Annotated in this window: 63 protein-coding genes (1 of these 63 cut by a window edge); 36 read left to right on the forward strand and 27 right to left on the reverse strand. The window is 38.5% G+C overall.

Annotated elements, in window-relative coordinates; translation table 11 throughout:
* The 3 genes in view from ADHAQ_RS0101535 to ADHAQ_RS0101545 are tightly spaced (at most 42 nt apart) and all read left to right on the forward strand, a layout consistent with a single transcriptional unit that may run on beyond the window.
* Window positions 1–2,163, forward strand: the 3' portion of a protein-coding gene (locus tag ADHAQ_RS0101535) for a type ISP restriction/modification enzyme (protein ID WP_026461432.1). It extends 1,020 nt beyond the left edge of the window; the window shows 2,163 of its 3,183 coding nt (coding positions 1,021–3,183); the start codon falls outside the window, past its left edge; it ends in the stop codon at window positions 2,161–2,163.
* 42 nt (window positions 2,164–2,205) lie between these two features.
* Window positions 2,206–2,928 (forward strand): DUF3800 domain-containing protein, encoded by a 723-nt coding sequence (locus ADHAQ_RS0101540; RefSeq protein WP_034256475.1) that lies wholly within the window; start codon window positions 2,206–2,208, stop codon window positions 2,926–2,928.
* Window positions 2,918–3,415, forward strand: coding sequence for a hypothetical protein (locus ADHAQ_RS0101545; protein ID WP_026461434.1), 498 nt, complete (start codon window positions 2,918–2,920; stop codon window positions 3,413–3,415). The genes ADHAQ_RS0101540 and ADHAQ_RS0101545 overlap by 11 nt, the downstream gene beginning before the upstream one ends.
* 278 nt (window positions 3,416–3,693) lie before the next feature.
* Here the strand turns inward: ADHAQ_RS0101545 and ADHAQ_RS24175 are convergent, their stop codons facing one another.
* Window positions 3,694–4,263, reverse strand: coding sequence for a recombinase family protein (locus tag ADHAQ_RS24175; protein WP_034256477.1), 570 nt, complete (start codon window positions 4,261–4,263; stop codon window positions 3,694–3,696).
* Window positions 4,264–4,424: 161 nt separating this feature from the next.
* On the opposite strand from ADHAQ_RS24175, the gene ADHAQ_RS0101555 reads away from it, so the two are divergent.
* Complete coding sequence (locus ADHAQ_RS0101555) at window positions 4,425–4,664, forward strand: hypothetical protein (protein ID WP_157433314.1); 240 nt, start codon at window positions 4,425–4,427, stop codon at window positions 4,662–4,664.
* Window positions 4,665–4,749: 85 nt separating this feature from the next.
* On the opposite strand, the gene ADHAQ_RS24180 is transcribed toward ADHAQ_RS0101555, so the two are convergent.
* Complete coding sequence (locus ADHAQ_RS24180) at window positions 4,750–5,301, reverse strand: GAF domain-containing protein (RefSeq protein ID WP_245590560.1); 552 nt, start codon at window positions 5,299–5,301, stop codon at window positions 4,750–4,752.
* A 567-nt stretch (window positions 5,302–5,868) separates the two neighbouring features.
* Here ADHAQ_RS24180 and ADHAQ_RS0101565 point away from each other — a divergent pair.
* Window positions 5,869–6,297 carry a response regulator gene (locus tag ADHAQ_RS0101565; RefSeq protein WP_051359642.1) on the forward strand — a complete coding sequence of 143 codons (429 nt, stop codon included), beginning with the start codon at window positions 5,869–5,871 and terminating at the stop codon, window positions 6,295–6,297.
* Between the two features lie 183 nt (window positions 6,298–6,480).
* On the opposite strand, the gene ADHAQ_RS24185 is transcribed toward ADHAQ_RS0101565, so the two are convergent.
* From ADHAQ_RS24185 to ADHAQ_RS24190, 5 genes are all read right to left on the reverse strand, one after another.
* Window positions 6,481–7,566, reverse strand: coding sequence for a PAS domain-containing sensor histidine kinase (locus ADHAQ_RS24185; RefSeq protein WP_051359643.1), 1,086 nt, complete (start codon window positions 7,564–7,566; stop codon window positions 6,481–6,483).
* Window positions 7,567–7,840: 274 nt separating this feature from the next.
* Entirely contained in the window at window positions 7,841–8,080 is a 240-nt protein-coding gene (locus ADHAQ_RS0101575) for a hypothetical protein (RefSeq protein ID WP_026461437.1), read from the reverse strand.
* 60 nt (window positions 8,081–8,140) lie between these two features.
* Complete coding sequence (locus ADHAQ_RS0101580) at window positions 8,141–8,632, reverse strand: DUF305 domain-containing protein (RefSeq protein ID WP_026461438.1); 492 nt, start codon at window positions 8,630–8,632, stop codon at window positions 8,141–8,143.
* A 149-nt stretch (window positions 8,633–8,781) separates the two neighbouring features.
* On the reverse strand, window positions 8,782–9,114 hold the full coding sequence (locus tag ADHAQ_RS0101585; RefSeq protein WP_026461439.1) for a four-helix bundle copper-binding protein: 333 nt from the start codon (window positions 9,112–9,114) through the stop codon (window positions 8,782–8,784).
* A gap of 300 nt (window positions 9,115–9,414) precedes the next feature.
* Window positions 9,415–10,092: an Abi family protein gene (locus ADHAQ_RS24190; RefSeq protein ID WP_051359644.1), complete on the reverse strand. Its 678-nt coding sequence runs from the start codon at window positions 10,090–10,092 to the stop codon at window positions 9,415–9,417.
* Window positions 10,093–10,575: 483 nt separating this feature from the next.
* Between ADHAQ_RS24190 and ADHAQ_RS0101595 the strand changes: the two genes are divergently transcribed.
* Window positions 10,576–11,400, forward strand: a complete 825-nt coding sequence (locus ADHAQ_RS0101595; RefSeq protein ID WP_026461440.1) for a hypothetical protein — start codon at window positions 10,576–10,578, stop codon at window positions 11,398–11,400.
* 141 nt (window positions 11,401–11,541) lie between these two features.
* On the opposite strand, the gene ADHAQ_RS27010 is transcribed toward ADHAQ_RS0101595, so the two are convergent.
* From ADHAQ_RS27010 to ADHAQ_RS27930, 4 genes are all read right to left on the reverse strand, one after another.
* A complete protein-coding gene (locus ADHAQ_RS27010) occupies window positions 11,542–12,579 on the reverse strand; it encodes a Fic/DOC family protein (RefSeq protein WP_051359645.1) in 1,038 nt (345 codons plus the stop codon).
* 4 nt (window positions 12,580–12,583) lie between these two features.
* A complete protein-coding gene (locus ADHAQ_RS0101605; protein WP_026461441.1) occupies window positions 12,584–12,838 on the reverse strand; it encodes an antitoxin VbhA family protein in 255 nt (84 codons plus the stop codon).
* Window positions 12,839–13,374: 536 nt separating this feature from the next.
* The gene (locus ADHAQ_RS0101610; protein ID WP_026461442.1) at window positions 13,375–14,361 is read right to left on the reverse strand and encodes a hypothetical protein; all 987 of its coding nucleotides are present in this window, start codon (window positions 14,359–14,361) and stop codon (window positions 13,375–13,377) included.
* A 154-nt stretch (window positions 14,362–14,515) separates the two neighbouring features.
* On the reverse strand, window positions 14,516–14,686 hold the full coding sequence (locus ADHAQ_RS27930) for a hypothetical protein (protein WP_157433316.1): 171 nt from the start codon (window positions 14,684–14,686) through the stop codon (window positions 14,516–14,518).
* A 73-nt stretch (window positions 14,687–14,759) separates the two neighbouring features.
* On the opposite strand from ADHAQ_RS27930, the gene ADHAQ_RS27935 reads away from it, so the two are divergent.
* The 6 genes from ADHAQ_RS27935 (at window position 14,760) to ADHAQ_RS0101645 (ending at window position 17,305) form a co-directional block, all read left to right on the forward strand.
* Window positions 14,760–14,918 (forward strand): hypothetical protein, encoded by a 159-nt coding sequence (locus ADHAQ_RS27935; protein WP_157433317.1) that lies wholly within the window; start codon window positions 14,760–14,762, stop codon window positions 14,916–14,918.
* Window positions 14,919–15,022: 104 nt separating this feature from the next.
* The gene (locus ADHAQ_RS0101625; protein ID WP_026461443.1) at window positions 15,023–15,415 is read left to right on the forward strand and encodes a hypothetical protein; all 393 of its coding nucleotides are present in this window, start codon (window positions 15,023–15,025) and stop codon (window positions 15,413–15,415) included.
* A 268-nt stretch (window positions 15,416–15,683) separates the two neighbouring features.
* The gene (locus ADHAQ_RS0101630) at window positions 15,684–15,962 is read left to right on the forward strand and encodes a hypothetical protein (protein WP_026461444.1); all 279 of its coding nucleotides are present in this window, start codon (window positions 15,684–15,686) and stop codon (window positions 15,960–15,962) included.
* A gap of 76 nt (window positions 15,963–16,038) precedes the next feature.
* A complete protein-coding gene (locus tag ADHAQ_RS0101635; protein ID WP_026461445.1) occupies window positions 16,039–16,596 on the forward strand; it encodes a hypothetical protein in 558 nt (185 codons plus the stop codon).
* Window positions 16,597–16,669: 73 nt separating this feature from the next.
* The gene (locus tag ADHAQ_RS0101640) at window positions 16,670–16,945 is read left to right on the forward strand and encodes a hypothetical protein (protein ID WP_026461446.1); all 276 of its coding nucleotides are present in this window, start codon (window positions 16,670–16,672) and stop codon (window positions 16,943–16,945) included.
* A gap of 66 nt (window positions 16,946–17,011) precedes the next feature.
* A complete protein-coding gene (locus ADHAQ_RS0101645) occupies window positions 17,012–17,305 on the forward strand; it encodes a hypothetical protein (RefSeq protein WP_026461447.1) in 294 nt (97 codons plus the stop codon).
* A 296-nt stretch (window positions 17,306–17,601) separates the two neighbouring features.
* Here ADHAQ_RS0101645 and ADHAQ_RS0101650 read toward each other — a convergent pair whose 3' ends face one another.
* The 6 genes from ADHAQ_RS0101650 to ADHAQ_RS0101675 form a co-directional block, all read right to left on the reverse strand.
* Window positions 17,602–18,021, reverse strand: coding sequence for a hypothetical protein (locus ADHAQ_RS0101650; RefSeq protein ID WP_026461448.1), 420 nt, complete (start codon window positions 18,019–18,021; stop codon window positions 17,602–17,604).
* A gap of 11 nt (window positions 18,022–18,032) precedes the next feature.
* On the reverse strand, window positions 18,033–18,272 hold the full coding sequence (locus ADHAQ_RS0101655) for a hypothetical protein (RefSeq protein WP_157433318.1): 240 nt from the start codon (window positions 18,270–18,272) through the stop codon (window positions 18,033–18,035).
* Between the two features lie 43 nt (window positions 18,273–18,315).
* Window positions 18,316–18,720: a hypothetical protein gene (locus ADHAQ_RS0101660; protein ID WP_026461450.1), complete on the reverse strand. Its 405-nt coding sequence runs from the start codon at window positions 18,718–18,720 to the stop codon at window positions 18,316–18,318.
* A gap of 76 nt (window positions 18,721–18,796) precedes the next feature.
* Window positions 18,797–19,747 carry an ArdC family protein gene (locus tag ADHAQ_RS24200; protein ID WP_051359646.1) on the reverse strand — a complete coding sequence of 317 codons (951 nt, stop codon included), beginning with the start codon at window positions 19,745–19,747 and terminating at the stop codon, window positions 18,797–18,799.
* Window positions 19,748–20,142: 395 nt separating this feature from the next.
* Entirely contained in the window at window positions 20,143–21,789 is a 1,647-nt protein-coding gene (locus tag ADHAQ_RS0101670; protein ID WP_026461451.1) for a toprim domain-containing protein, read from the reverse strand.
* Between the two features lie 187 nt (window positions 21,790–21,976).
* Window positions 21,977–24,025, reverse strand: a complete 2,049-nt coding sequence (locus tag ADHAQ_RS0101675) for a DUF3945 domain-containing protein (RefSeq protein ID WP_026461452.1) — start codon at window positions 24,023–24,025, stop codon at window positions 21,977–21,979.
* Between the two features lie 125 nt (window positions 24,026–24,150).
* Here ADHAQ_RS0101675 and ADHAQ_RS24205 point away from each other — a divergent pair, with 125 nt between their 5' ends.
* The gene (locus ADHAQ_RS24205) at window positions 24,151–24,897 is read left to right on the forward strand and encodes a M23 family metallopeptidase (RefSeq protein ID WP_051359647.1); all 747 of its coding nucleotides are present in this window, start codon (window positions 24,151–24,153) and stop codon (window positions 24,895–24,897) included.
* Here ADHAQ_RS24205 and ADHAQ_RS0101685 read toward each other — a convergent pair.
* From ADHAQ_RS0101685 to ADHAQ_RS28295, 5 genes are all read right to left on the reverse strand, one after another.
* Complete coding sequence (locus ADHAQ_RS0101685; RefSeq protein WP_026461453.1) at window positions 24,876–25,226, reverse strand: helix-turn-helix domain-containing protein; 351 nt, start codon at window positions 25,224–25,226, stop codon at window positions 24,876–24,878. The two genes, ADHAQ_RS24205 and ADHAQ_RS0101685, sit on opposite strands and share 22 nt — an antisense overlap.
* Window position 25,227: 1 nt before the next feature.
* Window positions 25,228–27,330: a conjugal transfer protein MobC gene (gene mobC, locus ADHAQ_RS0101690; RefSeq protein ID WP_425393675.1), complete on the reverse strand. Its 2,103-nt coding sequence runs from the start codon at window positions 27,328–27,330 to the stop codon at window positions 25,228–25,230.
* 78 nt (window positions 27,331–27,408) lie between these two features.
* The gene (locus ADHAQ_RS27015; RefSeq protein WP_051359648.1) at window positions 27,409–29,844 is read right to left on the reverse strand and encodes a relaxase/mobilization nuclease domain-containing protein; all 2,436 of its coding nucleotides are present in this window, start codon (window positions 29,842–29,844) and stop codon (window positions 27,409–27,411) included.
* Window positions 29,845–29,851: 7 nt separating this feature from the next.
* Window positions 29,852–30,295 (reverse strand): plasmid mobilization protein, encoded by a 444-nt coding sequence (locus ADHAQ_RS0101700; protein ID WP_026461455.1) that lies wholly within the window; start codon window positions 30,293–30,295, stop codon window positions 29,852–29,854.
* 15 nt (window positions 30,296–30,310) lie between these two features.
* Window positions 30,311–30,457 carry a hypothetical protein gene (locus ADHAQ_RS28295; RefSeq protein ID WP_169727973.1) on the reverse strand — a complete coding sequence of 49 codons (147 nt, stop codon included), beginning with the start codon at window positions 30,455–30,457 and terminating at the stop codon, window positions 30,311–30,313.
* Window positions 30,458–31,032: 575 nt separating this feature from the next.
* Between ADHAQ_RS28295 and ADHAQ_RS0101705 the strand changes: the two genes are divergently transcribed.
* The 15 genes from ADHAQ_RS0101705 (at window position 31,033) to ADHAQ_RS0101780 (ending at window position 42,900) form a co-directional block, all read left to right on the forward strand.
* Window positions 31,033–31,797, forward strand: coding sequence for a ParA family protein (locus ADHAQ_RS0101705; RefSeq protein WP_026461456.1), 765 nt, complete (start codon window positions 31,033–31,035; stop codon window positions 31,795–31,797).
* A gap of 2 nt (window positions 31,798–31,799) precedes the next feature.
* Window positions 31,800–32,372: a DUF3408 domain-containing protein gene (locus ADHAQ_RS0101710; protein WP_026461457.1), complete on the forward strand. Its 573-nt coding sequence runs from the start codon at window positions 31,800–31,802 to the stop codon at window positions 32,370–32,372.
* Window positions 32,373–32,735: 363 nt separating this feature from the next.
* Entirely contained in the window at window positions 32,736–33,494 is a 759-nt protein-coding gene (locus tag ADHAQ_RS0101715) for a hypothetical protein (protein WP_026461458.1), read from the forward strand.
* Between the two features lie 26 nt (window positions 33,495–33,520).
* Entirely contained in the window at window positions 33,521–33,838 is a 318-nt protein-coding gene (locus ADHAQ_RS0101720) for a DUF4134 domain-containing protein (RefSeq protein WP_026461459.1), read from the forward strand.
* An 11-nt stretch (window positions 33,839–33,849) separates the two neighbouring features.
* Entirely contained in the window at window positions 33,850–34,173 is a 324-nt protein-coding gene (locus tag ADHAQ_RS0101725; protein WP_026461460.1) for a DUF4133 domain-containing protein, read from the forward strand.
* Between the two features lie 3 nt (window positions 34,174–34,176).
* The gene (locus tag ADHAQ_RS0101730; protein ID WP_026461461.1) at window positions 34,177–36,669 is read left to right on the forward strand and encodes a TraG family conjugative transposon ATPase; all 2,493 of its coding nucleotides are present in this window, start codon (window positions 34,177–34,179) and stop codon (window positions 36,667–36,669) included.
* Window positions 36,670–36,680: 11 nt separating this feature from the next.
* Complete coding sequence (locus ADHAQ_RS0101735) at window positions 36,681–37,115, forward strand: hypothetical protein (protein ID WP_026461462.1); 435 nt, start codon at window positions 36,681–36,683, stop codon at window positions 37,113–37,115.
* A 35-nt stretch (window positions 37,116–37,150) separates the two neighbouring features.
* Complete coding sequence (locus tag ADHAQ_RS0101740; RefSeq protein ID WP_026461463.1) at window positions 37,151–37,765, forward strand: hypothetical protein; 615 nt, start codon at window positions 37,151–37,153, stop codon at window positions 37,763–37,765.
* A 24-nt stretch (window positions 37,766–37,789) separates the two neighbouring features.
* Complete coding sequence (traJ, locus tag ADHAQ_RS0101745) at window positions 37,790–38,836, forward strand: conjugative transposon protein TraJ (RefSeq protein WP_026461464.1); 1,047 nt, start codon at window positions 37,790–37,792, stop codon at window positions 38,834–38,836.
* A gap of 15 nt (window positions 38,837–38,851) precedes the next feature.
* Window positions 38,852–39,475, forward strand: coding sequence for a conjugative transposon protein TraK (traK, locus tag ADHAQ_RS0101750; protein ID WP_026461465.1), 624 nt, complete (start codon window positions 38,852–38,854; stop codon window positions 39,473–39,475).
* A 1-nt stretch (window position 39,476) separates the two neighbouring features.
* Window positions 39,477–39,773 (forward strand): hypothetical protein, encoded by a 297-nt coding sequence (locus ADHAQ_RS0101755; RefSeq protein ID WP_026461466.1) that lies wholly within the window; start codon window positions 39,477–39,479, stop codon window positions 39,771–39,773.
* A 1-nt stretch (window position 39,774) separates the two neighbouring features.
* Window positions 39,775–41,064, forward strand: a complete 1,290-nt coding sequence (gene traM, locus ADHAQ_RS0101760) for a conjugative transposon protein TraM (RefSeq protein ID WP_026461467.1) — start codon at window positions 39,775–39,777, stop codon at window positions 41,062–41,064.
* Between the two features lie 11 nt (window positions 41,065–41,075).
* Window positions 41,076–42,011 (forward strand): conjugative transposon protein TraN, encoded by a 936-nt coding sequence (traN, locus tag ADHAQ_RS24215; protein ID WP_051359651.1) that lies wholly within the window; start codon window positions 41,076–41,078, stop codon window positions 42,009–42,011.
* Window positions 42,012–42,223: 212 nt separating this feature from the next.
* Window positions 42,224–42,445, forward strand: coding sequence for a hypothetical protein (locus tag ADHAQ_RS0101775; protein ID WP_026461469.1), 222 nt, complete (start codon window positions 42,224–42,226; stop codon window positions 42,443–42,445).
* 221 nt (window positions 42,446–42,666) lie between these two features.
* Complete coding sequence (locus tag ADHAQ_RS0101780) at window positions 42,667–42,900, forward strand: hypothetical protein (RefSeq protein WP_157433319.1); 234 nt, start codon at window positions 42,667–42,669, stop codon at window positions 42,898–42,900.
* 234 nt (window positions 42,901–43,134) lie between these two features.
* On the opposite strand, the gene ADHAQ_RS28815 is transcribed toward ADHAQ_RS0101780, so the two are convergent.
* Window positions 43,135–43,263 carry a hypothetical protein gene (locus tag ADHAQ_RS28815; RefSeq protein ID WP_281172310.1) on the reverse strand — a complete coding sequence of 43 codons (129 nt, stop codon included), beginning with the start codon at window positions 43,261–43,263 and terminating at the stop codon, window positions 43,135–43,137.
* 75 nt (window positions 43,264–43,338) lie between these two features.
* Between ADHAQ_RS28815 and ADHAQ_RS28580 the strand changes: the two genes are divergently transcribed.
* On the forward strand, window positions 43,339–43,773 hold the full coding sequence (locus ADHAQ_RS28580) for a DUF6122 family protein (RefSeq protein ID WP_071781078.1): 435 nt from the start codon (window positions 43,339–43,341) through the stop codon (window positions 43,771–43,773).
* Window positions 43,707–44,498: a hypothetical protein gene (locus ADHAQ_RS0101790; protein WP_157433320.1), complete on the forward strand. Its 792-nt coding sequence runs from the start codon at window positions 43,707–43,709 to the stop codon at window positions 44,496–44,498. The genes ADHAQ_RS28580 and ADHAQ_RS0101790 overlap by 67 nt, the downstream gene beginning before the upstream one ends.
* 30 nt (window positions 44,499–44,528) lie before the next feature.
* On the opposite strand, the gene ADHAQ_RS0101795 is transcribed toward ADHAQ_RS0101790, so the two are convergent.
* Complete coding sequence (locus ADHAQ_RS0101795) at window positions 44,529–44,894, reverse strand: GIY-YIG nuclease family protein (RefSeq protein ID WP_026461472.1); 366 nt, start codon at window positions 44,892–44,894, stop codon at window positions 44,529–44,531.
* A 359-nt stretch (window positions 44,895–45,253) separates the two neighbouring features.
* On the opposite strand from ADHAQ_RS0101795, the gene ADHAQ_RS28460 reads away from it, so the two are divergent.
* From ADHAQ_RS28460 to ADHAQ_RS0101820, 5 genes are all read left to right on the forward strand, one after another.
* The gene (locus ADHAQ_RS28460) at window positions 45,254–45,457 is read left to right on the forward strand and encodes a DUF1016 N-terminal domain-containing protein (protein ID WP_342667252.1); all 204 of its coding nucleotides are present in this window, start codon (window positions 45,254–45,256) and stop codon (window positions 45,455–45,457) included.
* 18 nt (window positions 45,458–45,475) lie between these two features.
* The gene (locus tag ADHAQ_RS28465; RefSeq protein WP_211240563.1) at window positions 45,476–45,619 is read left to right on the forward strand and encodes a hypothetical protein; all 144 of its coding nucleotides are present in this window, start codon (window positions 45,476–45,478) and stop codon (window positions 45,617–45,619) included.
* Window positions 45,620–45,840: 221 nt separating this feature from the next.
* Window positions 45,841–46,101, forward strand: a complete 261-nt coding sequence (locus ADHAQ_RS28470) for a PDDEXK nuclease domain-containing protein (protein WP_026461473.1) — start codon at window positions 45,841–45,843, stop codon at window positions 46,099–46,101.
* Between the two features lie 167 nt (window positions 46,102–46,268).
* Window positions 46,269–46,547 carry a hypothetical protein gene (locus ADHAQ_RS0101815; protein WP_157433321.1) on the forward strand — a complete coding sequence of 93 codons (279 nt, stop codon included), beginning with the start codon at window positions 46,269–46,271 and terminating at the stop codon, window positions 46,545–46,547.
* Window positions 46,548–46,624: 77 nt separating this feature from the next.
* The gene (locus ADHAQ_RS0101820; protein WP_026461475.1) at window positions 46,625–46,837 is read left to right on the forward strand and encodes a hypothetical protein; all 213 of its coding nucleotides are present in this window, start codon (window positions 46,625–46,627) and stop codon (window positions 46,835–46,837) included.
* Window positions 46,838–46,972: 135 nt separating this feature from the next.
* On the opposite strand, the gene ADHAQ_RS0101825 is transcribed toward ADHAQ_RS0101820, so the two are convergent.
* The gene (locus ADHAQ_RS0101825) at window positions 46,973–47,179 is read right to left on the reverse strand and encodes a hypothetical protein (protein ID WP_026461476.1); all 207 of its coding nucleotides are present in this window, start codon (window positions 47,177–47,179) and stop codon (window positions 46,973–46,975) included.
* A 28-nt stretch (window positions 47,180–47,207) separates the two neighbouring features.
* Here ADHAQ_RS0101825 and ADHAQ_RS0101830 point away from each other — a divergent pair, with 28 nt between their 5' ends.
* Window positions 47,208–47,639, forward strand: a complete 432-nt coding sequence (locus tag ADHAQ_RS0101830) for a hypothetical protein (protein ID WP_026461477.1) — start codon at window positions 47,208–47,210, stop codon at window positions 47,637–47,639.
* Here the strand turns inward: ADHAQ_RS0101830 and ADHAQ_RS0101835 are convergent.
* Window positions 47,627–47,938, reverse strand: coding sequence for a hypothetical protein (locus ADHAQ_RS0101835; RefSeq protein ID WP_026461478.1), 312 nt, complete (start codon window positions 47,936–47,938; stop codon window positions 47,627–47,629). The two genes, ADHAQ_RS0101830 and ADHAQ_RS0101835, sit on opposite strands and share 13 nt — an antisense overlap.
* A gap of 52 nt (window positions 47,939–47,990) precedes the next feature.
* Window positions 47,991–48,174: hypothetical protein (locus ADHAQ_RS28475; protein ID WP_026461479.1), on the reverse strand; the 184-nt coding region annotated here is incomplete at its 5' end.

Raw genomic sequence — 48,174 nt, forward strand, 5'->3', positions numbered from 1 at the left:
AATTTACCAAAAGGGCTTGCCGATACCACCAAAACCAAAATAACTTTAAAAGTACCTACCAATGACAAGCGCTACACCGCCGGCCTTAGAGATTACGAGCAGGAAGTACACAAAGTACAGATTCTGGACCCCGCCACCGGTACCGGCACGTTCCTGGCCGAAGTGGTAAAATATATTTACGGCAAAAACTTTGCAGCCATGCAGGGTGCCTGGAGCGGTTACGTAGAAGACCATTTAATTCCGCGCCTGAATGGATTTGAACTACTCATGGCCTCGTATTCCATGGCGCATTTAAAGCTCGATATGCTGCTCCGCGATACCGGTTACGTGGCCAAGCGCGAACAGCGTTTCCGGATTTACCTCACCAACTCCCTGGAAGAACACCACAAAGACACCGGCTCACTGTTTGCCAACTGGCTCAGTTCCGAAGCCAACGAAGCCAACCAGATTAAACGCGATACGCCCGTCATGGTGGTCATGGGTAATCCGCCATACAGCGGCGAAAGTGCGAATAAAGGCGAGTGGATAATGAATTTAATGGAGGATTATAAAAAGGAGCCGGGCGGGAAAGAGAAATTAAAAGAGCGAAATCCGAAATGGATAAATGATGATTATGTAAAATTTATCCGGTACGCGCAGCATTTTATTGAACGGAACGGCGAAGGAGTTTTAGCGTTTATTAATCCGCATGGTTTTTTAGATAATCCTACTTTTAGAGGAATGCGCTGGAATTTATTAAAGACTTACGATAAAATATATACGCTTGATTTACACGGCAATAGCAAGAAGAAAGAAATTTGTCCGGATGGCTCACCAGATATAAATGTGTTTGATATTCAGCAAGGTGTTTCAATAAATATATTTGTAAAAACCGGTAAAAAGAAAGCTGAGGAACTGGGACAGGTTTTCCATTTTGATTTATTCGGAAAAAGAGAATTAAAATATGATTTTTTAAATCAAAATAACCTTAAAACAATCCCTTATATAACCGTACCAAATGTTGCTCCAAACTATTTTTTTATAAAAAAGGGGTACGATATTCAACTAATTTATGATGAGGGATTTATAATTGCTGATTTATTTCCAGTTTCTTCAGTTGGAATTGTTACTTCAAAAGATGCTGTTCTAATAAATACAGATAAAGATAAATTAATTAATAATGTAGGTGATTCTTATGAAATTGAAATAGAACATAATTTAATAAAACCAATTTCTTATAGGCCATTTGATAATCAATTTGTTTATTACGATACTAAAATTTTAGAAAGACCTAGGGCTGAAAAGATGCGCCATTTCCTAAATAGGAATAATTTAGGTTTAGTTTTTTCTAGGCAATCAACTCATGAATACTGGAGTAACATCCAAATAACAAATTGTTTAATTGACAATAGATACCATTTTAGTTATAAAGGAATTCCTACAGAAGCTCCCCTTTATCTCTATCCCGAAAATTCAACTCAACAAAACATATTAACGGAAGCAAAACGCACGCCCAATCTCAATCCGGAAATCATAACCGAAATTGCCCGAAAATTAAACCTCACGTTCACGCCCGAAAAGGAAACTGAAGGCGAAGTTTGTTTTGCCAACAGCCCCAACGTACGCCCCGCGTTCCGGCAAACCTTCGCGCCCATTGATCTCCTGGATTACATATACGCCGTACTGCACAGCCCCGCCTACCGCGAAAAATACAAAGAGTTCTTAAAAATAGATTTCCCCCGCGTGCCGTACCCGCAAGATGCCGAAACCTTCTGGCAACTCGTACAACTCGGCGGCCAGCTCCGCCAACTGCACCTTTTAGAAAGCCCCGAAACCGAAAATTATATCACCCAATACCCCGAAGACGGTAATAATGTAGTAGAGAAAATCCGCTTTATAACCTACGATTATGGCCCGGTAGCCCTGGGAGAACCTTACCCCGATTATTTAGGCGGCGTGTACATAAACGAAACCCAATATTTCGCCGATGTGCCCACCTCGGCCTGGGAGTTTTACATCGGCGGCTATCAACCCGCCCAGAAATGGCTAAAAGACCGCAAAGGCCGTGAACTCGCCTTTGATGATATTCTACACTATCAGAAAATTATTGTGGCTTTAAAAAGAACAGCAGAGTTGATGAAGGAAATTGATGAAGTATTTGTTTTAACTTCAGCATCCGCTTAAACAAAATACATAATCAAAATGTAAACGCTTAACTTATGAATTGTGCGCTCTGATTTTAATATTTATTGTGACGAAAGTTGCCACTTAGAAAATGACAACCAACGCGTAATGGTGCTCGGTCTAATTTGGTGCAACATCACTAAGAAAGAGGAAATATTTAATAGAATTAAAGAAATAAAAGCTAAACATGGTTTATCCCCTGCTTTTGAAATAAAATGGCACAAAGTATCTCCGGCTAAAAAGGCGTTTTATCTTGATTTAATTGATTACTTTTTTGATGATGATGACTTGCACTTTAGAGCATTATTAGTACCAGACAAAACAGCTCTTAACCATTCTGATTTTGGTCAAACGCACGATGAGTTTTATTACAAAATGTATTTTGATTTACTTAAGGTAGTTATCACTCCAAAATGCGGTTATAATATTTACATAGACATAAAAGATACCCGAGGTAGAGAAAAAATAAAGCGGTTAGAAGAAGTGCTCCGCTCTAGTAATTATGACTTTTCTAAAAACATCATCCGGAAAATACAGGAAGTCAAATCTGATGAGGTTGCCCTTCTGCAATTGGCCGATTTGCTAATTGGAGCTGTTTCGTATTTAAATAGAGGGTTAAGCAGTAATTTAGGAAAAGTAGAAATTATAAAGAAAATTCAAAAACGTTCTGGTTATTCCTTACAACAATCTACCCTCCCTACAGAAAGGAAAGTCAATATATTTAGATGGCAATCAGGTAAAAGGAGAATGATAAATGGCCTCTAAATTATTTGAATTACCTGATTTAATTTGCCTTTCTGATTTTGGAGGTTCTTTTGATGTTTATTTAGATGCCGTTTACAAAATCTTTGAAAGAGACTTTATAACTTCTAAACCTACTTTTAAAGGTACAAGGTTAGGATTAAAACGGCACCCAGTTACAGATGGCAGAGCCTATACTTTTTATCATATGACCCATGAGGGCAAGGACGAATTGAATAGAACCCCTGATTTACGAAGATGTGAACGGATTGGCTGGCCACGACCTATGATTGACTTTTCTGAAAGTTCTCAATTGAAAGTATGGTCTAATGTTAGAGGAAGAGATAAGCGGATTTTAATTTATCACCAGGCTGAAAAATATTTGGTGATATTAGATGATAGAGGTGATTTTATTTTGCCTTGGACGGCTTATTTAATTACTTATCGCCATCAAGAAGAAAAGTTATTAAAAGAATATGAGGCCTATAAAAAAGCTGAGGCCGCAAAGTAAAACTTTACGGCCTCGTTTCTCCTTTAACACATGGTCAATGAGATATCTTGTATAGCTATTTGCTATCATTTTCTAACTAGATATCGCAAATTTACAAAATTTTGTTACAAAATGCTAGCAAAAAGCTAATTATAATGCTATTAACTATTCAATATGCAACTCAAAATTTCATATGTGCTACATAACAAATTCTCCCTGGCGATTTCTAGCTCATAAATTTTTAAAGTAGTATTCATTTAAATTTACAAAAAATTATGTTTAACTATTTAAGGCAATATTTAAGAATTTGAAGCTAAATCTAAATATCGGTAACAAGTAGCCCGGGAAACACCTAATATTTTAGCAATGTCCTCCGCTGATTTGGTGCCCGTGGCATGAAGTATTTTAGCAGATTTAGCTTTCTCCATAGCAGCCGGCGATAAACCGGCCGGTCTCCCTCCTGCCCTACCCCGAGCTTTGGCAGCTACTAATCCCGCTTTGGTTCTTTCCTTAATTATCTCCCTTTCGAATTCTGCCAAGGAAGCAAAGATGTTAAATGTAAAGCGACCAGTGGAAGTAGCGGTATTGATGCCATCCTGTAAACTCACAAAGTCTACTCCCCTACTTTTAAAGTCCGCAACCAGGTCAATTAAGTCCCGGAGCGAACGCCCCAATCGGTCCAGCTTCCAAACGACTACCGTATCTCCTTCCCGGAGCTGACCTAACAGTTTCTCCAGCTCTGGCCTTTCTTTGTTTTTACCCGACTTCTTTTCCTGGTAAATCTGCTCACACCCATTTTTGGATAGAGCATCAATTTGCAGCTCCAACTTCTGGTCCTGGGTACTTACCCGGGCGTAACCTATTTTCATATTTGTCTCACGAATCTCATCTCAAATATATAAAATTATGTTTGATTTATGAGATGGTCATTTGAGATACTTTTAGGGCTAAAAAGGATAGATTTTGTAAGCCTTTTTATTATCTCTTAAAACGGTCGTTTTTTGAGATAAAAGTTAATCAGACTCGTCCTGTGACTCGTCCTGAAAAAGTTAACAATTTATGTTGTTCTGGTAAACTTTTGCAGGCCATTACGGATGGAATTGTAAAACCCCAGGAACTGAAACAGGCGATTGAGCAAGTACCAGGGGCCGAAGATAAACGCCAGGCGAATATCCGGAGCATCCTGCAGGAAGTAGGAATTTCGGTGAAGCAACCGGATATCAAGCAGAACCGTGGGAAGCAGCGGGGAATGGGTGGAATTAGTATGTAATTTTTCCCCTACCGCCCTTTTTTGCAATTGTAAATCCGTTGCAAAAACTAGGGGTTTTGTCCGAGCTTGGTTGATGTTTCTTTTTCTATTGCTTTAATTGTTTTTCCAGTTCGGCAATGCGTTCGTTGCTTTTTCTAATAGCGATACGTGCTGCTAGTCTTAATTCCATTTCGTCTACTACTATAGCAGCTAATTCTTGCAGTATTTCTTTTTGCTCGCTGTTTATATACCGTTGATTGTGATCAATTATACAAAGATTGCCTAAGTTATAGCCGTCTCTGGTTTGCAACGGAGCAGCGGCATAAAATCGAAGACCAAACTCGCCGCATACTAAAGGATTCGCCAAACACCTGGGGTCTTCTATCGCATTTTCTACCAGATAAACATCTTTTGATAATATAGCTGAAGCACATAGGCCAGGGTCTCGGTCAATCTGCTCAACTTCATCAAGCCCATAGGATGATTTGAACCAAATTCTGTCGTGGTCTACTAACGTTATAAGTGCAATAGGCATGCTAAATATTTTAGAAGCTAAAGCAGTGATCCGGTCAAAACTCCCGTCTGGTGGCGTATCTAAAATTTCGTAGCGTTTGACTACTTTTAAACGTTCTATTTCCTTAATGTCTGATTCCATCATTATTCTATTTCTTACTCACAAAGTTAAAATTTCTTTTTAAGTGGTCCTAATATGTCTGATTTAGTAGCGCTGTCCTTTCGTCAGCTTCTTATAGTTTCTATATAAGCGCACCAGATGCATTCACATAGCAAATGAATTATATAAATACAGCGGAATATACTAATAAAATATATATTCCGGACAATATATAAAACCTGAAAACAGAGAAGTCCAATTCTTTCCCTTTTCTTAAGAAAGTACCAGAATAAGGCCAAAAAAAAGCTTCGTTCAGTTGCGTGGAAAGGGGTTTTCTTTTATAACTGGTTTTATGTTAAATAAGAGTTGGTTTCTGGGTTTTGTACTATTTAAGGGAAGGGAAAGAAAGAGAAGAAATGGCATTTGTAGCAACTTAATGGCAATGGGTTTCTGGTTACCGAGAAGTTTTATTATTTTATTTAGTAAGTATTTATCGCATTAAACTACGTTATTTACGTAGGGGATAAATACCTAGACCTTTGATACTATTTAACGGGGAAGGTTTACCTGGAGAACTACTTTGAGAAGTAAGCTATCCTTAAAAATAAAGGGATGAACGACCAAAGTGCAGCCAGGGCAAAGCCAGCAGTAATACCGCCGATAGATACCATTTTAATCGTAGATGATGACGAAACCTGCTGTTTTGTGGCAAAAAGAATTCTACAGAAATATGGATTTGGTCAGCAAATTATAACGGTTCATAATGGCTTGGAAGCGCTGCTAAAATTGCAGACGATTGCCACCAAGGGAGAAAAGCTGCCCGAACTTATCTTTTTAGATATTAAAATGCCGATAATGAATGGCTTTGAATTTTTAGAAGAAGTAACTCAGATAACTGAGCTGAATTTAAGCCAGACCAAGATATACGTGTGTACCAGTTCCAATCATTCTAAAGACAAAGAACAAGCCTCTCTTTTTCCAATTGCAGGGTTTATTACCAAACCTTTAACCGCCGACGTTTTAGTAGACATCCTGGTTTAATATTTTTAGGCCAACAGCTTGCTCTCATTATTTTAACTGGCCAAAAAAGGTAGCATCCTCATTTTCCTTACTTTCAACCCATTTGGTGTATTTAATAAGAAGAAATGAAGTCACCCATGGCCACTATTTAGCATTTGCCCCTCAAGAAAGCAGCCAGGTTTATTCCAACTTAATCTTTAGCTATTAGTTTTTAGGAACTTCAATGTAGAAAGTCGTGCCTTTGTTCTCCTGGCTTTCAAACCAGATATGGCCATTATGCCATTCTACAATGGTTTTAATAATTGACATCCCTAAACCAACCGATGGTTCGCCTTTAATACCGGGTCGGCGGGCTTGGGTAAACTTATCGAACAGCGTTGCATGAAACTGGCCCGGAATACCAATGCCGGTATCTTTTACCTGAATTAAAACCGTGGCTTCCTTTTCTTCCAGGGAAATGGTTATCTCCCCGCCATCGGGCGTAAACTTAATAGCGTTGGAAATCAGATTATTAATTACCTGCATAAATTTATTATCGTCCAGCTCCAGGTAAAGGCTTTCCATAGCCGGAAGGTACGTAAAGGTTTTATGAGTTAACTGTTGGGTTCGCTGATACTCTTCTATAAATTGCTTTATAGCTGCCACCAGGTCTACCCGGCGTTTGATTACCTCGGTCCCGGTAGATTCTAAAAACTCCTGTTTTAAAAATTCCTGGATCAGCTGGATGCCCTGTTTACTGCTGCGCTGAATAATGTCAACAGTATTCTGGGCTTCCTCTATTTTTCCTTCTTTTAAGTCGCTGGCTAATAAATCACTTAGTGCATCAATATTATTTAATGGCCCTGCCAGGTCATGCGAAAGGATATGCAGAATAGCGTTCTTTTTATCCGAGAACTTCTTCAGGTAGTTATTGTAATCTTTCTGTACTGTTACATCGGTAATAAACCCGGAAATTAGGCCATGATCTTCCAGGTGCATCGGCTTAATACATACCCACCGCACGATGTCATTACGCAACTTAATCCGGAATTCAGTTTCCGGTACAATATTACCTTCGAGCAGGTCCTGGTAAACCGCCTGAATATGGGCTTTATCTTCCGGATGAATGGTTTTGAGTAGAATACTGGGATTATCTATTGCCGTTTTACGCTTCTTGTGCCAGATTTTTTCAAAAGCCGGATTGAGATAGGTAAAGCGGTTCGTTGTTATATCGTAAGCAAAAACAACGATGTCGGCACTTTCCGTTAAAGCCGTGAGAAAAGAAAGTGTAGAAAAATTATCTAAAGACATGGCCCAGTTGAAGGGCTGTTACCCCGTAGGCCGCCCCTTATGCAAAGCAACTCATATTAATTCACCTAAATTCAATTATAAATGAAGTTATTGTATTTTAAGTATTTATCCCCTTTTTATTAAGTGTTTATCTTTATAGGTATATATGCTGCTCTATACTTTGCTATGTTATGAGCTTTTCAGGTACGCGGCTATTAACCTTATTAAAGTCCGATTATGTAAAATAATCAGCTCATTATAATGTAACTGAACAATTAACATAATATTTAAATTTTTACAATTCAGACCCGCTGATTCCCACAACCCGAATAATTTCACTGGTGAATCCTACTTCTTTTAAGAGGTTTTCAATTTGTTGCGGATTAACATTTTCACCCGAGATACTTAGTATATTTTCTTCACTATCTGTATCTAAACTCCAGTTACTAATGGCACCATCCTTATCTAATAAAGGTTTGATTTTAGCTACATCTGCTTCCGCTTTGATATCTGTTTTAAATTTTAATATTTCCATGAGTTTTAAGTTTAATACTATGATATTACCCTAAAATTAAAGCATAATTTATTTAAAAGCTTATTGGTCGGACTCTAACCTTTTAAGGTGATCTTTCATCTTTGCAATTTCCTCTTCTTGGGCCTTTATAATTTCATCAGCTAGCTTTCTTACTTCCGGGTCTTTTATATTCGCCCTTTTACTGGCCAGAATTGCTATCGAATGGTGTGGAATCATAGCTTTCATATACAAAACATCATTTACAGGAGTTTGGGTTCTAGCCAATATTAAAGCACCAACAAACAACAATAAACTTCCCAAAATTATAGCAATGTTTTTCCTTTTATCCTGGTACATACTTGGCATAAAGGCCAGCATTATTACTGCCATGGCAGCTATACCTAAACAAGCCATATAAAACCGGGTTAAACTGAAATACATGTGGTCAATGGCGTAAGTGTTAAAGTACATGGTGATGTACATGGCAATAAAGGAGCACATTAACATTAGAATAAATTTTGGGTAAGGGCTATTATTCTTCCTGTTTTGGCTCATTTCTTTATGGTTGTCCATTTGATGATTTTAAAGATATTGTATTAACTTCTTTTTTTATGGCAGATAAAGACTTTGGGTAACCAGTGGCGAGGAGATCAGCAAAAAAACGTCTCTGCTGTTAAGCAAAGACGTTTTAATTGTTAATTTTATATTCTTTTTGGGTGGAACTATACGGCTGACCGGCAAGCTTCCTCGCAACGACGGCAGGCTTCGGCGCATTCCTGGCAATGGCCCATATGAGTATGTTGAGCACACTCATCGCCGCAGGCTTTGCAGATGTCGGCACAGGCTTGTAGCAAGGTGCGGGCCACTTCCGAGCCTCTGGCTAAAGCACTGGCCGTTAATTTACAGATTTCGGCGCAGTCGCGGTCTAACTGAATACAACGGACCATCATTTTTACATCCTGCTCCTGCAAACAGGCAGAATAGCAATGATCGCAAGTAGCAGCACAAGCATTCAAAGCCTGAATTACTGATTGGTATTGAGATGAATTATGCATAGTATTAAACTTTAAAAGGTTAAACATGTGGCTGCTATCAACAACCGTAATTACTATGCTCCTTTTATACTCCGTTGCTGCAGGCCTTGTTTAATATAATTGTAGATATATGTTATATAATTCTACTTATGCCTCATGAAATTGCCTACATCTTAATTGGCCTAACTATCTAAAAACTACCTTAATAATACTCTTATAGCAAATAATATAACAGTTCTTTAGGTTCATTTAGGCAAAACTATAAGTAAATTTATGTAAAATGAAGACGGATTTTGGGCTTATTTAAAATATCGTAAGAAATTATAATCCTTGAGCTTGTGCTATTTTATCGTCTATATTATCAAATCCGCCTACATAGCCTGGTAGATCGGCATCAATCCAATTGAATAAGTCATAAAGCTCTTTTTTTATGTTAATGGCTTCCTGAAAACTAATTTGTGGACCATGGAAACATATAGGTTCATTATGGTAAACTCTGTTTCTAAAGTCTCTTATTTTATTGAGGCTAGTAGCTATAATGGTTCTATTTACATTTCTTGGCTTATTTGCGAAGCATTGGATAATTACACCATTTATTAAACGGTAGTGATGTGGCTCAAATAAGCTAGTCCAAAAGCCAAACATCATTTCTGCAATGATTTTTCCAGAAGTAACAGTTCCTCTATATAATATTTTATATTCTGCTTTCTGCACAGAGCCTTTCAAAAAGAATTTTGAAGGTCGTAATGATGGGTCACTCATAAATCCGTTCTTTTCGGATAGTATCCAATCTGAACTTTTAAAGTGATTTGAGAGGTGGTGATTAATTGAATTCCTTAGGAAAATTTCAAATAGATTTAAAAGGGGGTAGAAAGCTTCTGCAACTTGTAAGTTTATGGAATACAACTGCAAGGCTTTTGGTTTTGATCCATTACAGGCAATAAGAAACCTATCTAACCGTGGTTGAGATACATAAAATTCTAACTTTTCGTATTTCAAGGTTCTTAAATTATAAATTAAAGTATTAACTTTTTTTAATAAAATCTCGTATATTTGTAATGTAATGCTTGGTAAAGCCTCTTTCTTAGAAACGTAACCAAGTGGAAGAAAAGCAAGCCCCTCAAATTGAGGGGCTTTTTTTATGGAGAATATCCTACCAATACGACCAACTCCAATTCTTTTCCGGTAAAGCTTTTGGCTAAATATAGTAAAAGTGTAACGAAATAAACCTTATCTCTTTTCAATAAACTAAGTTATCCGAGGCCATAAAAAAAGGATGCAATCAGCTTTTAGCCTGCCCGATGCTAAGTTTCAAAATTAATAATTGTCAGATATGAAGCAACTTGATTTTGGGGATACTTACATATGGACTTCCTGAATGGTTAGAGATTTAATAATGAAGAATAATGACATGCAAAAAAAATAAAAAGAATTAAACAGCTTTTTTAGCCCGACCTTTAGTTGAAATTAAAAGGAAAACCAATGAAAATTATTCAACCTGCAGAAATCGCTGGAAAAATAATGACATTAATTGATCTTTCGGATCAACATGTGATACTTGTTTCACCATATAATAATATTTCCAAATGGCCGAAGCTGACAAATCGAATCGAAAAAGCGTTATCTAGAAATGTTTCAGTAATATGGTATGTTAGGGAAAATGAGGGAAATAAGAAAGAGGTAGAAGCTTTGGGCGTTTCCTGTTATGAAATACCGAGACTTCATTGTAAACTGTATTTAAATGAAACTTCTGCAATTATAACTTCAATGAACTTGAATATTGCTTCAGATACAGGATCCTTAGATATTGGATTTGAAACGGAGACAATACAAGAATATAAAGAAATTTTAACTTTTGTCGAAAAGTTTATTAAGCCTTGGGAAAGCAAAACAGTTGATCACAGGTTATTAAATTGGGGTACTTTTGAAGAATTGGTTATTTCCTACATAATAACTAAGGGCCTCCAGAAGATTAGTGATATACAGACAACAACTAAGGTAATATTAATACTTTATAAAAAATACTACGAAATAGCAATAGAATTAAACGAAAGGCCACGGCTAATATTGAATATAAAAGGGGATCATAAACTTCGAGAACAGAAATATCTAGAGTTGAAAGTCATAAAATCTAAAATAGAAAACGAAATCGGATTTGAAATTGATTATGGTAATCAAATGAAGAGATTAAAATTCTCACTTTACAATCGGAACTCTAATCAACCCGAAAATTTTGATAAAAAAGACGCAATTTTGAAAATTGATAAAATTGTAAATACATTAAATAAACATATTGACATAAGCTAACACTGCAAATACGCCATTTCTGCATTTGTTTCTGCAGGAAGTACTCAAACTAATTGAATTAGCTAAATAGAAAAAATTATACCGCCAATTGAGTAGATGTAAACATATGGACAGCAAATCTTACTGTTGAATAACATGCTACTATCTTAATTTCGGCCCTTTTGGCTTTGGTTTTATTTCTTCCCCTAATTTTTCGCCTTTTGCAATTTTTTGAATTTGACTAATAGCCTGCTCAAAGCGTTTAGCATCGTTATAGTCGGCGGTTCCCGGTTTAATGGCCGGATGGGTAACTACGGCCTTTATTACTTTATCAAAACTGTCCTGATTCCCTTTTAAGGAGAACTCATTAAACCTTACTTGCACGAGTCGCTCCTGAAATTTACCAATGGGTTCTAATCCCCGGAATGCCGGTAACATTTCCAGTACCCGAATACCGGTAACATCAAATTCCCGTTTAGCTTCCATTTTTAATAAATGTTCTGACGGTTTAGGCGTGGGAGCTGGCGGGATGTTCCTTATTTCCTCTGCTTCTTTGGTTTTCATTGGACGGGTAATGGTTCGCAACATTTCTTTCAAAGCTTCCAGGTTTTTATTGCTGTCATTTCCGCCATGCTGCCGGACCATTCCAATATCCCGGGCCCGGTTGTAATCATCCATTTTATTTAAGCTGTAAAAATCAAGGCTGTACCCTGCTTCATAACCAAGCTGCGTAAAAGCGGCTTGCATTGTTCTGCCGTTGCCCTCCCGGAATGTATGCGTGTAGTTGTATTGGTCTAGGTAATAAGCTGCCCGGTCAATAAATTTATCGAAGGGCAAGCCTTTTAAAAAATTTTCGTGCTCTAATTGATTGGATAATGCTTTTAAATTAATATTTATATCCGGAAAAGGCGCAAAAACCATTACTTCCTTGTTTCCGGTTGCATAAGTCTCTTTATGTCCCTGGAAACACCGGTCAGCTCTGGTTTCCCCCGCCCAGGGATAAATATCTGAAAACAGGGCTTTGTGAATTTCTTTAAAGTGGTCAGCATCAAATTTACCGCCGGGTATTCCCCCCCTATCGTTTAATCGGGATAAATTAACCCAGGAAATATTAGCTTCTGTTTTGGCTAATTCTTTGGAATCTTTTATATTAAAATTATTTAACAGAACGCCATTACTATCTGAAAATCCATCTTCCATTATTCTACGCTATATTTTCGGAAGGAACTCCCGCATATTTGGCTTTAGTATTAGTCAATAAAATTTCGTGTACTTCATCCAAAGAAAGTTCACCATCAACGTAACGCTGCATCGTTGCAATTGTAAAATCGTCCGGCATCGGCGCATTGGTAAGAACACAAGCAAGAGAATTTAAAACTAACTTCTCCCGCTTCAACCTGGCTTCCAGTTCTTGCGGGGTTAAACCTGGTTGGGCCGGTTTAAAAACATTTAAATTCATGTCGTAGATGCTTTAAAAGGTTATTTATACGTTTAAAAACGGATTCAGGATAGTAATATTTATATCTAAATCAAAACAAAAAGCTAGCATTTTTAGTGCCTGGAGCGCTGCTGCCGGCAGCAAATTGCTAACATCTTCAGAGGTATTTTGGATTTGCCGGCACCTGATCCGGGGGAGTAATGCTAGCAAAATCCGGTCCTGCAGGACCGGATCTGGACCAAATTTGCTAGCATGATTAAATATTCAAGAATAATTTCAAAATACAAATTTTAATTAACTTCCCAGCTCTAGCCGGTTCGTTTTGGGATTAAATATTTCGGCTAACTCCAAATAGTTCAGGCCAATTTTTCAATATTTTACCTTTATTAGCACCATCGGCCACTTGAAAGGTTCTAACTAATTGTTTCGTAATTTAAATTAGTGCTTAGGGCTTTTCCATCACATCATACAAGCGCTTTTCCAATTGCAAAATTTAACGTGTTAAGCTTTAAGAATCCAGGTAAGCAAACACTTACCTGGTTCTTTTGGTTATTACCTTATAAGGCAAATTCAGCGATATTATTAAAGGCTTTCAGATCCGCTTTAAAACGCTCATTAATAGTCAGAGCAGATTTACCATTAAATAAGGCGTAATTAGCTGCATTATATACCAACCAAAGGTTAGCATCAGTTTGCAACAATTTTTCTTCTTCCCGTAGCCGTTCAACGGCTAAAGAAGCCAGCTTTTTAGGTAAACCGGCGGTAGCTATTACTTTTTGCACGTCGGCATCAGAAGGAGTAGCCACCTGAATTAATTTGTTATAAACTGTACCGGTTACGGATTCGCTGCGCTGCAAGAAATTGCGTACGATATTAGCAAGATGCTCTTTAAATATCTCCAGGTTTAACCCTTTGTGGTTTAAGGTTTCAGCTAAAACCTTTTCCTCTTTTTTGATCCGCTCAATGTTAACCAACTCAACTTTTTCTTTTATGGCATTCAGGTACTTTTTTGGCTGGCCGTTCGCTAACCAGTTAAAATATTCTTCTAAACTCATAAATTCGTCTGCCCAGGCCATCAGGCCATTGGAACAGATCTGGCGGTAATAGGAAACCTTTACTTTTTCCTCGTTAGTGGCTTCGATGGAATTTCCCTGAATGTTAAAAGGGCTTTTTCCGGTGTAGCTGTTATTAATAATCAGGTTTTTCTTTAGAACTTCATCACCCACTTTTAAGCTGTCCGGAAGAATAATATTCATAGAAAATTCGCCTGAGGGGGTAAATCGGGTAGCTAAGCAATAATCGGTGGTAACGCTGTCTATAACAGATCGGATCAGCTCGTTAGGAATAAGGGTGTATTCATGGCTTTGCAGGGCAAAAATATGTTGCGTTCCATTTGGCATATAACCCACAATTGCCCGTTGGCGGTCGGATGGCAATAATTTATAAGAACCAGGTAGAAGATCCTGTAACTTTTCTTCCTGTACCGGAAAGCAAATATTATCCCAGAAAGTACTTTTATCTAAATTTGTGCTTTGCGTGCTCATAGTTGTATATTTTGCAATTGTTAAACTGTATCCTTATATAAATATACGAAAAATACATTCAAAAGTATACAAAAACTGCATTTTTATTTTTCCACAAATTTTTGACATTCAGCCTTTTCCCTTCTCTATCTCCATTTCAAAAGCTATTTAAGTTCTAGGGCCGCCAATTTACAAGAGATTCAACTTGGGTAGTATTAGCCTTTAACTGACCTTTAATTGTTTTAAATCCTGTTCTGACCCGGATGCCTAATGCATAGATGTAGCGACCAGCTAATAATTTACTGGATTGGCAGTATTCATTGGCTGATTTCACGATTAAGCACATTGGCCAGTTTCAGACGGTAATCCCGTTTGAGTTAGGGGACAGCGACCGAGAAGCTGTGTAGCTCAAAAATCGGATGCGGGATATTGGAATCCTAGATGCCAAACTGATTAACCAAGTATTAGATAGTACGGAGCTCCGGAAAAAAGCAAATAAATGTTTATATGATATTGCGCTACGCCGGAAAGAAATTACTAACCCTGGTGGCAATTTCCACACGACTATGGGCATCTGATTTCTATCTTAACTTATAAAACCTGTTTTTTATTTTCATCATTAAATTAAATACCTTTAAGAATTGTAATTAAATGAGATTATTTATTAAACAAATTAAGGACTATGAAAAACCCTGGACAGAATATTCCAACAGCAGAGGAGTATCTAGCTAGACATGCCGCTGACGAAGCTATGGTAAATGAGTTCATGGGTACTGAGCGCGTAAGATACGGAAGTTCAATGCACGCGCTCTGGCCAGTCATAGAAGCGCTGGAAGATATCGATTACAAGGCCTTTTTCAGCAAGACTGACACTAAAGTGACTGAGAGACATCAGTCCTTGCACGATAAACTCGGAGCAGTTCGCTTCAGAGAAATGTTCCCCATCTACGCTGGTGTTATCCGGGGCGATGAAGTCCTGTACGAAAAGAACGGTGCCAATGACTATGGTACTATGTTTAAAGTCATAGTCAATCTCTTAAAGAACAACAAAGACATCAAGAGAATAAATACATGAAAGAAACAGCCTTTATGGCAATTACAAAAGGGAATAAACTATAACGAAAACCAGAATTCCCTTTTTATTCAACATAAAACCTGTTATAAAAGAAAACCCCTTCCCAGCGTTCTGAACGGGGCTTTTTTTTAGAGTTTTTCTGGTACTTTTATAAGAAAAGGTAAAAATAGTTTTCCATTCACTTTTAATTTATATTGATTCGATATTAAAAGTGTCGCCTGTTTGTTCATTGGTGACTTAATATTTAAAAATAATTAATTAAATTTTTATGATTGAAGATTTAAAAGGCTTACATAGATTATATAATGAAGTCGGCAAAATTCAAGATAGACTTCCAAATAAAAGAGGAAAAAAAGACTACTCGGACATAGAATATGAGATAATCAAAAAAGCCACTGAATTAAGAAATAACTGTGACAGCATTATTCTAAAACTTAAACAAAATAATCAACTGAACTTATTTTCAGAAGTAGATAATATTAAGCATGGAGCTCAGGAAATCATAAATAATCCCTATTTAAAAAAAGGCGGACAGGTAGATATTTGAATTAGATAGTATATTAGAGCAACTTAATTTTAAAAAAATTATCTTTTCATTTATAGTTCAACTAAACCAATAGAATATGGGTATTTTTAGCGGCATTTTTAGCAGTAAAAGTGGGGATGAGTCTTTTGGAGATTTATATGTAGCCATAAGCAAGGTGATTGGCTATTTCAAAACCTCCTCTAATGCCAGTGATAAAAAAGGTATACATCTTGAGGCTGCTATACTAAGCATAGTGGTAATGCGGAAGCTTGTAAAACAAATGTCTCCAGAGCATGAAGCCCGCTATAACCAGTTATACTCATCTTTCATTAACGATTACTTTAATAGGAATACGATTGAAATTATGCATAGTACTGATAGGGATTTTATGATGAAATTCGTAAATATGCGTTTATCTGAATTTTCCAAAGAATTAGACAGCTTTAATAGTAGTGAAGGACAGTTCCAACCAGCCAAAATAATTAGCAGCATTTATGGAAAGCCATTGCAAATGGTTCCAGAACTTTACTTAGACCCTATGCTTCAAATTAGATTTATACAAGACTTGGGGCACATTATGGATATTTTAATTGAAGCTATCCCTAAAATTTCAAAGGAAATTTCAAGAGTAAAGGCTAAAGCAGCCTTAGGGTAATAGTTTCTAGATTAAAAAATTCATGGTGCCTTTATAACTGGCGTCATTATATTTTATCTAAAAACTTCAAAATATGAATAATTATTTAAGGAATATATTGGTAGCTATTTCAATTAGTGTAATCATTGGACTTGGTTTTTCCTTTTATTTTAATAATCAGATTGAGAATAATATTAGTATGGGCACTACAGATTATTTTGAGGGTGACCAGCAAAGAAAAATTATCAACGAAGGAATCTTTGTTTTTACCTCAATTGGCGCTGTATTATTAGTTATTATAACTTGTATAGTTACCTATTTTTCAAATAAGTCTAAATCCAACTTGGACATAATGAATAAACCTTCTTAATTATTGCTCGGGTGAAGTTCAATTACTTAATTATTTCTTTTATGTTTTCTTGAATAAATTAAAACTATGATTTGGATTTTTGTAATTATCGGAGCAGTAGTGTTGTTTTTATTCCTATCAAAAGGAAGCGGAGAACAGACAATCACAAACCGAAAAGATGGGGATATTTATACTTTGGCGTCAATGCGACATATCCAACAAATATTAGTTAAAGATGGTTTGACTAAAGGTTCAAGTTCATATCAATCAGAAGCAAATCGCTTGGTAGATAATTATATTAATAGAAATTTCAATGGAGAAAGTGAAGCAATGAAACAAGGCAGAAAAGACAGATATATGGGAATTCTAATGAACATCTAAGCTTAAAATTAAAAAAACTATGGCTAACAAAACAGCTAATGAATCTTATTCCTTCCTTTCTTCTCTTTCTACTTAAGTTAATATATATTTACAAATATAGGACAGGACGCTCCGGATATTTGCCTGGTGTTTATCTTCTACCCCTGGTACCTGCTCAATGGCCTGTTTCAGTTCCTGGGGTTTTACGATCCCTCGGTTATGTCCAGCAAGAGTTTACCGGCCCGGGCATTGCTTTCCTTCAAGCCCGTTACTTTCTCATTTAAGGCCGAAACCTTGCCCTCCAGCTCGCGTTTCGTCTACTGCGCTCCTATAGCCTCATGAAGCTTTATAAGCCGTTCTGTGGCCTTGCGCTCATTATCCTGCACCTTCTTCCGTAGCACCTGGTTAAAAACAAGTTGCCTTTGCGGCTTGGAGAAAGTAATATTTTCGGTCCATTCCTTGAAAGTGGAACACAGGTCTCCGGCGGAGCCGGACAAATTCTCAAAAATATACTTTGCTTCTGCTTCGGTAAACTGTGCCAAAACCGCTTCGGCGCGTTTTTCGGCTTTGCTCGTTAATTCAACCAGTTTTTTATAACCGGCTGAATTTTCAATTTGGATTTTGCGGGCAGAGGTCTGCCCCGCTAATAATTCTTCTCCCCGTTTCCAGAATTGAAAAGCATCATTAATATGCTTATCAAATTGCCGGCCTGCTTTTTTTACCTGCTGCTCTTTCATATTTACCCGATTTAAACCTTGGCTTTCTGTTCCGGCTGGCTTTCTGTAATCCAGTCAATATATTTTCTGGCTGCTTCAACCGTGTTCCCTTCCTCATTAAAAATCCTACGCCCAGACCGTTTTGAATCGTCCAGTGCAACTTGAAAGGCTGTGTCTCGAATCGGATCGTAAACAGTAATACAAGTATTCCAGTCGTAAATATCCTGCCCCTTGTAGCTCTCTAATAGCTTACTGTTAGAGTGTTGGAGCATTTGAAGTGTGGTTTTTTCTTTCATTTTGACAATTAGTAAAGGATTAAAATAAGGGTAATTGCTGGCCGGGAATTACAATGTTCAGCGTTACGGCGTAAGCCTTCAGGGCTTCTAAAATTTTAGGGTGTAAGGGGAATGCTTCGGGACTATCTAATAGGCGGTTTACAAACTTTTGCAACCCATCTTCCAGAGTTATAATACCAGTCCCCAATTCTGCCGGGTTATGACTGGCCCCACTACTGGAGCCATAAAAACTACATTCCTGGTTACTGCCAAAATCGTAGCCGATGCACCAACGTTTATTTTTTGGATGTTGGGCAAAAGTGATCTCCAGAAAATTATTAAAATCTATTTTTTGGGAAAAGGCTACATCCGCATTTATACAAACATGGTTTTTATTAAAGCTATATTCTTTCTCAATTGCGGGGGCAAGGGTTAGAGCTTCCATGGCTATTTTTTTACAATTGCAAAATTTTTTCTTGAATAAGGAAAGGGGGTAGGGCTGCTCCCCTACCCTATTGAACTTAGGCAGCTTTTTGCAAAGTAGCTTCTGTTGTTTTTTCCTCTTCCTGCTCCTGGGCTGCTTCTTCCAGATCAAGAATATACCGGGCTGCTGCTGCTGCTTTGGAACTGGCGGTTAAGATCATTGTTTTATCATTCTTCAAGGCTTCTAACCAACCTTGGATATAAGAAACTGAATTATCAAATACCTGATCTTTGATACCGGTATGGGCATTTAAAAAATTGGCTCCGATTTCGGCAATTAATTCTTCTTTGCTATAAACAGCATCGCCAAAAGTACGGGTGCCTTCTTCGGCTCGGCGGTTTAGCCGGGATGGATGGCCGGTGCTATGGATTAATTCATGAAATAAAACACTATAATAATGGGGAGAACTGATAAAATGCTTTCTTTCCGGTAATTGTACTAAATCATTAGAAACGGAATAAAAAGCGTCGTTTCCTTCGTGGTGGATGTGTGGCCGATTAGGCATATTGGTAACAACTTCCTCGCAAGCTTCAATTACTTCGTTTTCGGTGCGCTCGGCAGGGGCTTGCTGCATCAGGGTTAAACCTTCGCATTGATCGACATTAAAAACTGACCAAATAAAAGGAGTAAAGCGGCGGTTTAAAACATCTTCACTTTTGCCCTCATTGGTTTCCTTCTCCCCTACTTTGTAAACGTTAATTTTCCAGAATACAATTAAATGGCCTTTTTCGCCTTTCTTAACATTACCGCCTAATTGCTGCGCTTGTTTATAGGTCAGAAAATGCGCATTCGCATACTTCTTTTTCAGGGTAATATAATTTAAATACAAGGCGTTAAACCCATCGTAATAACGGCCTGATTGAATATTTTTTGGCATGGCTCCATTTTGCCAAGGTTGCTGCCAGAATACTTCGCCTTTTTCTAATCCCAGGATAATTTCGTTGGTTACTTGCTCGGCTAATTGGTTATATCTTTCTATTGCGCTCATAACTTTAAAAATGAAGGTTTTTACTGCGTTTGCTATATATAAATATACGAAAACTACATTTATAAGTATACAAAAACTATACTTTTATTTCTCCACAATTGATTGACTATCAATGTTTTTTCCCCTTAACTTTAACTTGTTATTCAACCTGGTTATTAGGTGTTTCTTTGGTTTTCACGTTGCGTTATTGGTGAATTCCTTTGAAATTTTAATTGGAAAATTGATTTGATTTTGGGCTAGAAGCCTGAAAGGAAATTTGGTACAAATTTGTCGCTTGCGAGCGGAGCCTGGAATGGGTTCAACCGATAGGGAGCCTCCCCCTTTTAAAATGGAAAAACCAAGCCTATATGCTGGCCTGGTTCTTTTTTATCTTACTTAAACTGTTACTTTAACTCCTAAAATTTCGGCTTTACCTGGTTTATTTTTTGGTTCTGGTTATCTGCTTTATCTATCTGGCTGTCTGCCTGCAATACTTCTTTATCTGGATTTGGCTTAACTATTTCTTTCTGGTTTTCCCATTGTAAAACTTCCTTACTTTCCTTATTAGCCTGGCTTAATTGAAACAATTCCTGCAACTGCTCATACCTTCCTGGCTGCAAAATCACGAATTTCAAATCCTGGTAATTCAGCTTATCCTGCTGTTCCTGCTCATTCTTATGGAGATCTTTTTTATTTATATCTATTAACAATTCCGGATTCTTATTAATCAACTTTACTAACTTTAAATCTTCGTTATAATCGTTCAGAACGCCCTTATCCAGCTTCACCTTCTGTTCTAAACCTGCTGCCTGAACTAATGCTTTATTAAATTGATGCATTGCAAAATACGTTGTCGGAATCTCGACTAAAAACTGGTTTCCTTCTATTTTAAATTTAATTTTATCTTTTTCCAGCTCATTTTTAACTACTTTCCCTATTTCGCCTTTCTCTATTTCTTTATCTATCTGATCGTTGTAAGGCTTTAATTCTTTTATCAGTTTATCAGCCAAATCCAGCACCTGACCGGGTGCGTCCGCGCCGGGGTTTTGGGGGCTGGTGCTTGCGAAAGCAAGCTTCAGGCTGTTTTTTGGGTTTGCTAAACGTTGGGAGGGGTATTTATCAGCCGTTAATTCCCGGAGAAACATTAAATCATAATACGCCCCTTTCTTGTCGTTATCGTTAGCTAAGACGAACTGGAAATTTTCATCAGTTTTACCTTTGGTTTTGAGCTCCTTTATGGTTTGGATTTGATTTAAGGTTAGATTTCCCCCATAACTTATAAATAAGGTATTATTCTGGTTGCGGAGTTCTCTGTAACTAAGCGCATCAAGGGCGCTTTCGACCATGACCATACGATCCAGCTTTTCGGGCATATTGGACTGCCAAACACCATTGCTGCGATCAGACCCTTCCGCATGGGCCTTATAAGCAGTATTGCGGATTTCCAGACCTACCATTTTGGGATCGTGGGCTAGGTGGTAGGGGAATGCCACATTGGTATAAACCGGCCCCGGCTTGTTTGGGTCCTGGTACTGGACGTTAAAGATGCGGCCAGTAAATTCGGGTTTTTCTAATGTTTCCAGGGCAATACCCCGTTCCCGGAAAAAATCAGTTTTGTAGAGGGGTTTTAGTTTATAATAATCAATTAAAAAATTATGGGCTTCTACATTCTGCAATACTTCCGGATTCACGAGCTGCCGGTTTTGGTGCTTTACAGGTTCCGGTAATTTAAGATAATTATATAAAACAGCATTAACGTTAGCTATTTCACTTTTGGAATTGTCTTTTTTAAACACAGTTTCCAACCGGCGTTTTACAAAATTTATCAGGCTTCCTTTATCCGAATCATCCTCCGGATTCCAGTAGCCCTGGTTAGCCGCATTTTGGGGATTCATGATAATAATGCGATCATTTATGGTGGGATTAAAAAATACAGGTGTCCGGGAGCCTTTTTTAATTTCATGCTGATAACCGTTGGCGGTAGCCAACTCGATTATTGAAATTTCCCGGCGGAAATCTTCAAAGGTTTTGGCCTTCGGGTATTTGCTTTTAAAATCTTCCATGATAAATTTATTTAGCAGGTATAAAAAAAGGGGAAATATTCCCCCCTCTTAATATTTTTCTGTTCTTTTGATTTCCCAAAATGCTAGCAAATCTTGCGTGGCCACGGGGGCAGCTCTCGTTTAATGCGAGCATTAACCCTCCCTTATTCCCCGGATCTTCGCCTGAGCACCGGTTAGGGAGCTAGCATTATAATTTGGGGCCTCCTTTTTTCCTGCCGTTGGACTGTTGCTTTGGTTCTTCCTGTTGTTTGCTTTTAACAGTATCTAAATTCTTTACTGTTTCTGCTTTATTTCCATCGTTATTGGCAGCCACCTGAATTTTATTTTCCGGTTTAACTGTTTCTTTAATGGCAGTGTCTGGCAATGGGCGGAAGGAAAACCCTTTTTTTGCCGGGTCAATCTGGACGGTTGCGGAAAATTCCTGGTTTTTATCGTCCTTCATGCCGGCGATGGCGGTAGGATTACCTTCTTCCAGGGATTTCTTTTGTTCATCGCTTAAAAGAACGCCTTTTAATTCATTCGGTATTTTAATACGTTCGGCTCGTACAGCCACTATTTCTTTTGTGTCTTTGTCTACTCCAATGTAGCCTTTGAAGGAGGAATTAGTTGTTCTATCTATGAGTTCTACTTTTTTGCCCAGGTTCCCTTTTTCTTTCAAAGCCTGCTTATCTTCTTCCGAAAATTCATAACCTAAATAAGATTTTGGAACGGTTAATTCAGCTTTTACACCGTGAAATACCAAAGTTGGTTGCCCCTGGGGATTTTCCACTAGCCTGAACTTCCCATCCAGGGACACCTTTACGCCACCTAGATCACCTTTCATGCCTGTAATTAGGTGCGTTTTTTCCCCGTTTAAAAGGCGTTCCAGGTTGCCTGTCTGTTCCAGAAGATTTCGGGTTAAACCCAGCTTCTCGGCATCCTTCCAGTTAATGTCGTCCAGGTTAAATCTTGGTTGTTGCATATTGTTTAATTTTTGAAACCTTGTAATTTGTGTGGTAGTGTTTTTAGGATCGGCGGTACTCGGTAATATAATTTCCTGGTCTTTTAAAAGACGTATAAAATTTTTTACGTCTGTTAAAAATGAGGTTTTGGGTAGTTCTTCTTCCGGCATTTCCCAATAGCCCTTCTTTTGTTTTAAAGTAAAGGCATGATTGCCTTCTGATTCATCGGCAAACTTTTGTAATAGTTTTTGTTGTTCTTTTTCCGGAAGATGCAAAAAATCTCTTTCGGACTGGTTCGCTATTCCGGTTATCCCGGTTTTTTCATTTAAGGAATCTAAAGCACTTAAAAAGCCTGCCTTTATTCCTGGTAAATGCTGCTTTAATTCCTGAAATGTTTCTGCTATTGGTTTTGAAATCGGAGCAGCTAATATTTCCAGGTTATTGCGGTTGTAATGGTTTTTAAAATTGAGAATAAAGTTGCCTAAAAAACCTTTATGGGGTATAACCTCCAATAAAGGCAATTGTTCATTTTTTAGATCCTCCGGTTTTTTTAAAACCGGCTTCCCGGTTTCATCTTTGCCGATAATATTAATTTCCCCGGTCTCCTTATTTACAGTGAATAAGTTTTGCGGTTCATTTCTTACTTTTTCATCGTTCTGGATTAGCAAGTTATCTACTTCTTTTTTAATTTCCGCATCTGTTTTAAAATAAGGCATTTGCCGGTCGTCTTTACCTCTTTCCTTTAATTCCTGGGAAAAGATGGCCGCTTCACCGGTACCAATTTCTTTTCCCGAAGCATCGGTTACCCGGTACGGGCTTCTTTCCGTTGATTCGTAGCTTCTTTCTATTTTATATCCTTTATAATTAAATTCGGTACTCTGTGTTAGGTCTTGCTTAGAGGGGTTATCCTGTCTAAAATTTAATTGTTTGTAGGAAAAATACTTTAATGTTCCCAAATCATCAAAACTTACCTTGACTTTTTCTAACTCGTGATCAAATAAAATTTTAATTGTATTTAGTTTTTCAATTTGCCGTTCAATTTCTCTGGGTTGTTTAAAGCCAGGCTTTAAATTGGGGTAGTGATTACCTTCTTTATTGGTTTGCAATTGGAAATTATACCCTCCTGAGATATCCGCTTCAGTATTAATTACGGTAAACTTGTTTTCAGGAAATAGTTTTATACCTATTTCTAACGCTTTTTCCCGTTGTTGTGCTAATTCTTTGTTAGGAATATCTTTTACTAATTGATTGGGATTTTCCAACGCTGGAGTAAGTGTTGTATTTAGCTCTGCCATTTTTGTAAATTTTAAAGTTTAAACCCGATTTTCCCTCTATTTGAAATTTAAATATTTATCTAATGAATTAACATCAATATTTTTTATTCGTATAGAGAATATTACGGATATTTTTTAAAAATGGCATGAAGCAGTTCAACTATTTCTTTGCTTTATTATTTTATTTTTTTTCAGTTAATTATTTACCTGTCCGAGGAGCAGGGCATAATCCGGAATTATTCTCTGATTCCATCCGGTTAAAGCAAGACACTTTAAAAACTTACCTGGTATGGTTACAGAAACAGGTAATCCGGGAAGAACTCAATAAACTGGCTTTGGATCTTTTAAAGCAGGCGGTTACTTATACCGATGTGTACCAGGTGCTGCGTATCACCCGTTGGGATGCTTCCCTTATGCGTTCAATACCGGCCTTAGTTCCGTTGCGGTACGCACAAATTAAAAATTTCCGGATCAGCTCCGGTTTTGGGTTCCGGAAACATCCGGTTAAAGGCGATAATATGTTTCATGGAGGCATTGATATTCCCGCTCCGAACGGCACGCCGGTTTATGCGGTTGCGGATGGAATAGTTAGCCGTTCAGTTAAATATCATAACTCTTTAGGTAATTTTGTTCAGCTTAATCACTACAATGGCTTTATAACTTATTACGGCCATTTATTGCGGTTTATCGTGCACCCCGGGCAATCGGTTAAACAAGGTCAGATAATTGGGTATGTGGGTGAATCCGGTCTTACAACCGGAAATCACTTACATTATATTTTAATTAAAAATGGTTTGGCTTTAGACCCTTATCCTTTTTGCTTCTTAATGTACGAACGCTATAAAGCGGAAGAAAAGCTTGCAAAATCCTCTCAATCTAGTTTCTCAAAATAGTTGTCCAGTTCGTCTTTTACTTCTTCCGTACCTATTTTTAATTTAAATTTTGAATTGTCCTCGGCCAGAATGTAATGCAGGTTATAGTTATTTTTTAAATAATATTGCAGCACCACCAACAAGGTGTCGATGGTGCCGCCCCCTGTTTCAATTCGTTGGATGGCACTTTGGTTTAATTTTAACATTTTACCTAATGCCGTCTGTGTTAAGGTGGGTATTATACCTTTTCTAATTTCAAACAATCGTTCTCCTACGGTCTGCTGAAAAGCTTTTCTGTCTTTTCGTTTCTCTTTAATGTTGGCGTTTGGGTGTGGTTTTTCCTTTACCATGTTATTTTTCTTTAATTAAATGATTAACAGTTTCATCGCTCTTGATGCGGTTTATTTCAGCTCCTACCAGTTCTTCTATATCTTTTTTAATTTTAAGATAATTATTGCGGATTATTTCTTCCATCCTGTTTACGCCCTGGTGGTCAGTAAAATTAGTTATATCCGGAATGTCCTGGTATTTGCTTTCTTCTTCTTTTATAGCTTTCACGTCTATTTTGATAGTTGCGTGAAATACCTTCTGGTTGATTTCGGCGTCTATATTATCCGCAACTGCTCCTACAAAATCCCCCTGGCTTAGATTGGCTATTTTACTGGCCGGAATCATACTATCCAATTGGGTACTGGTGGAGGTGGAAGTGCTGTCTTTGTTGATAGATACACTTTGTCTTTTCTGCAATATCCTTCCAAACCGTTCTGAAAGTTGTTTGGCACTATCCCCTACTACCTGGCCGGAAAAAATATTGCCGATTGTATTTTTAATAACGGTTGCTTCAGCCCGGCCATAATCCCGCTCCAATTGGCTGAAATCCTGGAACCCCAATAACGTGCTGACCTTGTTGCTCCGGGCGGTGGCAATCAGGTTGTCTAATCCTTTGAAATAAATCGTCGGTAGCTCGTCTATAATTACCGATGATTTCAGTTTATTCTTTTTATTGATAAGCTTGATGATCCGGGCATTATATAAGCCTAATGCTGCGCCGTAAATAGCCTGACGGTCCGGATTATTGCCCACACACAGAATTTTAGGAGCCTGAGGGTTATTCAGATCCAGGGTAAAATCATTACCACTCATGACCCAATAGAGCTGCGGGGAAGCCAGCCGGGACAACGGGATTCGGGCGCTGGCGATCTGGCCTTCCAGTTGCTCCATTGCGCCGCCTTCAAAAGCCGAAACGAATGGTTTAACATAGTTTTCTATTTCCGGATAAGAACCTAAGATCGGGAATATTTCCTCATACTTCCGGCTTAAAAATTCGATGGCGTGGGGGAAAGTACAGAATTTGCCGTTTTCGTATAGCCGTAAAAACCAGATAATGGAAGCCAGGAAATTTATAGGTGATTCCACGAAGAACTCCCCTTGCTTTTCGATCCATTTTTTATTCAGGTTAAGCATAATGGTATAGGCACTTTCATAGGCATCCATAATATCGGTCATCATGGAAGGCAAAAGCGGATTACACCGGTGACTTTTAGCCGGATTGTCAAAATTAATGACGTAAAAGGATGGTTTAACGGGGTACTTTTCGTAATTTTTTAAAAGGGTATTATAAGCAATGCGGGTTAAATCATCGAACTTATAATCATAAATATACATAGCAAATCCTTTGGCAATGTGCTGGCGGATGAACTGGTTAATCACCGCAAAAGACTTTCCCGAGCCCGGTGTTCCGGTAACGCCGGTAGCCCGGAAGGGATTCACCACGTTAATCCAGCCTTTTCTTTTTTTGCCTTTTAATTGGTATTCTGTGGGTAAATTTACGGAGTATTCATTTTCCATCAGGGTTTCTTCCTGGGGGAAAGATTCGTTTTCCTCGTTAAAAATATCTTTCATCAGGTCGTTATTCATCAACCGGGAAAGATATAATCCGCACTTGAGTAATAGCAGATAACCTACCGTTAAAGTGGCGATGTATAAAAACGTGTTTAATATTAAGGCTGTTGGTAATTTTAAAAGCAGGTCGTTTGTAAAAAATAACAATAAACCTAGTACAAAATAAACTGCTATTTTTTTCCCGGTCAGGGTTTCTGATTTTACCCCCCTGGTACCCAAACAGGATAATGCTAGAAATAAGATACTGGCTAATTTGGAATATAGGGAATGGTTAAACATTCCGGTGCCTTTGTTTAATTTTTGTAAGACTGTATCGGCAATCGGGATCGTTAAGGCGTTCTCCTGGAAGGCCGAATAACAAAACCAATAAATGTTTAATAAAAGTAAAAAGATGCTAATGAGGCGGGTAAAGTCCATTAGCTTAGATAAGGCTCTTTGATCTTCGTGCATTTTCTTAAAAGGATTAAATTTTAATTGGTGCTGACTTAGATTGCCGGTATGGTTACCGGGCCAGGTATGAGCCGAAACAAATATAAAAATAAATGCTAGCAAAAAAACGGGAATTGTACCATTTTTTAGGTATTTACTGGATCTAATTGCTAGCATTCCGCTTTCCCTGATGCTGAATGTTTACCAACGTGGTCGGCGGCGTTTTTTTCGCTTTTGCTCCGGTTTATGTTCTTCTTCTACTCCGCTTCCCTGGCCGAATATGGCATCTGTTATCCCATTAAAAATGTTTCCGATGCTTTCTAAAATACTTGCACCGTTTCTGGCCTGGGATTGGTAGCGACTAGTGATTTCCTGGTTTTTCCCTGGATCTCGTAAGGTGTCAGCCGGGTAACCGGCAATTTCCTTTTGAATGATAGGTATTATCGTTTGGGCCTGTAAAGTTCCTTCATTTTTTTCCGGTTTAGTTTTTAATTCGTCATTAATTCGTAAAGAGATTCTATCCCCTAACGTATTATTTATCTTACGAATAAAATCTAATATAGTATAAACTTCCTTCAGATTATTTTTTTGTGCTGCTTGGTTCAGCCGGACTATAACCTCAAATTTAGGTGACACTTTTATTTCACCGGTTTGGAAAGTCCGGAAAACCAGGTTGCGCATACTGGCTGCTGTGTTTTGATTAAAATTGTTTGCTTTCAGGAAGTTGGTTATTTCCGGACCGGCTTTGACATAGGTACTTTCGGGTAAACGGTAATATCCGATATTATAGGATTCTATTGTTCCCTCTTTATTGGGTACCGGTTTAATCATCAGGCCATTTTCCAGCAATTTTGAAACGGTGCCTTGGTAATCTAACCCTTTATCACGGTTTTGAAAAAAGTTAGTAACGTAATTCAGGTTGGCATGGCTGAATAGCAAGTGCCTGTCCGTTTTAGAAAGGAAAGGCACTACCGGAGATTTAGCTAAACTGTTTATTTGCTCTATTGGCAAACTTTTATAATCCCGCTCTGCTTCTGGTTGTGCTAAAACTTTTAATAAGGCTTTATCCTGCTTCCGGAAAATTGGAATTTCTGTTACCGATGCATTTAGCTTCTCCTTGGTGGCCGGTACTTGCAGTAAACTAAAAATACTGGTTTTATCTAAGGTATAACCTACCTCCTGGCTTTTGGCCGCATGAATAATAAGATCCTCTCCTTTTTGCGAAAACGTAATATTATTGGCGTACAGGAAGGTTAATTTCTGCTTTACGGTTAATTCCTTATTCTGCCCGATAAAATCAATTAATGGGGCTGTATTAGCTTTAAAATAGCCGTTCTCTTTCTCCTGAACATTACCCAGCTGCGCCTGCCGGTAGTTAATAAAGTTCGTTACGCTCAGGCTGGCCTGATGGGGGGTAAAATCCGGCAACTGTTTTTGCAATAGCAAAATTAATGTATTTCGCAATTCCGATAAGGCCTTAATGATGTTGCTTTCATAAAAGAACCGTTCATCAGTTTTCCGGAACCCGTTGTAAATTTGTATCAGTGCATTATTAGATTTTTGCAGATCCTGGCGGGATAGTGTTACCTCCGTAAAGCGGTTATTTAAAGTATGAGCAGAAAACTCTTTCCCCAGGGAACGACCATTGATAACGGTTTTGCTCTGGGTATCAATAAAAGTAATTCCGAATAGCCGGTTAGCTTTGGTATGGCGGTAAACTACTTCTATGCCTTGCTTTTTTAAATTCGTTTTAAAATCGGCTTTATTCAGAAATGGGTAAGCTGCCAGCTCCTTGCTTATTTTCTGACTTATAATCGTTTTTAAATTACCCTCCAGGATCTTCTTTTCGTCCTGGCTGAACTTATCCAGTAAAGCAGTATAGCCTACCTTAGAATCAATCTTGCTGGCTTTAATCCGGGTGCTCACCTTCTCCCCTTCCGGATTGATAACTGCATAAAACAATCCCAATGTTTTCTGTGGATCTTTCTCATCCTTTACCTCATCCAGCGTAACGTTATACTGGTTTAACAGCGTTTTAAATTCCGCTAAAGAAGTAAATTTATAGTCTCTGGTAGCTGATCGCACTACGTTGGCAATGGCGCTTTTAGTATCGGTTTTGCCGTACTCGATAGCTTCCACGTTAATCGGCTCAAAGATATTTTCCCTTTTAGCAATTTTTTCACTTGCCTGAACCAGGTTATATTTTAGCTCTATATCTTTCCGGATGGCTTCTGACCGGTAACGCTCGTTGCTGTCGGAAATGTTTTTGCCGTTTAATTGGATGCTCGTGGAAACAATATGAATATGGACGCGCTCTATATCTTCGTGTTTGTAAATGATAAAAGGCTGCTGGCCGAAATTCATACGCTCCATGTATTCCCGACCTATTTCGGTTAGCTGCTCGTCGGTTAGTTTATCGGCAGGATCAGGATTTAACGAGACGTGAAAGGTGGGCTTGCTTATCTTCGGATTTAAATTTATATATGCCTGAAAAGCTTGGATCTTATCTTTTAAAGTCAGGCTTTCCATCGGCTTAAAATCGTTTATTTGTTGCGCATAAAGCACGGTAGATTCTGCCTTTTCATTGTAATTGATAAGGCCGATTATATCCTTTCCATGTATTATTCTTGCAACCATAATGATACTATTCCTGCAACCATCTTTCCCTTAACTTCAATAGTATTTCATTAAACTTACTTTGTTTATTTAACACCATTTCTGTTAAATTTACCAACTTTGAAAGCTCAAACGGTAAGGGTTTATCATTCGTTAATGAGTTTATTTTTTTAACTACCTGGTTATAATTAGTACCAATTGCATTAATTTCTTTGGTTAAAGTTTGGATTTTACTTAATAATTCCAGGCTTAACCCATCCTTTACTTTTATCTTTTTATTAAAAATAAGATCATAATACATATCCGTTTTACTGGTATATGTCGAGTTTTTAAACTGGTTTTCCAATAAACCAAAATCTGCCTTGACTACTTTTAATCCGATCAGGTATTTAGCCAGTTCCTTTTCATCCTTTTTCTTTCGCCCTCCCCTGTTCCTGGGTTTAGGTTCTTCTTTTATTTCCTGGTTTTCCATATCTGATAATTCAATCTAAAAAAGCGACTCCGAAGCTTTTTTCTTTTCTGGCATTAGCAAACCTCGGAGAGCAAGACAGTTTTTGTTTAACAAAAACACATCTTGCTTTTTGCTATCGCAAAACATAGAAGTTATACCGTTTCGCAAAGATGAAAGTTTCATAGTTTACCGGGATTATTAATGCGTGAACTTAAAATTATGGTAAACTGGTAAAGTGGTAAATACTCTTTTTAAAGAAGTAAGCAACCGGTACACTTTTATAAATATGGTAAAATGGTAAATACCACTTTACCTTTATCTGAAATAATTTTAAATTAAAATATAGTAAAATGGTAAATACTGTTTAAAGTAATTCCCAGAAGTATTAATTACTTATTTCGCTATTCATGTTAAATAGTATTTAGGTAAAAGTGTAAAGTGGTAAATATATAATTAAGTAATATAGTATTTATATAAAATAGTAATCTGGTAAATTTTTAAAGTGGTATATACAATAAATAGTAAAACAATAAAATGGTAATTAAGTATTTAGGTATAATAGTATTTATACTATATGGTAAAAGAGTATTTAAGTAAAGTAATAAAGTGGTAAAGTATTTTTTTTCTAAAAGAGTAAAGGAGTAATTAAAAAAATAGGTACTTTTGTTTTTACCATAAATGTTAAAATGATATTTAAATTTTATGGTAAATAAAAGGAATGGTAAAATAGTAAAGGGAAATAATTTAACAATTGCAAAATGGGAAAAGAAACCAAATTTATTTCTTTCTTCAATCAAAAGGGTGGGGTTGGAAAAAGCACGTTTGAAATTATCATGGCTACCTACTGCCATAATATGCTTGGTTTAAAAGTAGCGATCCTGGATTCGGATTTTCCTCAACACAATGTATTGAAGTTACGGGAAAATGAAATTAAGTTAATTCAGAAAAGCGAAGTCAACCAGCAGATATTTGCCAGGCTTGGTAAACCTGTTTTCCCGGTTGAAGGAAGTGAACCAGCCAGTGCAGTAGCCGACCTGGATAATTTTCTGGAATTAGAAGCAGGGGAGGAGGCATTTGATATTGTTTTTGTGGATCTTCCTGGTACCGTTAATACTCCTGGGGTATTAAGTACTATTGCGCGGTTAGATCACATTTTTATTCCCATCGTGGCCGATCAGCTCGTTGTTACCAGTTCCCTGGAATTTGGCTTGGTTGTAGCGGAAAAAATTATAGGGCAACCTAACATTAACTTAAAATCGTTGCATTACTTCTGGAACAACGTGGTAAAATCAGAAAAATCTAATTTATATGGGGCAACGGAAGATACTTTAAAGGAATTAGATTTACCCTTTTTATCCCATCAGATTGCCCAAAGTGTTAAATTCCGGAAACCGGAATTCCGCTCTACTATTTTCCCGATGGATCGTTCGTTAATGAAGGAAACCAATGTAGTTCCTTTGATTCATGAAATTTTAGAAATAATAGGTATTAATGTTTCTTCCGAAATACAAACAATTGAATAATTATGGCAAAGAAAGGGGCAAAATTAGATTTTAATGAACAGGATTTGATCGGTTCAATTAGTGGGTTTAAAAGAAACAAACCTGTAGAAACGCCTGCGCCACTACCAGAACAGGGTAGGGGAGAAGGCACCTTGCCAATTACCGAGGACAAACCAACTGCGGATAATGCTACTGGATCTGATTCATCGGATTTATCCGGTACTCCGGTACCGCCTAGAAAGGATCAGCCTAAACCAACCGCTCCGGTTCAAGTAGCTGCTCCCGTCGTAGTTGAAAATAATGATCAAAGTAAAGGGGAGGAAATCAGTAAAGATCAATCCCCGGTTCCTTCCCGACCCAAGGGTAAACTTAAAACCTGGGAATACGACCGGTTTCTGCAACCTACGCCGGGTTTAAAAAAATCTCATTCCTACTTAAGCGATGTGCATCACGGCAAGATTAAAAAGCTTCTTTCCATTTTGGGGAAAAACATTGCTATTGTGGATTACCTGGATAATGTATTATCGGAACACTTTGAAAGGTTCGGGCCCGAAATTCAGGAACGGATCAACAATAATTTTACCAATCAATTCTGATTTATAAGTTATAACTTTTTGCAATTGTAAACGATTATTTTGCAATTGTAAAATACCTTCTTCCTTAGGCTGCATCTGCTTTAAACAGATTGCAGCCTTTTTTTTGCTTATCCCATATATCGCTCTAGTGCGTAAAAAAATATACTTTATATTCATCTTGTAAATAATATTTACCGTATAGGATTAAAAATATAAAATTTTAGGGCTTCTTTAAACTTTTCCCAGAGCTAAATAAACTGTTCTAAAAGGTATGGTTAAAAATAGTTTTAAGAAAATGGGAAGTATCCCCAGGTATTTAAAGGGTTCTTTTTATGTAATTATATTTTAATCCAAAATGTAAATATAGACCTTAATTCTACACTTATGTTTGCTGGCATCTCCTGGGGGCAATTTGGCCTATTCGTATTAGTAGGGGTAATTATCTATTACACAATTATTATTTTGATGTATTACCGGACAGAGCTTTTCAGTAAGTTCTCCCGATCTTCTACTCCCCCTGACCTGGTTCCTACTTCTGCCTCGACACCGGTTTTTTCTGCGGTGGGATCTACACCAGATTATGGCAACTCTTCTGCTCCTTCCCTTATACCTGTGGTTAATGCCTTCACGGCCGGTCCGGTTGTGGGCGCTGTAGCCGATTCTGAAACTGATACCGAAATAAATGAAAGTGAAAATCCATTTGATGAGGATGAAATACCGGTTACAGAGGATCAGGCTGCTGTTGCGGAAACGGCTGAATCCGGTTCTGCCCTGGCTGAAATTCAAGACCATGATTTTTTCCAGGAAGATGATATAAACCTGGAAGAACAATTTATTGCCTTTGAACCCGATGTGGAAGTACCGGAAGGCGGTATTGCAGTAGATGACCTTCACCGTACCGTTGCACTTCTACACCAGGAAGATATTAATCCAGTTGAACAGACTGAATTAGCCGGGAACCTTGAAATTTTAAATGATACCCTTTTGCTGCAAACCGTGATGTCTAATAATTCACGGGCAAGATCCAGGGTAGATCTTCTGTTGGGCCAGAATTTAGAAAAAAGAGATAACGACACCAACCCACCGGTTATTGCGGACTCCTTTGCTGATCTGGATGTGAAGAAACTTATTAATTCTATCTAATAACCTTTAATTAAATTTTTACAACCATGAAAAAGACAAATCAAAAATTATTTAAATGTGCGGTTGCGGTCGTGGCTCTGATATGTCTGGCTCCGGCTGCTTACTCCCAAGGCAACGGCGCTGCCGGTATTGAGCAAGCTACCCAGGAAGTAACCAGTTATTTTGATCCGGCCACAACTTTGATGTATGCGGTTGGGGCGGTGCTTGGCCTGATTGGGGCGGTTAAGGTGTATTCAAAGTGGAATAGCGGTGATCCGGACACGCAAAAAGTAGCAGCCAGTTGGTTTGGTAGCTGCGTGTTCCTGGTAATAGTGGCAACTGTATTAAGATCGTTCTTTTTATAAATCAATTCGCTTTGGCAACTTATAACATTAATAAAGGGATTAACAAGCCGGTCGAGTTTAAGGGTTTAAAGGCGCAATACCTTTTCTATTTCGTAGGTGGGCTTCTGGGTATCTTCCTGTTATTTATAATGCTGTATATAGCTGGAATTAACTCTTATGGCTGCGTGGCGATTGCTCTTGTTTTAACCAGCTTGTTATTCCATTTTATTTTTAAGTGGAACCGGGTGTACGGAGAACACGGCCTTATGAAAAATATGGCTGCCAAAAAGCGACCGAACTACCTGGTGAACAAAGGCAAGTTTTTAAAATATTTAGTTGATAAAGGCAAGAGGTAAGTCATGGGCGTTGTTTATAAGGCTAAAACGTTGGAAGAAAAACTTCCATTGTATAAGGTTGAGCACGATTGCATAATTAATAAGTTCGCAGAGATCACCGTATGTTTTCGGGTTGATCTGAAAGAGATTTTTACTCTCTCCCTGGGCGATTATGAAAGCCTGCAACAAACCTGGATTAAAGCTTTAAAAATACTCCCTAAGTTTACCATTGTCCATAAACAGGATTGGTTTGTAGAAGAAAAATATCGTCCGGATTTCAGTAAGGAAGATTTAAGCTTTTTAGACCGCTCCTTTGAAAGGCACTTCAACGAACGTCCTTTTTTAAATCACTACTGCTATTTGTACCTGACGTTATCCTCTCCGGAAAAGGCGAAAAAAAACAGCATGTGGAGTTCCCTGGTACGTGGCAAACTGATTCCGAAAGAAATAGATTCGCCTGGGGTTATCTCTAATTTCTTTGATACGGTTAGCCAGTTCCAACGCATTTTAACTGATTCCGGCTATGTGGGCCTGGAACGCCTGAAAGAAGCGGATATTATCGGTTCGCAAGGGAAAGCTGGCCTGTTGGAAAGATACCTTTCGGTTAGCCAGGATGATATTATTCCGTTGGCTGATATAGATTTCACGGATGGCCTGCAAATCGGTTCCAAGCATTTTAACTTATTTACCTTGTCCGATATTGACGATCTGCCCGGAATAGTCAGTACCGAAAAGAAATTTGACCGGTTAAGCACTGATAAAAGCAGTTGTAACCTGGGCTTTGCTTCGCCGGTGGGGTTGATGCTTTCCTGTAACCACATTTATAACCAGTACTTTTTTATTGACGATCACGCCGAAAACTTAAAGGATTTTGAGCGTAAGGCCCGGAATTTAAATTCGCTTTCGCTGTATAGCCGGGAGAATGCGATTAATAAAGAATGGTACGACCAATTCCTGAATGAAGCGATCAGCTTTAACCAGGTATCGGTTCGGGCCCATTTTAACGTGTTTTTGTGGTCGGATGATAAAAACCAGTTAAAAGAATACCGGAATTTAGCGACGGCCGGCATTGCTTCAATGGACTGTAAGCCCCGGTTAAATACTAAAGATATGCCTGCTTTATTCTGGGCCGGTATACCGGGTAATGCTTCGGACTGCCCGACCGAGGAAACTTTTTATACATTCCTGGAACAAGCCACTTGCTTTATTAACCACGAAACCAATTATATTTCTTCCAGCTCTCCGTTCGGAATTAAAATGGTAGACCGCATGAGTGGTAAACCAATTCTGGTGGATATTTCAGACGAACCCATGAAAAAGGGTTATACCACGAATCGGAATAAATTTATTTTGGGCCCATCCGGAAGCGGAAAATCATTTTTTACAAACCACATGGTGAAACAGTATTACGAGCAGGGAACGCACGTGCTCCTGGTGGATACTGGTAATTCCTATTTAGGCTTATGCGAATTGATTAACCGCCAAACAAACGGGCAGGATGGCGTTTATTTAACTTACACTGAGCAAAATCCGATCAGCTTTAATCCCTTTTATACCGATGATAACCAATTTAACATTGAGAAAAAGGAAAGCATTAAAACCCTCATTTTAACCCTTTGGAAAAGAGATACCGATATTCCAACCAGAGCAGAAGAAGTTGCCTTATCAAATGCAGTTAATTATTACCTGATAGCTCTGACTGAAAAAAGAGGCATCGTACCGAGCTTTAATACCTTCTACGAATTTGTAAACGGCCCATACCGGTCGATTTTAAAGGAAAAGAATGTAAGGGAAAAAGACTTTGACATTGATAATTTCATCAATGTACTGGCTCCTTATTACCAGGGCGGTGAATATGATTATTTATTAAACTCTACTAAAGAATTAGACCTTTTAACCAAACGGTTTATTGTTTTTGAACTGGATAATATCAAAGATCATAAAATCCTGTTCCCGGTGGTAACGCTCATTATCATGGAAACTTTCATTAATAAGATGCGGCGTTTAAAAGGGGTCCGGAAAATGATATTGATTGAAGAAGCCTGGAAAGCCATTGCCAAGGAGGGCATGGCTGAATATATTAAATATCTGTTTAAGACCGTCCGGAAGTTTTTTGGTGAAGCGGTGGTAGTAACGCAAGAGGTAGATGATATTATCCATTCAGCCATTGTGAAAGACACCATTATCAATAACTCGGATTGTAAAATCCTGCTCGATCAGCGCAAGTACATGAACAAATTCGAGGACATACAGAAATTACTGGGGTTATCCGATAAAGAGAAAGAGCAGATTTTGTCGATTAACCTGGATAATAACCCGGCCCGAAAATACAAAGAAGTATGGATCGGGCTAGGGGGCGTGAAAAGCGCCGTGTACGCCACAGAAGTTTCCCACGAAGAATATTTCACCTATACAACGGAGGAAACAGAAAAAGTAAAACTCTTTGAGTTAGCAGAGAAGAAAGGAAATATGCAGTTAGCCATTACGGAAATGGCAAATGTGGCAAGGGCAAGTTAAATTTAATTACTATGAAAAACTTAAAAGTTCAGGTAGCTACCAGCTACAAAACCCTGATTACCTTTTTTGGTTCGGTGGCAGCAACAGGCACCATTTCAATGTTAATCCTTTTTTGTTTAACGCTTTTTAGCTGTTCCGGAAAAGGAGAAAAGGTGGTTGAATCGAATAACCCGGTAGAGCCGGTGTCAGCCAGTAATTATGAAGATAATTTTATTGGCGAGTGGGAATCGGTTAATAGCAAAAATCGAAATCACATGATTATTACCCGGAATGGTAAAAACTTCATTATTCAGGAAGGGAAAACTTCGTCCCCTGGTATTTATGACGAGGAAAATAAAATCATCAAAATTAATGTCGGAGCTCCCTTGGATATCATGTTTCTGGAAGATGAAAACATGATTCTGGTTTCGGGTGCCGGGCAATACACAAAAGTTATTAAAGAGTGAGTAAGTGTTTAGGTTGGGTTTAAAATTTAATTATTATGAAAAAGTGTCTTTTAATTTTAGGATTAATAATAGGGGTTCAATTCTCTTCTTCAGCCCAATTTGTAGTGGCTGACCCTACGGCGTTTTCGCAACGGGCCATTCAGCAGATTACCAATATAACGGAACAGATTCAGCAAAAATACGAACTGGTCCGGCAGTTTCAGGAAACGAATAAGATTTACAACCAAGGCAAAGAATGGTATGATGGTTTGAAACGAGTGAATCAAACGGTTGCCGAATACGAAAAGATTTACGAAACCTTGCAGCTCACCGCCGAAATAGTGGATTTATACGCTACGAACATTCAACGCTTCCGGATTGATAAAAATTTCTCTCCCACTGAAGTATCCAGTATTACCGATGGGTACGGTAAGCTGTTGCGGGAAAGCTCCCGGTTGGTAGATGATCTAAACCTGGGGGCTAAATCCTCCAGCTTAAGTTTAACCGACAAAGAACGCCTGGACATGATAAATGCGACCTACGAGAAGGTAAGGGAGCATAAAGCCCTGGTACAATACTTTACCAATAAAAACATTTCGGTTTCGTATCTGCGTGCCAAAAAGAAGAACAACACCCAAGGCGTAATGCGCCTGTATGGTTTAACTAAATAATGTAAACTTTTTAAAGGTACAGGTATGAATGATGAATGGTTAAGTCTGCATCAGATTTTAAGACAGCTTTACGATGAAATGTTACCCTTATGCGATTCCCTGATCGGGGTAGCACGTGGGATAGCTGGCCTAGGCGCTATATTTTACATTGCTAACCGGGTTTGGCGGCACATGGCTAATAACGAACCAATAGATTTTTATCCGCTATTCCGGCCTTTCGTGCTTGGTTTCTGCATTATGTTTTTCCCCCTGGTGATTCAAATGCTGAACGGTATTATGGACCCGATTGCTAATGCCACGGCAGGTCTGGTGGATAATCAGAATTTAGAAGTTCGGCAATTTCAGGAACAATTAACGGCCTTGGAAGAAGCAAATATGAAACAACAGGGAAAAGGCTGGATGGTCGATGATGCCGAATTTGAAAAAAAACTAGAAGAACTGAACGCAATGGATCTAGCCGGGAAAGCCGGGATGTACACGGAACGGGCCATGTACCAAATGCGCACGAGTGTTCGTGAATGGTTTAAGGAGTTGCTGATTGTGCTGTATGAAGCAGCCAGTTTAGTGCTCGATACGATCCGAACCTTTTTTTTAATTGTAATGGCAATTATTGGCCCGATTAGTTTTGGTTTTGCAGTGTTTGATGGCTTCCAGGGATCTTTAACCAACTGGATTGCCCGGTACATCAACGTTTCGCTCTGGTTGCCGGTCGCTAATATTTTTGGGGCTATTGTTTCTAAAATCAATGTATTGATGCTGCAAAAAGATATAGCCGATTTAAAAAATGGGGGAGAGTTTGATGCGACTAATACCGCTTATATGGTTTTTCTGTTAATCGGCATCTTTGGCTATACCTGTGTGCCTACGGTAGCCGGGTGGATTGTGCAAAGCTGCGGAGCAGGGCGGTTTATGCAGAATATTACCCATACATCGGTGAGTACGGTTGGCGGTGCGGCTTCCATGGCCGGTGCCGGGGCCGGTGCTGCCGGGGGAGCTGTAGCCGGTGGCGTAAAGAACCTGGGGGTAGCGGCTAAGAATCTAGCCGGTTCAGGATTTGCTAAATTAAATTAAGGAAAGGGAAAAAATATGGAATTTAAAAGTTTAACCAATATCGAAACCAGCTTTAGACAAATGCGGGCTTTCCTAATCATTTTTGTAACGTTATCCTTCACCTTAGCTGTTTATGTAGCTTACACCTCTTTTGAATTTGCCAAAAAATCAAGAGAGAAAATTTATGTGCTCGATAACGGCAAATCCCTGATGCTGGCCTTATCCCAGGATATTAGCCAGAACAGGCCGGTAGAAGCCAGGGATCATGTGAAACGGTTTCATGAGTTGTTTTTCACCTTGGCACCCGATCAGAAAGCGATTGATTCCAATATCGGGCAGGCACTAAATTTGTGTGATGAAAGCGCCCAGGATGAATATGCTAACTTAAAAGAAGCCGGGTACTTTACGAACCTGATTGCCGGGAATGTAAGCCAGGAAATAAAGGTAGATAGTGTTGCTACGAATTTCAACGAATACCCTTATACGGCTAAGTGTTTCGCTACCCAAACGATTATCCGCTCTACCTCTGTTACAAAACGGTCTTTGGTATCAGTTTGCCGGCTGCGGGATGTTACCAGAAGCGATAACAATCCTCACGGCTTCCTGATGGAGAAATGGCGGGTTTTGGAAAACCGGGATTTACAGGTATTACCTCGTTAAAATGGAAAAGCCTTTAAACCCGGTGCAATGGGTAAAAGAAAAGCTTTTGCAATTGCAAAATAATATTGTTCGTTATTTAGAACGAAAGGAAAAAGGGTTAACCCTGGCCCAAAAGAAGGTCTACTTCTTCCTGTTTATTTTCTGCGGTGGGGGCTTTTTTCTTTTCTCCCTCGTGTCCGGCCTGGCAGGATATAGTCAAGCTGCCCTGCAGGTTACACCAATAAAGCGCGCCTTGGTGCAGCATCCGGTATTAAAACAAGATTCCCTAAAAAAACCAGATCCTCTTAAAGTTAAATAGCATGGAAAATCCGCAAGTACAACATTCCCAGGAATTTTTAAATAAGCGAAAAATGGCCATGGTGCTGCCAATAATTATAGTGCCTTTTTTATCCATTATGTTTTATTTGTTCGGTGGGGGAACGCCCGAAGCAACTGCCACTATGCAGGCTACCGGTTTGAATACCGAAGTACCTAAGCCTACTGAAAATAAGACCAACTCTATCGGGGATAAATTAAGTGTCTATAAACAAAAGGAAGATCAGGAAGCCGAAGAGGAACGGATGCGGTCACTCGATGATTATTCCGGTAGCAGTATAGCGGTTGCCGGTAATTCCGTATCGGGTGGTTTAGATACTACCAGTGCAACGGAACCAGGTTCCAGGGGGCTGGCCTATACACCTGCTCCCCGGAGAGCGCCCATGCAGCGGGACCGGCATGAATACGAACACTTAAACCGCAAGGTCAATACATTTTACCGGGAACCGGCTAATAATTCTTCGGTATCGGATGCCAAAATTGACCGTCTTATTGAACTCATGGAGCGGGAGCAGGGGGGGAGTACCGCCAGCATGGATGTAGATAAAGAACTTAAAAACCATCCTTATTTACAATACCTGCAACGCACTTTAACAAGCGGCCAGTTTGTCGGGGAAAAGCCGGTTAAACAAGTGCAGGATACTACCTCAAAAAAACCAGCTAAACGGCAAATTGTAGAAGTAGCCGGACATCAGGAAAAGACGGTCAATAAACTGCCGCAAATGCCGGCAGGGGAGAAGCGGGCAATAACAACCGAACGCAATTCCTTTTATTCCTTAGGTACCAACTCTGGCAACTTAACGGGCAATACTATTAGTGCTGTGATCCACGACGATCAAACCTTAGTGAATGGCTCTACTGTGAAAATGCGCTTATTAAGCGATATCAACTTACATGGTACGGTGGTCCCGAAAAACTCTTTTATCTATGGTGTGGCTTCGGTGAAAAACGAACGCCTGGAAATAGCAATCGAGAATATCCGCTATAACAAAGACATTGTGCCGGTCGATCTACAGGTTTATGATAACGATGGCATGCTTGGAGTTTATATTCCTGGTTCGGTGGATCGCACCGCCGGTAAACAAGCCCTGGCCGGTATGGCAAGCGGGGGTAATTACAATGTTTCAATGGCAACCGGGGTAAAGGAGCAATTAACCATGCAAGCAGCTCAAACAGGGATAGAAGGAGTAAAAACCCTGGCTTCTAAAAAAGCCAGGGAAGTGAAAGTTTTTGTTAAAGCAAATTACCGGGTGTATTTAAAAACGCAATCTTAATTCAAAAGAAAATGAAAAAGGTCTTACTTTCGCTTTGTATAGTTTTTGTTTTTGGCTGCGCTGCTCTGGCGCAAAACCGCCAACCTTTTAAAGATACGCAACTTTTAAAATCCTTTACCTTTGGGGTATCCTATGCTAAAACGGTTAGCCTGATTTTCCCGAGTGGGGTTCATTCGGTTGATCTGGGTTCAGATGCAGTGATTGCCGATAAATTCAACGGGGTAGAAAATGTGCTACGGGTAAAAGCTAATTTCAAAGGGTTTCCCGAAACGAACCTTTCGGTTATTACTAAAGATGGCAAGTATTATTCCTTTTATGTGAATTACCAGGAAGAACCAACCTCCTTAACTTATAAGATCGAGGGGGAAGATTTGACCGGCTCTACTAAACCAAATATTCAGGCTTCCACCAAAGGAGCTGCCATTGCCAAACCCTATTACACGGCCAGCCTGAATAACGCCCCGGTTAGTTTTGAAATTACCCAAATGAACGAAGCGGAGTTAAATTATTACTCCCAGGAAATAACTGAAAGAGGGGATAATATTGGCGGAATCGGTATGAATAAGAATAAAATAAAGTTTGATATGGATGGACTTTATATAAAGGACAATGTTATTTTTTACAGCATCAACGCTAAAAATAAAAGTAACATTAACTATGACATTGATTTTATTAAATTTTATATTAAAGATAAAAAACAGCGTAAACGTACCGCTATCCAGGAAACCGAAGTAACGCCTATCTTTGTTTACCCGGAGGGTGCAAACACAATTTTCGGTAAGTCTGAATTAAACCGTGTTTACTGCTTGGAGAAGTTTACCATTCCTGATAAAAAGAAGCTGGTTATTGAGATGTTTGAAAAGAACGGTGGTCGGGTTATGAAGATGGATTTAGATAATAAAGATATTGTTAAAGCTTCCAGTATTAGTTTTGTCAACTCAAAATAATTGTTAACAGTTGAACCTACGGGTTGCTATTACAAGTTTGTGTTTTGTTTGTTCCTGCCAGCATTTTTGATCCAGATGGAGCGTCCGTATTGCCGGACCAAGGGTTAAAGTGCTGGCTTTTTTTGAGGCACATAGGTTCGGCTGGCCCATGATCCGGGTAGGTAAGGCGTATTTTTGAAAGGTATTATTAATTGCCGGAAAATGCATAGCCTTTGGATTGGCCATTTTCACGGCGGATCCAAAGGCGGGTAGAAAGTAATAGCTTTCCGGCACGGTTTGCTTTAGGCGACGCCGAAGCAAATGGTGTGGGCTTGCGATTATTTCTGATTCATATCAGGCTAAACCGGAAAATGGCCGGCGCTTTTTCGCCGGTGGTTTACCGGTTGGGTGATTGGAGGGTCAATTTATCGGTTGATTTTGGGAAAGATGCGTAGCGGATTGACCAGGAGTAACGGTTAAATTGCCTTTTTGCGGGAAGGATAGGAAAGCCCGGAGCGTAAGCGAGGACTTGGACCGGATAGCCTGCTTCTATTGAATCCGCCCTACTTTTTAACTCAACCTATTATTTAAGTATTTTTTCACATGTTAACTGATTTGATTGACTGTTTGATGATATACTCAAACTGTAAAAACTGTTTTTTACATTCAACTGCATATGAGCTACTCAACCCCGAAAATGACAGAAATAGACTATAATGAGCAGGAAACGGCCCTTTTTGGCCGCCTAGTCAATGATTTCAACCTGCGAAAAGACCAAGCAACTACGGCTCTGCGCACGCTAAGCCCTACAGAAATCACCAAACGTCTTTACCAGATTAAGCTTCAAGTGACCGATGGTAAAGTATCGAATTTAGGGGCCTACACAGCGGAACGCCAGGGCATTAAGTAGACTATGAGGTGGTCAGGTAGAAATAGACACGGAGAAAGCAGCTTTCCCCTGTCATGGAAGCAACAAAACCAGCCGGCAAACGGCAGCGAACTAAATATGATGCGGCCTTTCGGACCAAGGCAGTCCGCCTTACGCATCATCCTATCCATCGTTGCTGGCCTGGTCTTGGTCGGTTGCCGGTCATCCATTATAGTTCCTCAGTTTTCAGCCGCCGGGTACCGCCCCCCGCTGTCATCACAGCGCTTCGATACAGCGACGGCCATCGCCACCCACGATTATTCCACCACCCTGCCAAGGCGGGTAAATGGGGAAGTGCGGCCCCAGGTTATAAGCACGCGTAACCACGCACCTAGGGAGAAACAAGAGCCAGCAGGCAAACTAGGCAGCAGGTATGCAAAAGCTACGAGCGAAGATACTGCGAGCAGTTCAACCCAACCGATGGCACTGCGCGAGTCACGTCAGTACTCATCGCCCAAGCTATTAAGTGCCCAAACGCTGGCGCATTATGGCCTACATTTTGTTTTCCCAGTTGTGTTGGCGCTAGTGTTTTTTCCCTTGATGTGGCAAACCGCTTACCTGACTATGTTGGCCACGATGCTCATTGACTTGGACCACCTGCTGGCCAAACCCATCTTTGACCCACTACGTTGCAGCGTGGGTTATCACCCGCTGCACTCCTTTTACGCCATACCGGTATATGCGCTGCTGCTCCTGCTGCCAGCGACGCAAATTATCGCCGTGGGCCTGCTTTTCCACCTGTTCACGGATACAGTGGACTGCTTGTGGAGCTTCAGCCACTGCCGCGAGTGCTACCTCAACTCCCGTATTTACGCATTGCGCAACTGGGTGCGGAAGCTATCTTTTTATCTATGAGTGAAGGCAAAGCTATAATGGGGATGGGCGTAACGCCCTGTTACAACAAAGAACCCGCTCAGTTTATGCCGTTTCTGGCGCAGGCCTGTCAGGCTAACCTGGATTTGGTTTATGCTGAAAACTATACCGGCTTCGAGCTACTACTCCCAGCCGCCGGATTCATAGATTATGGATATGCGCAAACGTATCGGCTTAGTATTAATTATTATGATGATAATGAGCAGCAACCGGATGCTACCTATATAGATGTGGTTTATGAATTATTCCTTCCTATCTACTTGCCCGATGATAAAGAAATTTCTATATCGTTTTATCCAACGCAAATCTATACTCTGAATTTTTTAACATTTCATCACCATTGGCGCTGGTTTATGGAAGATTTAAAAGGAGAGAATGATGCTTATTTTAAATCCCATCAGGTTATTATCGACCGCTGCCAACAGGTACAGGATATGTACCGGCCTTTGATGAAATGGCTAGCTTCTGATTTCTTGCTCATTTTTTCAAATTACGACTATGAATTTGAAACAGAGGTATTATACAAACCTCAACGCCACAAAACCTACACCTTTCCGGAATTGCCCGAACTGGCTAAACGGTTAGATTCTTTAAAAATATTTTCTTTAAGTGATTTATTGAAAGGCCCTGGTCATCCGGAATTCCCTTTGGAATTTTTGACCACTACTGAGGAAGAAGTGGTTTTAACAGACAGGATGAATGTTTAGTAGTTATTCTGGTTCTTCTTAATTAAAAGTTTATCCTATTAAATCTAGTTGCCACCACTTATTATATTGTATGTTCAACCGCGGCTGCCAGGCTTTAATGCACCTTTTCTCATATTGCAAGGCTTCTTCTTTCAAATCGAAGGCCTTTAGGAAAATGTTTGTTTGCTGATTTATTTTATGAGTATGTTTTACCATCCGCCAGTAGACGGAGCGGGTGCAACCGATATAGACCGGTTTAAAATCCGGGGTTTCCGGTTTTCCTTCAAAGATAAAATAAACGTAATAACAATCACCTGACAAATTGCGGGCTTTCTTTAATAAATCAAGGCGGGTATATCTTTTCATCTCCATCTTAAAAGCATACCAGTCTTGAAGCCGCAAATTGGAAAGAGTCATTTTTTAAAACGTTTTATAATCCAATAATATTTAATGTTATTTTCTTATAAGAATAGACAATATTACGAATTTAAAACATTAAAAATCAATATTTTATATATTTTTTTGTTCACAATATATTGTTAATAATTTCCCGAAATAGCTGTTTTTAACACTATTTTAATCAAAGAGTTTAACAATTTAAATCAAAATCAAGGTATCTAAAAAATCAGTATTGAGTATTGCCAAATTGGTACCTTTGAGAATATTTATACAAAGTATTTAAGTTAATGCTACCTGAAAGATTTTCTGAAATGATCACTCTTATTAAATAGTCTCGTCTCTTTGCCTTTCAGACGGTTAATACCGAGTTAATTAACCTGTATTGGACAGTAGGGAAATATATAAACCTGCGCCTGGCTAACGCCAGCTGGGGAGAGAAAACTATTGACGAATTGGCTCACTATATTCAAAACCACCATCCGGAGCTTAGGCGCGGTTTGTACCGGATGAAACAATTTTACGAAACCTATGCCTCCAGCAAAATTGTGTCATCACTGATGGCACAATCAGAAACACCTTGACCAGAGGAAAATACAATTATGTCATCGCTGATGACACAATTAGAAAATAATGGAATTCATCATACGCTGCTTACGCAGGTTACCTGGACCCATCACCTAGTTTTACTGGCCCGAACCAAAACAGAAGAAGAACGCGAATACTATTTACGGCTTTGCATTTAGGAAAAATACAGTGTACGGGAATTGGGAAGGCAGACTACCAACTGCCTATTTGAAAGGGCTATGTTAGGCAATCAACATCCGCCGCCGGCCATCAAAGAGTTAAACCAGGATATTGGCAATATTTTTAAAGACAGCTATGTATTTGAATTTTTAAATCTTCCGTAACCCCATAATGAAAGTGCATTACAGAAAGCCTTAATAAACCACATGAAATTTTTATCATGGAATTAGGCCGGGATTTTCTTTTTGTAGGAGAAGAATACCGCCTACAGGTAGGAAACAGCGATTTCCATATCGATTTGTTATTTTACCACCGGGGTTTACAGTGCCTGGTAGCATTTGAATTGAAAGCCGATAAATTTAAGCCGGAGCATTTAGGACAGCTTAATTTTTATTTGGAGGCCCTGGGCCGGGATGTAAAAAAAGAAAGAGAGAATCCTAGTATTGGCATTCTTTTTTGTAAAGAAAAAATTTGCACCTAAACCGCGTTTATTAAATGAATATTCGATCTGGTTTTTTATTAGTCTGAAATATAATCTTGCGTGTATTTTACTCCGCATTGTAAAATTATGTTTTAAATCTGCTTTGCATCTCTGGCATAATTTACACTTTCTGCTTTATAAGATGGGGATACCGCAAGAAATGCAACTTGTTTGATCTCACACTGGTTGAATACATAATGGATGAATACTTTAATATACCAGTGACTTACCAAGGTGAAGAATTATCTTTTACCTCCAAACTATTAATGACAGGATATATCCATAAATTTCAGGTAAAAATTGGCGAAGAAATTATATTCTTTGAACCAGATGAGGACGGAAATTATAGGGCAATTATAGATCAGGAACAAATAAATAATGATACCGCATATGACGAAGGGTTGTTGAAAGCTATTGCAAATGTTATTGAATCTATGAAGGAGTAATAATTTTTAGTCACTTCAATTTTAACATTTTTTATAACTCCTCGTTATTTAAATCTTAATTTAAATTGAGCTGAAACATGCCCTTATTTAAGAAAGCTATTAATTTCAAACCAGATCATTTAGACAATATGACCTATAATGATTGTGATGAATTATTGTTGTGCTTTCGCTATTTGCTCTCAAGGGAAGGCCACCCAATTGAAAAACAAACTATTGAAATGAATATCAAGTTGCTGGAAGCGAAAATGGATGATATAAAACTAAATAATTTTGGCAGGGTGAAACATTAAAAATTCCCAATAGCTTTTTACTTGAAATACCTGATATAATTCAGAAAGTTTATCTAATGGGGCTTCATTCTTAAAGCCTTGGTAATCCTTATTAAATTCAGTATAATATCTTTTAACCTCTTTACTTACACCTGCTTAATCTTCCAGAAAATAAAGGATCTTTTCTAATCTTTCCATTAAGGTTAAGTCTCTTTGGGATTCAATCAGCGTTTTAAGTTCTTTTTTTATTGGTATTAATTTCTTTAAATCCAATGAATATACTTCGAACGTATTTAAAAGCAGGTAAATGATAAAGTTAAAATTGCCATAAACAATATTCTCTTTAGTTATATTTGCAGTCATATATAGCGCTATACGTAGGTATATAAATATGTTATTATTCCAAAATTCCCTGATTGTATTAGACTACGAACCGAGCACAGATATATTATCTGTTAAGTGGCCTAATGTTGAAAGATATTTACTGCCGGAGGTTAAGATGGCCTTAAAGACAGTAGTAGAATATATTACTAGCTATGATGTAAAGAAGCTTTTAATAGATGCCAGCACAACTCAATCTTCTCCCGGTCTGATTGATAGCCCGGAATACAAAGAAATTATTACCAACTTCGTTATAAGTTTACCTAAAACCAGATTGCAAAAATCGGCCAGAATTATTGCCTTAGATGCCGAACGGGAAATAAAAACCCAAAAATTAACTTCTGAAATTAAATCAGAAACTAAATACCAAATTGAAAGTCGGGATTTCAGAAACAAAGAAGATGCTATTACTTGGTTAAAATCTTCACCTTATTCCCAATAAACAACTTTAGAGGTATCTACATTTTGATTAGACTTTAGCGAAATTAAATCTCCACACAATTCCAGGTGCATTTTTCTAATTATATAGGAATTAACTCCTTTCAATTGCAGAAAATCGCTTACCATTTCTAACTTTTCGATATAAGGCAAATTATTAGTGTGGTTTAAAATAATGTTTAATTCATATTTAAGAACTCCTAACTCATTAAAACTTATTTCATAAGCTTTTATAGTGTTGAGTAGCCGGTTTATTATTAAATTATACTTTTCCTGAATTGAATCATTAAAAAGATTATTCATATATGTAAAAGGGATGTTAAGGGAACTCTTTATTTTTGATTCAAATATATAATTAAAAATTTTCGATATAAGGCAAATTATTAGTGTGGTTTAAAATAATGTTTAATTCATATTTAAGAACTCCTAACTCATTAAAACTTATTTCATAAGCTTTTATAGTGTTGAGTAGCCGGTTTATTATTAAATTATACTTTTCCTGAATTGAATCATTAAAAAGATTATTCATATATGTAAAA

It is taken from the genome of Adhaeribacter aquaticus DSM 16391 (assembly GCF_000473365.1).
In the GTDB taxonomy this organism is placed as follows: domain Bacteria; phylum Bacteroidota; class Bacteroidia; order Cytophagales; family Hymenobacteraceae; genus Adhaeribacter; species Adhaeribacter aquaticus.

Bases quoted from the DNA above. Each gene is read 5' to 3' on its own strand.
- ADHAQ_RS0101580 (WP_026461438.1), bottom strand. From the start codon at position 8,632: ATGGACAACCATAAAGAAATGAGCCAAAACAGGAAGAATAATAGCCCT.
- ADHAQ_RS0101720 (WP_026461459.1), top strand. From the start codon at position 33,521: ATGAAAAAGACAAATCAAAAATTATTTAAATGTGCGGTTGCGGTCGTG.
- ADHAQ_RS0101705 (WP_026461456.1), top strand. From the start codon at position 31,033: ATGGGAAAAGAAACCAAATTTATTTCTTTCTTCAATCAAAAGGGTGGG.
- traN (WP_051359651.1), top strand. From the start codon at position 41,076: ATGAAAAAGGTCTTACTTTCGCTTTGTATAGTTTTTGTTTTTGGCTGC.
- ADHAQ_RS28465 (WP_211240563.1), top strand. From the start codon at position 45,476: ATGTCATCGCTGATGACACAATTAGAAAATAATGGAATTCATCATACG.
- ADHAQ_RS0101565 (WP_051359642.1), top strand. From the start codon at position 5,869: ATGAACGACCAAAGTGCAGCCAGGGCAAAGCCAGCAGTAATACCGCCG.
- ADHAQ_RS0101630 (WP_026461444.1), top strand. From the start codon at position 15,684: ATGATTGAAGATTTAAAAGGCTTACATAGATTATATAATGAAGTCGGC.
- ADHAQ_RS0101605 (WP_026461441.1), bottom strand. From the start codon at position 12,838: ATGAATTTAAATGTTTTTAAACCGGCCCAACCAGGTTTAACCCCGCAA.
- ADHAQ_RS0101595 (WP_026461440.1), top strand. From the start codon at position 10,576: ATGAAAATTATTCAACCTGCAGAAATCGCTGGAAAAATAATGACATTA.
- ADHAQ_RS0101710 (WP_026461457.1), top strand. From the start codon at position 31,800: ATGGCAAAGAAAGGGGCAAAATTAGATTTTAATGAACAGGATTTGATC.
- ADHAQ_RS0101635 (WP_026461445.1), top strand. From the start codon at position 16,039: ATGGGTATTTTTAGCGGCATTTTTAGCAGTAAAAGTGGGGATGAGTCT.
- ADHAQ_RS0101715 (WP_026461458.1), top strand. From the start codon at position 32,736: ATGTTTGCTGGCATCTCCTGGGGGCAATTTGGCCTATTCGTATTAGTA.
- ADHAQ_RS0101650 (WP_026461448.1), bottom strand. From the start codon at position 18,021: ATGAAAGAGCAGCAGGTAAAAAAAGCAGGCCGGCAATTTGATAAGCAT.
- ADHAQ_RS27935 (WP_157433317.1), top strand. From the start codon at position 14,760: ATGCGGGATATTGGAATCCTAGATGCCAAACTGATTAACCAAGTATTA.
- ADHAQ_RS24175 (WP_034256477.1), bottom strand. From the start codon at position 4,263: ATGAAAATAGGTTACGCCCGGGTAAGTACCCAGGACCAGAAGTTGGAG.
- ADHAQ_RS0101545 (WP_026461434.1), top strand. From the start codon at position 2,918: ATGGCCTCTAAATTATTTGAATTACCTGATTTAATTTGCCTTTCTGAT.
- traK (WP_026461465.1), top strand. From the start codon at position 38,852: ATGGAATTTAAAAGTTTAACCAATATCGAAACCAGCTTTAGACAAATG.
- traJ (WP_026461464.1), top strand. From the start codon at position 37,790: ATGAATGATGAATGGTTAAGTCTGCATCAGATTTTAAGACAGCTTTAC.
- ADHAQ_RS0101610 (WP_026461442.1), bottom strand. From the start codon at position 14,361: ATGAGCACGCAAAGCACAAATTTAGATAAAAGTACTTTCTGGGATAAT.
- ADHAQ_RS28580 (WP_071781078.1), top strand. From the start codon at position 43,339: ATGGCACTGCGCGAGTCACGTCAGTACTCATCGCCCAAGCTATTAAGT.
- ADHAQ_RS0101670 (WP_026461451.1), bottom strand. From the start codon at position 21,789: ATGGAAGATTTTAAAAGCAAATACCCGAAGGCCAAAACCTTTGAAGAT.
- ADHAQ_RS0101660 (WP_026461450.1), bottom strand. From the start codon at position 18,720: ATGGAAGCTCTAACCCTTGCCCCCGCAATTGAGAAAGAATATAGCTTT.
- ADHAQ_RS0101685 (WP_026461453.1), bottom strand. From the start codon at position 25,226: ATGGTAAAGGAAAAACCACACCCAAACGCCAACATTAAAGAGAAACGA.
- ADHAQ_RS28295 (WP_169727973.1), bottom strand. From the start codon at position 30,457: ATGAAACTTTCATCTTTGCGAAACGGTATAACTTCTATGTTTTGCGAT.
- ADHAQ_RS27930 (WP_157433316.1), bottom strand. From the start codon at position 14,686: ATGTGCTTAATCGTGAAATCAGCCAATGAATACTGCCAATCCAGTAAA.
- ADHAQ_RS0101640 (WP_026461446.1), top strand. From the start codon at position 16,670: ATGAATAATTATTTAAGGAATATATTGGTAGCTATTTCAATTAGTGTA.
- ADHAQ_RS28470 (WP_026461473.1), top strand. From the start codon at position 45,841: ATGGAATTAGGCCGGGATTTTCTTTTTGTAGGAGAAGAATACCGCCTA.
- ADHAQ_RS0101730 (WP_026461461.1), top strand. From the start codon at position 34,177: ATGGGCGTTGTTTATAAGGCTAAAACGTTGGAAGAAAAACTTCCATTG.
- ADHAQ_RS24180 (WP_245590560.1), bottom strand. From the start codon at position 5,301: ATGATGGAATCAGACATTAAGGAAATAGAACGTTTAAAAGTAGTCAAA.
- ADHAQ_RS0101780 (WP_157433319.1), top strand. From the start codon at position 42,667: ATGAGCTACTCAACCCCGAAAATGACAGAAATAGACTATAATGAGCAG.
- ADHAQ_RS0101830 (WP_026461477.1), top strand. From the start codon at position 47,208: ATGTTATTATTCCAAAATTCCCTGATTGTATTAGACTACGAACCGAGC.
- ADHAQ_RS0101755 (WP_026461466.1), top strand. From the start codon at position 39,477: ATGGAAAAGCCTTTAAACCCGGTGCAATGGGTAAAAGAAAAGCTTTTG.
- ADHAQ_RS0101835 (WP_026461478.1), bottom strand. From the start codon at position 47,938: ATGAATAATCTTTTTAATGATTCAATTCAGGAAAAGTATAATTTAATA.
- ADHAQ_RS0101625 (WP_026461443.1), top strand. From the start codon at position 15,023: ATGAAAAACCCTGGACAGAATATTCCAACAGCAGAGGAGTATCTAGCT.
- ADHAQ_RS0101645 (WP_026461447.1), top strand. From the start codon at position 17,012: ATGATTTGGATTTTTGTAATTATCGGAGCAGTAGTGTTGTTTTTATTC.
- ADHAQ_RS0101655 (WP_157433318.1), bottom strand. From the start codon at position 18,272: ATGCTCCAACACTCTAACAGTAAGCTATTAGAGAGCTACAAGGGGCAG.
- ADHAQ_RS24185 (WP_051359643.1), bottom strand. From the start codon at position 7,566: ATGTCTTTAGATAATTTTTCTACACTTTCTTTTCTCACGGCTTTAACG.
- ADHAQ_RS0101795 (WP_026461472.1), bottom strand. From the start codon at position 44,894: ATGACTCTTTCCAATTTGCGGCTTCAAGACTGGTATGCTTTTAAGATG.
- ADHAQ_RS27015 (WP_051359648.1), bottom strand. From the start codon at position 29,844: ATGGTTGCAAGAATAATACATGGAAAGGATATAATCGGCCTTATCAAT.
- traM (WP_026461467.1), top strand. From the start codon at position 39,775: ATGGAAAATCCGCAAGTACAACATTCCCAGGAATTTTTAAATAAGCGA.
- ADHAQ_RS24200 (WP_051359646.1), bottom strand. From the start codon at position 19,747: ATGAGCGCAATAGAAAGATATAACCAATTAGCCGAGCAAGTAACCAAC.
- ADHAQ_RS0101675 (WP_026461452.1), bottom strand. From the start codon at position 24,025: ATGGCAGAGCTAAATACAACACTTACTCCAGCGTTGGAAAATCCCAAT.
- ADHAQ_RS0101700 (WP_026461455.1), bottom strand. From the start codon at position 30,295: ATGGAAAACCAGGAAATAAAAGAAGAACCTAAACCCAGGAACAGGGGA.
- ADHAQ_RS27010 (WP_051359645.1), bottom strand. From the start codon at position 12,579: ATGGAAGATGGATTTTCAGATAGTAATGGCGTTCTGTTAAATAATTTT.
- ADHAQ_RS0101575 (WP_026461437.1), bottom strand. From the start codon at position 8,080: ATGGAAATATTAAAATTTAAAACAGATATCAAAGCGGAAGCAGATGTA.
- ADHAQ_RS0101740 (WP_026461463.1), top strand. From the start codon at position 37,151: ATGAAAAAGTGTCTTTTAATTTTAGGATTAATAATAGGGGTTCAATTC.
- ADHAQ_RS0101820 (WP_026461475.1), top strand. From the start codon at position 46,625: ATGCCCTTATTTAAGAAAGCTATTAATTTCAAACCAGATCATTTAGAC.
- ADHAQ_RS0101825 (WP_026461476.1), bottom strand. From the start codon at position 47,179: ATGACTGCAAATATAACTAAAGAGAATATTGTTTATGGCAATTTTAAC.
- ADHAQ_RS0101735 (WP_026461462.1), top strand. From the start codon at position 36,681: ATGAAAAACTTAAAAGTTCAGGTAGCTACCAGCTACAAAACCCTGATT.
- ADHAQ_RS24205 (WP_051359647.1), top strand. From the start codon at position 24,151: ATGAAGCAGTTCAACTATTTCTTTGCTTTATTATTTTATTTTTTTTCA.
- ADHAQ_RS0101585 (WP_026461439.1), bottom strand. From the start codon at position 9,114: ATGCATAATTCATCTCAATACCAATCAGTAATTCAGGCTTTGAATGCT.